The 55,580-nt window shown below is 73.9% G+C and carries 52 protein-coding genes and 2 pseudogenes (1 of these 54 only partly in view); 32 read left to right on the plus strand and 22 right to left on the minus strand.

What is annotated here, in order from left to right:
* Positions 1 to 89 (plus strand): aggregation-promoting factor C-terminal-like domain-containing protein (locus tag K7B10_RS36550; RefSeq protein WP_453376474.1); only part of this gene is annotated, 89 nt, incomplete at its 5' end.
* A gap of 132 nt (positions 90 to 221) precedes the next feature.
* On the opposite strand, the gene K7B10_RS36555 is transcribed toward K7B10_RS36550, so the two are convergent.
* The gene (locus K7B10_RS36555) at positions 222 to 896 is read right to left on the minus strand and encodes a GDSL-type esterase/lipase family protein (protein WP_229343405.1); all 675 of its coding nucleotides are present in this window, start codon (positions 894 to 896) and stop codon (positions 222 to 224) included.
* A gap of 330 nt (positions 897 to 1,226) precedes the next feature.
* Here K7B10_RS36555 and K7B10_RS36560 point away from each other — a divergent pair, with 330 nt between their 5' ends.
* From K7B10_RS36560 to K7B10_RS36570, 3 genes are all read left to right on the plus strand, one after another.
* Complete coding sequence (locus K7B10_RS36560) at positions 1,227 to 2,300, plus strand: nucleotide disphospho-sugar-binding domain-containing protein (RefSeq protein WP_372481509.1); 1,074 nt, start codon at positions 1,227 to 1,229, stop codon at positions 2,298 to 2,300.
* Between the two features lie 183 nt (positions 2,301 to 2,483).
* Positions 2,484 to 3,701 (plus strand): 4-hydroxybenzoate 3-monooxygenase, encoded by a 1,218-nt coding sequence (locus K7B10_RS36565; RefSeq protein ID WP_229343409.1) that lies wholly within the window; start codon positions 2,484 to 2,486, stop codon positions 3,699 to 3,701.
* Between the two features lie 133 nt (positions 3,702 to 3,834).
* The gene (locus tag K7B10_RS36570; protein WP_229343411.1) at positions 3,835 to 5,595 is read left to right on the plus strand and encodes a methyltransferase; all 1,761 of its coding nucleotides are present in this window, start codon (positions 3,835 to 3,837) and stop codon (positions 5,593 to 5,595) included.
* Between the two features lie 25 nt (positions 5,596 to 5,620).
* On the opposite strand, the gene K7B10_RS36575 is transcribed toward K7B10_RS36570, so the two are convergent.
* The 3 genes from K7B10_RS36575 to K7B10_RS36585 all read right to left on the minus strand — a co-directional run bounded on the left by K7B10_RS36575 (position 5,621) and on the right by K7B10_RS36585 (position 8,831).
* The gene (locus K7B10_RS36575) at positions 5,621 to 7,177 is read right to left on the minus strand and encodes an MFS transporter (RefSeq protein ID WP_229343413.1); all 1,557 of its coding nucleotides are present in this window, start codon (positions 7,175 to 7,177) and stop codon (positions 5,621 to 5,623) included.
* Between the two features lie 73 nt (positions 7,178 to 7,250).
* Positions 7,251 to 7,559 carry a hypothetical protein gene (locus K7B10_RS36580; protein ID WP_229343414.1) on the minus strand — a complete coding sequence of 103 codons (309 nt, stop codon included), beginning with the start codon at positions 7,557 to 7,559 and terminating at the stop codon, positions 7,251 to 7,253.
* 177 nt (positions 7,560 to 7,736) lie between these two features.
* A complete protein-coding gene (locus K7B10_RS36585; protein ID WP_229343416.1) occupies positions 7,737 to 8,831 on the minus strand; it encodes an alpha/beta hydrolase in 1,095 nt (364 codons plus the stop codon).
* Positions 8,832 to 9,003: 172 nt separating this feature from the next.
* Here K7B10_RS36585 and K7B10_RS36590 point away from each other — a divergent pair, with 172 nt between their 5' ends.
* The 7 genes from K7B10_RS36590 (at position 9,004) to K7B10_RS36620 (ending at position 18,507) form a co-directional block, all read left to right on the plus strand.
* On the plus strand, positions 9,004 to 9,429 hold the full coding sequence (locus tag K7B10_RS36590; RefSeq protein ID WP_229343418.1) for a VOC family protein: 426 nt from the start codon (positions 9,004 to 9,006) through the stop codon (positions 9,427 to 9,429).
* Between the two features lie 270 nt (positions 9,430 to 9,699).
* Complete coding sequence (locus K7B10_RS36595; RefSeq protein WP_229343420.1) at positions 9,700 to 10,767, plus strand: 3-oxoacyl-ACP synthase III family protein; 1,068 nt, start codon at positions 9,700 to 9,702, stop codon at positions 10,765 to 10,767.
* A 3-nt stretch (positions 10,768 to 10,770) separates the two neighbouring features.
* Entirely contained in the window at positions 10,771 to 11,622 is an 852-nt protein-coding gene (locus K7B10_RS36600) for a beta-ketoacyl-[acyl-carrier-protein] synthase family protein (protein ID WP_229343422.1), read from the plus strand.
* A gap of 9 nt (positions 11,623 to 11,631) precedes the next feature.
* Positions 11,632 to 13,596, plus strand: coding sequence for a fatty acid CoA ligase family protein (locus K7B10_RS36605; protein WP_229343424.1), 1,965 nt, complete (start codon positions 11,632 to 11,634; stop codon positions 13,594 to 13,596).
* Positions 13,593 to 14,660, plus strand: coding sequence for an NAD-dependent epimerase/dehydratase family protein (locus K7B10_RS36610; protein ID WP_229343425.1), 1,068 nt, complete (start codon positions 13,593 to 13,595; stop codon positions 14,658 to 14,660). The genes K7B10_RS36605 and K7B10_RS36610 overlap by 4 nt, the downstream gene beginning before the upstream one ends.
* 2 nt (positions 14,661 to 14,662) lie before the next feature.
* A complete protein-coding gene (locus K7B10_RS36615) occupies positions 14,663 to 17,815 on the plus strand; it encodes a non-ribosomal peptide synthetase (RefSeq protein WP_229343427.1) in 3,153 nt (1,050 codons plus the stop codon).
* On the plus strand, positions 17,812 to 18,507 hold the full coding sequence (locus tag K7B10_RS36620) for a formyltransferase family protein (RefSeq protein ID WP_229343429.1): 696 nt from the start codon (positions 17,812 to 17,814) through the stop codon (positions 18,505 to 18,507). The genes K7B10_RS36615 and K7B10_RS36620 overlap by 4 nt, the downstream gene beginning before the upstream one ends.
* A 69-nt stretch (positions 18,508 to 18,576) precedes the next feature.
* On the opposite strand, the gene K7B10_RS36625 is transcribed toward K7B10_RS36620, so the two are convergent.
* Together K7B10_RS36625 and K7B10_RS36630 are read right to left on the minus strand one after the other, a co-directional pair.
* Complete coding sequence (locus K7B10_RS36625; RefSeq protein WP_229343431.1) at positions 18,577 to 19,227, minus strand: hypothetical protein; 651 nt, start codon at positions 19,225 to 19,227, stop codon at positions 18,577 to 18,579.
* An 89-nt stretch (positions 19,228 to 19,316) separates the two neighbouring features.
* The gene (locus tag K7B10_RS36630; RefSeq protein WP_229343433.1) at positions 19,317 to 20,639 is read right to left on the minus strand and encodes a helix-turn-helix transcriptional regulator; all 1,323 of its coding nucleotides are present in this window, start codon (positions 20,637 to 20,639) and stop codon (positions 19,317 to 19,319) included.
* A gap of 160 nt (positions 20,640 to 20,799) precedes the next feature.
* Here K7B10_RS36630 and K7B10_RS36635 point away from each other — a divergent pair, with 160 nt between their 5' ends.
* Entirely contained in the window at positions 20,800 to 21,033 is a 234-nt protein-coding gene (locus K7B10_RS36635; RefSeq protein WP_229343435.1) for a hypothetical protein, read from the plus strand.
* 185 nt (positions 21,034 to 21,218) lie between these two features.
* Here K7B10_RS36635 and K7B10_RS36640 read toward each other — a convergent pair whose 3' ends face one another.
* From K7B10_RS36640 to lanKC, 4 genes are all read right to left on the minus strand, one after another.
* Entirely contained in the window at positions 21,219 to 21,323 is a 105-nt protein-coding gene (locus tag K7B10_RS36640) for a class III lanthipeptide (RefSeq protein ID WP_199813778.1), read from the minus strand.
* 50 nt (positions 21,324 to 21,373) lie between these two features.
* The gene (locus tag K7B10_RS36645) at positions 21,374 to 21,487 is read right to left on the minus strand and encodes a class III lanthipeptide (RefSeq protein ID WP_229343437.1); all 114 of its coding nucleotides are present in this window, start codon (positions 21,485 to 21,487) and stop codon (positions 21,374 to 21,376) included.
* 66 nt (positions 21,488 to 21,553) lie between these two features.
* Positions 21,554 to 21,655, minus strand: a complete 102-nt coding sequence (locus tag K7B10_RS36650; RefSeq protein WP_229343439.1) for a class III lanthipeptide — start codon at positions 21,653 to 21,655, stop codon at positions 21,554 to 21,556.
* Between the two features lie 5 nt (positions 21,656 to 21,660).
* On the minus strand, positions 21,661 to 24,270 hold the full coding sequence (gene lanKC / locus K7B10_RS36655) for a class III lanthionine synthetase LanKC (RefSeq protein WP_229343442.1): 2,610 nt from the start codon (positions 24,268 to 24,270) through the stop codon (positions 21,661 to 21,663).
* A gap of 204 nt (positions 24,271 to 24,474) precedes the next feature.
* Here lanKC and K7B10_RS36660 point away from each other — a divergent pair, with 204 nt between their 5' ends.
* The 4 genes from K7B10_RS36660 to K7B10_RS36675 all read left to right on the plus strand — a co-directional run bounded on the left by K7B10_RS36660 (position 24,475) and on the right by K7B10_RS36675 (position 30,474).
* Entirely contained in the window at positions 24,475 to 24,933 is a 459-nt protein-coding gene (locus tag K7B10_RS36660; RefSeq protein WP_229343444.1) for a DUF4258 domain-containing protein, read from the plus strand.
* Positions 24,934 to 25,046: 113 nt separating this feature from the next.
* Positions 25,047 to 26,723, plus strand: a complete 1,677-nt coding sequence (locus tag K7B10_RS36665; protein ID WP_229343447.1) for an AfsR/SARP family transcriptional regulator — start codon at positions 25,047 to 25,049, stop codon at positions 26,721 to 26,723.
* A 427-nt stretch (positions 26,724 to 27,150) separates the two neighbouring features.
* Positions 27,151 to 30,051, plus strand: a complete 2,901-nt coding sequence (locus tag K7B10_RS36670) for an AfsR/SARP family transcriptional regulator (protein WP_229343449.1) — start codon at positions 27,151 to 27,153, stop codon at positions 30,049 to 30,051.
* A gap of 18 nt (positions 30,052 to 30,069) precedes the next feature.
* A complete protein-coding gene (locus tag K7B10_RS36675; protein WP_308284666.1) occupies positions 30,070 to 30,474 on the plus strand; it encodes an MFS transporter in 405 nt (134 codons plus the stop codon).
* Between the two features lie 129 nt (positions 30,475 to 30,603).
* On the opposite strand, the gene K7B10_RS36680 is transcribed toward K7B10_RS36675, so the two are convergent.
* Positions 30,604 to 31,977, minus strand: a complete 1,374-nt coding sequence (locus K7B10_RS36680) for a COX15/CtaA family protein (protein ID WP_308284667.1) — start codon at positions 31,975 to 31,977, stop codon at positions 30,604 to 30,606.
* Between K7B10_RS36680 and K7B10_RS36685 the strand changes: the two genes are divergently transcribed.
* Entirely contained in the window at positions 31,888 to 33,360 is a 1,473-nt protein-coding gene (locus K7B10_RS36685) for a sialidase family protein (RefSeq protein ID WP_229343453.1), read from the plus strand. The genes K7B10_RS36680 and K7B10_RS36685 overlap by 90 nt on opposite strands.
* 71 nt (positions 33,361 to 33,431) lie before the next feature.
* Here K7B10_RS36685 and K7B10_RS36690 read toward each other — a convergent pair whose 3' ends face one another.
* The gene (locus K7B10_RS36690; protein ID WP_229343456.1) at positions 33,432 to 33,830 is read right to left on the minus strand and encodes a peptidase inhibitor family I36 protein; all 399 of its coding nucleotides are present in this window, start codon (positions 33,828 to 33,830) and stop codon (positions 33,432 to 33,434) included.
* 228 nt (positions 33,831 to 34,058) lie between these two features.
* Between K7B10_RS36690 and K7B10_RS36695 the strand changes: the two genes are divergently transcribed.
* The gene (locus K7B10_RS36695) at positions 34,059 to 34,901 is read left to right on the plus strand and encodes a hypothetical protein (protein ID WP_229343458.1); all 843 of its coding nucleotides are present in this window, start codon (positions 34,059 to 34,061) and stop codon (positions 34,899 to 34,901) included.
* A 33-nt stretch (positions 34,902 to 34,934) separates the two neighbouring features.
* Here K7B10_RS36695 and K7B10_RS36700 read toward each other — a convergent pair whose 3' ends face one another.
* Positions 34,935 to 35,477: a GNAT family N-acetyltransferase gene (locus K7B10_RS36700; RefSeq protein WP_229343460.1), complete on the minus strand. Its 543-nt coding sequence runs from the start codon at positions 35,475 to 35,477 to the stop codon at positions 34,935 to 34,937.
* Between the two features lie 299 nt (positions 35,478 to 35,776).
* On the opposite strand from K7B10_RS36700, the gene K7B10_RS36705 reads away from it, so the two are divergent.
* The 8 genes from K7B10_RS36705 (at position 35,777) to K7B10_RS36740 (ending at position 42,895) form a co-directional block, all read left to right on the plus strand.
* A complete protein-coding gene (locus K7B10_RS36705; protein WP_229343462.1) occupies positions 35,777 to 35,920 on the plus strand; it encodes a hypothetical protein in 144 nt (47 codons plus the stop codon).
* Between the two features lie 85 nt (positions 35,921 to 36,005).
* Entirely contained in the window at positions 36,006 to 36,740 is a 735-nt protein-coding gene (locus tag K7B10_RS36710; protein WP_229343464.1) for a hypothetical protein, read from the plus strand.
* Between the two features lie 130 nt (positions 36,741 to 36,870).
* Entirely contained in the window at positions 36,871 to 37,572 is a 702-nt protein-coding gene (locus K7B10_RS36715; protein ID WP_229343465.1) for a hypothetical protein, read from the plus strand.
* Entirely contained in the window at positions 37,569 to 38,945 is a 1,377-nt protein-coding gene (locus tag K7B10_RS36720; RefSeq protein ID WP_229343466.1) for an MFS transporter, read from the plus strand. The genes K7B10_RS36715 and K7B10_RS36720 overlap by 4 nt, the downstream gene beginning before the upstream one ends.
* A complete protein-coding gene (locus K7B10_RS36725; RefSeq protein WP_229343468.1) occupies positions 38,942 to 40,102 on the plus strand; it encodes an insulinase family protein in 1,161 nt (386 codons plus the stop codon). Before K7B10_RS36720 ends, K7B10_RS36725 begins: the two co-directional genes overlap by 4 nt.
* Positions 40,099 to 41,292, plus strand: coding sequence for a peptidase M16 family protein (locus tag K7B10_RS36730; RefSeq protein ID WP_229343470.1), 1,194 nt, complete (start codon positions 40,099 to 40,101; stop codon positions 41,290 to 41,292). Before K7B10_RS36725 ends, K7B10_RS36730 begins: the two co-directional genes overlap by 4 nt.
* 178 nt (positions 41,293 to 41,470) lie before the next feature.
* Positions 41,471 to 41,626: a hypothetical protein gene (locus K7B10_RS36735; protein WP_229343472.1), complete on the plus strand. Its 156-nt coding sequence runs from the start codon at positions 41,471 to 41,473 to the stop codon at positions 41,624 to 41,626.
* Between the two features lie 78 nt (positions 41,627 to 41,704).
* Positions 41,705 to 42,895 carry a JmjC domain-containing protein gene (locus K7B10_RS36740; protein ID WP_229343474.1) on the plus strand — a complete coding sequence of 397 codons (1,191 nt, stop codon included), beginning with the start codon at positions 41,705 to 41,707 and terminating at the stop codon, positions 42,893 to 42,895.
* A gap of 105 nt (positions 42,896 to 43,000) precedes the next feature.
* Here the strand turns inward: K7B10_RS36740 and K7B10_RS36745 are convergent, their stop codons facing one another.
* The gene (locus tag K7B10_RS36745) at positions 43,001 to 43,432 is read right to left on the minus strand and encodes a hypothetical protein (protein ID WP_229343475.1); all 432 of its coding nucleotides are present in this window, start codon (positions 43,430 to 43,432) and stop codon (positions 43,001 to 43,003) included.
* Positions 43,433 to 43,824: 392 nt separating this feature from the next.
* Here K7B10_RS36745 and K7B10_RS36750 point away from each other — a divergent pair, with 392 nt between their 5' ends.
* A complete protein-coding gene (locus tag K7B10_RS36750; protein WP_229343477.1) occupies positions 43,825 to 44,106 on the plus strand; it encodes a response regulator transcription factor in 282 nt (93 codons plus the stop codon).
* 288 nt (positions 44,107 to 44,394) lie between these two features.
* Complete coding sequence (locus K7B10_RS36755; RefSeq protein WP_229343478.1) at positions 44,395 to 46,440, plus strand: chromosomal replication initiator protein DnaA; 2,046 nt, start codon at positions 44,395 to 44,397, stop codon at positions 46,438 to 46,440.
* A gap of 169 nt (positions 46,441 to 46,609) precedes the next feature.
* Here K7B10_RS36755 and K7B10_RS36760 read toward each other — a convergent pair.
* A pseudogene (locus K7B10_RS36760) lies at positions 46,610 to 47,085 on the minus strand (MerR family DNA-binding transcriptional regulator); the annotation flags it as partial.
* 484 nt (positions 47,086 to 47,569) lie between these two features.
* Entirely contained in the window at positions 47,570 to 47,752 is a 183-nt protein-coding gene (locus K7B10_RS36765) for a hypothetical protein (RefSeq protein WP_229343480.1), read from the minus strand.
* Positions 47,753 to 47,915: 163 nt separating this feature from the next.
* Here K7B10_RS36765 and K7B10_RS36770 point away from each other — a divergent pair, with 163 nt between their 5' ends.
* The gene (locus tag K7B10_RS36770) at positions 47,916 to 49,013 is read left to right on the plus strand and encodes a helix-turn-helix transcriptional regulator (protein WP_229343482.1); all 1,098 of its coding nucleotides are present in this window, start codon (positions 47,916 to 47,918) and stop codon (positions 49,011 to 49,013) included.
* Positions 49,014 to 49,039: 26 nt separating this feature from the next.
* Here the strand turns inward: K7B10_RS36770 and K7B10_RS36775 are convergent, their stop codons facing one another.
* The gene (locus K7B10_RS36775) at positions 49,040 to 49,480 is read right to left on the minus strand and encodes a hypothetical protein (protein WP_229343484.1); all 441 of its coding nucleotides are present in this window, start codon (positions 49,478 to 49,480) and stop codon (positions 49,040 to 49,042) included.
* A 317-nt stretch (positions 49,481 to 49,797) separates the two neighbouring features.
* On the opposite strand from K7B10_RS36775, the gene K7B10_RS36780 reads away from it, so the two are divergent.
* Positions 49,798 to 50,067: a response regulator transcription factor gene (locus tag K7B10_RS36780; protein WP_229343486.1), complete on the plus strand. Its 270-nt coding sequence runs from the start codon at positions 49,798 to 49,800 to the stop codon at positions 50,065 to 50,067.
* Between the two features lie 144 nt (positions 50,068 to 50,211).
* On the opposite strand, the pseudogene K7B10_RS36785 reads toward K7B10_RS36780, so the two are convergent.
* From K7B10_RS36785 to K7B10_RS36795, 4 genes and pseudogenes are all read right to left on the minus strand, one after another.
* Positions 50,212 to 50,640, minus strand: a pseudogene (locus K7B10_RS36785) (ABC transporter substrate-binding protein); the annotation flags it as partial.
* A gap of 302 nt (positions 50,641 to 50,942) precedes the next feature.
* Positions 50,943 to 51,086 carry a putative leader peptide gene (locus tag K7B10_RS41710; protein ID WP_372481511.1) on the minus strand — a complete coding sequence of 48 codons (144 nt, stop codon included), beginning with the start codon at positions 51,084 to 51,086 and terminating at the stop codon, positions 50,943 to 50,945.
* A gap of 90 nt (positions 51,087 to 51,176) precedes the next feature.
* A complete protein-coding gene (locus K7B10_RS36790) occupies positions 51,177 to 51,635 on the minus strand; it encodes an RrF2 family transcriptional regulator (RefSeq protein WP_229343488.1) in 459 nt (152 codons plus the stop codon).
* Positions 51,636 to 51,763: 128 nt separating this feature from the next.
* Complete coding sequence (locus tag K7B10_RS36795; RefSeq protein ID WP_229343490.1) at positions 51,764 to 52,966, minus strand: acyl-CoA dehydrogenase family protein; 1,203 nt, start codon at positions 52,964 to 52,966, stop codon at positions 51,764 to 51,766.
* A 421-nt stretch (positions 52,967 to 53,387) separates the two neighbouring features.
* Between K7B10_RS36795 and K7B10_RS41715 the strand changes: the two genes are divergently transcribed.
* Together K7B10_RS41715 and K7B10_RS36800 are read left to right on the plus strand one after the other, a co-directional pair.
* A complete protein-coding gene (locus tag K7B10_RS41715; protein ID WP_324617234.1) occupies positions 53,388 to 53,471 on the plus strand; it encodes a putative leader peptide in 84 nt (27 codons plus the stop codon).
* 221 nt (positions 53,472 to 53,692) lie between these two features.
* Complete coding sequence (locus K7B10_RS36800) at positions 53,693 to 54,262, plus strand: winged helix-turn-helix domain-containing protein (protein ID WP_229343492.1); 570 nt, start codon at positions 53,693 to 53,695, stop codon at positions 54,260 to 54,262.
* An 11-nt stretch (positions 54,263 to 54,273) separates the two neighbouring features.
* On the opposite strand, the gene K7B10_RS36805 is transcribed toward K7B10_RS36800, so the two are convergent.
* On the minus strand, positions 54,274 to 55,580 hold the 3' portion of the coding sequence (locus K7B10_RS36805) for a CocE/NonD family hydrolase (protein ID WP_372481512.1). Its footprint extends 403 nt past the window's final position; the window shows 1,307 of its 1,710 coding nt (coding positions 404–1,710); its start codon lies off the right edge, out of view; the stop codon is at positions 54,274 to 54,276.

Raw genomic sequence — 55,580 nt, forward strand, 5'->3', positions numbered from 1 at the left:
AGATCAAGTGGGGCCTGGACTACATGAACTCCCGCTACGGCAGCCCCGTCGGCGCCTGGAACTTCTGGCAGACCCACCACTGGTACTAAGCCACCAGCGGACAGCAGACGCGCACCACCGAGACGCTCGGCCGGGACCTCCCGGACCGGGCGTTTTGCGTTGCCCGCGCCGGGCCGCCGGGCCGCCGGGCCGCCGGGCCACGGGGTGACCCGGAGGCCCCGTCACACGACCAGCCGCAGCCAGGCCGCCGCGAGTGCGGCGTGGCCGGCCGGGGTCGGGTGGACGCCGTCGGCGGCCCAGCGCTCCGGCCCGGTCGCGCTCGTCGCGGCGAGCTCGGCGAACATGGCGTCGGCTTCGAGCAGCTGCGCCCCGTACCTGCGGGCGAGCTCGCGCACGACCCGGATCTTGGGATCCAGATCGACGCGCCATTCCTCGCGCTCCTTCTCTCCGATGACCACGCCACCGCCACCGGCCTCGACGGCAGCGTGGATCGGCAGCAGGAACGGCTCGATGAGGATCAGCTCCGTGCCCGCCTCGGCGAGGGGCGCCAGCAGGCGGTCGTAGCCCGCTTCGAACTCCGCCGGGGGGATCACGTACCCCTTCGGGCCGATCGTGTGCCAGCCCGTGTCGTTGACCCCGACGAGGATCGACACCACGTCCGGACGCGCGTCGGGCACGTCCGTCCGCCAGCGCGCTTCGAGGTCCGTCACCTTGCTGCCGCCGATCCCGGTGTTCAGCCAGGTCACGGGCCGGTCCGGGTGCCGCAGTCCCCACTCCCCGGCGATCCGCAGCGGGTAGCCGAAGCCGAGGCCGTCCTCGCTCTCCAGCCGCTGGCAGTCGGTGATCGAATCGCCGGTGAACATCACGGTGCTGCCCGGCCGGACGGTGATCGTCATGTGCGCTCCTCGGACCTCGGACCTCGGACCTCGGACCTCGGACCTCGGACCCCGGGCCGGACGGACCCGGCGGGACACCTCGAAACCTGCCACCCCCACCGACACGGCGCCGACACCCCCTGACAGTCCGCCGGCACCACCGCTCCCGGCGAGTTCCGGATTGTCTGATTTTCGCCCCTGATTCGGGGAACACGGCGTCCCTCGGGGCCAGTTCACTGATGGGAACGGGGGCGGGACCGTGGTGCGCCTCCGAGTGTCAGGTCGTAGGCGAGGAGAACAGCTGTGCGTGTACTTTTCACCGGTCCGGCTGCAGCCGGTCATCTCTTTCCGATGATTCCGACTGCGCAGGCCTTGCGTGCCGCTGGTCATGAGGTGTTGTTCGCCGCTTCGCAGCCGTTGAACCGGCTTCGCGAGGCGGGATTCGCGATCGTGGAGATCGGCGACGGCCGCACGATACGGGACGTGATGGAGCAGTCCTCCGACGAGGAGATGCGCTACGTCGCCCCCGACATGTCGCAGGACCAGATCCTGGACCGGGCCGCCCGCGGCTTCGCACTCATTTCCCGGCCCACCGTGGACGGCCTGTTGGAGGTCGCCGGCAACTGGGGCGCGGACCTGCTGGTCTACGACTCCTTCCAGGCCTCCGCCCCGCTGGTCGCGGCGAAGCTGAAGATTCCGTCGGTGATCCAGAACTTCGGCCCCACCCCCGGCCTGGACATGGTCGGCAGGCTCGCCGCGAACTTCACCGAGGCGTACGAGACGTACGGGGTCTCCGGCCCCGCCGAGCCCACCGCCTTGAACATCGTCCCCGCCTCGCTCGGCGGCGACCCGGGCGGCCTGCGGATGCGCTACCTCCCGTACAACGGCGGCGGTACGATCCCCGCCGCCCTGCTCAGCCGCGGCACCCGCCCCCGGGTCACCATCACCCTGGGCACCGTGCTCACGGAGCTGGACGGGGTCCGCGCCATCGTCCGTCTGATCGAGGCCGCCGCCTCCGTGGACGCCGAGTTCCTGCTCGCCGTCGGCGACGCCGACCTCACCGCGCTCGGCACCCTCCCGGACAACGTCCGCCCGCTGCCCTGGGTCCCGCTCGCCGAATTGCTGACCGCCTCCGACGCGCTGATCCACCACGGCGGCTCCGGCACCCTGCTCACCGCCCTGCAGGCAGGCCTGCCCCAGCTCCTGCTGCCCCAGGGCGCCGACCACTTCACCAACGCCGACGCCCTCACCGCCACCGGCGCGGCCCTGCGCTCCGCCTCCGACGACGTGGACGCCGAGCTGCTGACCCGCCTGGTCACCGACCCGGCCCTGCGCGAGGCGGCCACCCGTCTGCAGGCGGAGAACGCCGCCCTGCCGTCCCCCGCCGAAACGGTCCCGGCCCTGGAGGCCCTGGCCGCCTCGTAGGAGGTGCGCGCCGGGCGTGTGTTCGTACCCGCACGCCCGGCGCACACCACCGACCGGCCCCGTACACCGCTCCCGGCCCCGTCGTCACAAGCCGCCGACGTCAAGGCTGATTGTCACTCTATTCCCGCCTAGGGATGGCTTGCGTAGGTTCGGCGATCTTCGCGTGCTTATGCTGCACGCGCTATGACGCAAAGTCAGAACTCCCGCGCCTTACGGGAATCAGCAGACGTGGTCGTCCTCGGTGCCGGTCCGGCCGGGCTCGTTCTCGGAATCCTGCTGCACGCAGCCGGGATCGACTGCGCCCTCCTCGAACGCGCCTCCCGAACCCACGTCCAGACCCGGGCCCGAGCCGGGTTCCTCGCCCCGAACACCGTACGGATCCTGGACCGTCACGGCCTCTCCGACGGCCTGCACCGTGACGGCACCCGCCACGGCACCTGCGAGTTCCGCACACAGGACGGCCGGTTCCGGCTCGACTACGGAGCCCTCGGCCAGGGCGGGCAGCACCACGTGTACCCGCAGCAGAACCTGGTCGCGGACCTCCTGGCGCACTACCTCGACCTCGGCGGACGCATCCGCTTCCACACCGAGGCGCTCGCCGTGCACGATGCCGACGGCACCCGGCCGTACGTCACGACGCGCGAGCCAGACGGCCGTCCCGCACGGTGGACCGCCCGCTACGTCGCCGGCTGCGACGGGCGGCACGGGGCGGCCCGCCGCTCGCTGCCGCCGGGCGCCGCCCGCCACCACCACGACCACGGCGTGACCTGGCTCGGGCTGCTCGCCGAGGCCCCGCCGAGCCTCGACGCCGTCGGTTACGCCATCCACGAACGGGGTTTCGCCGGACACATGGCCCGCACCCCGGACGTCACCCGCTACTACCTCCAGTGGCAGCGCGGCACCCCCGCCGAGGCCTGGACCGAGCAGCGGATCTGGGACGAGCTGGACGTCCGGATGCGCGCCGCGGACCACGGCCCGCTGCACCGGGGCAGGCTCCTGGAACGCGGGATCTTCGACCTGACCTGCGACGTGATCGAGCCGCTGCGCCACGGCTCGCTCCTCCTGGCGGGCGACGCGGCGAGCCTGCTCGCCCCGGCCGCCGCGAAAGGCGCCAACCTCGCGGTCCTGGAGGCCGAGATCCTGGCCGGAGCGCTGACCGACGCCCTCGCCCGGGGCGACACCGCGGGACTCGACGGGTACTCGGACCGGTGCCTGGCGCACATCTGGCGGGCGCAGGAGTTCACCGGGTGGATGACCCGGCTGCTGCACGCGGATCCCGACCCGGCCCGCCGCGGTGGCGGATCGTCCTTCCGCGCCGCCCTGAGCCGCTCCCGGCTCGCTTCGCTGCGCACCTCGCGCACCCACCAGGACTGGTTCGCCGAGAACTACGTCGGCGTGTGACCGCCGCGCCACCCGTCCTCACCCGTCTCCACGGGGCGTCTCGCCTTTCCCCCTCCTCTCCTTCCCCCTCCTCCACCATCACCACCCCGCTTCGCCCTGCCCAGCCCCGCACCGGCCCGAGGACACCCCCACGATGACGACGACGCTCCCTGACGAAACGATGCTCCTGGACGACACGGCCTGCCTGCGCGCGGCGGCCGAGTTCGTCCGCGAGCACGACAGCGCCGCCCTGTTGCCCCTGCTCCTGCCCGGCCTCGGCGGACCGGACCTGCGGGCGCTGGCCGGACACTGCCGGTTCGCCCACGCGGGGCTGCTCCTCTTCCCGCCGGACGCGGACAGCCTGCGGGCCCAGCTCGCCGACTGCGGACTGGCCGCGGACACGCCCTCCCACCCCAGCGTGGTCGTACGGGAGCGCCTCGCCCGGCGCCACCGGCGCGATCCGGCCGAGCTCGACGTCCGCATCCTGCGCCCGCAGGTGCCCGGCAGTGCCGGGGAGCGCCGCGCGGTCGAGGTGTTCGCCCTGACCGTTCCCCCGCACTCGGGCCTGGAGCGGATCGCCGCGTACGAACGCGCCCGCCGGCACGAGGCGCACCTCGCCTTCGAGATCGACGACTCGGACCCCCTGGCACTGCGCGGCCTGTGCGCGATCCTCGTCCGCCACGGCGCACGCCCCGACGGCGGCGGCTACAACCCGCACGAGGACGGCACGGTCCTGTACTTCACCACCCCCGCCGATCCCGCCTGCGGCTACCGGCGGCTGGAACTCTACGTACGCGGCGACCACCGCGCCGCCCTCGCCGCGCACCTGGACCACCCCGCCGCGGACGAGGACCGCCACCGCACCGCACGGCAGCCCGCCGAATCGCTCCTGCACCTCCTCACCGGCGCGTGGACCACACAGGCACTGGCCGCCTTCGCCCGGCTGTGCCTGCCCGACGCCATGGACACCCGTACCGCGTACCGCACCGAGGACCTCGCCCGGCTGACCGGCACCCACCCCCGGAGCCTCGGCACGCTCCTGCAGTACCTGGCCATGCTCGGAGCCGTCACCCGGGACCGCGAGGAGGACGCGTTCCGCCTGACCGGACTCGGCGCCCTGCTGCGCTCTGACACGCCCGGGTCGATGCGGCCGCTGGCCCTGATGTACGGGGGGCCGTTCTACCGATCCTTCGGCGGGCTCGACCACGCCGTACGGACCGGACAGCCTGCCTTCGACCACCTCTTCGGCGAGAACCACTTCGACCACTTCGCCCGCGACCCCGAGCTCGCCGCCCTCTTCGACCGCTCCATGGCCGCGAGCTCACGCATGTTCGAGCCGCTCCCCGACCACCCGGCCATCACCGCCGCGGCCCGGGCGGCCGCGCCGGCGACCGTCGTCGACGTCGCCGGCGGGAACGGGGAGCTCCTCGGCCGCATCCTCACCGCCCACCCCCGCCTGCGCGGTGTCCTCCTCGAACGCCCGCACGCCGTCGAGGCCGCCCGCGGCCGGCTCGACGCCGCGGGCTGCGGGGCACGCTGCGACTACCGCGCGGGCGACTTCGCCGACGTGCCGCCCGGCGGCGACGTCTACGTCCTCTCCCGCGTCCTGCACGACTGGGACGACGACCGCTGCCGCGAGATCCTGCGCCACTGCACCCGCGCGATGCCCGCCCACGCGGACCTGCTCATCGTGGAACGACTCCTGCCCGCCGACGGTTCCCCCTCGCTGGCCACCGCCTGGGACCTGCACATGCTGTGCAACGTAGGGGGCCGCGAACGGCGCGCCGACCACTACGCACGCCTGCTCGCCGACGCCGGCCTCCAGCTCGTCGGCCACACCCCCCTCCCCCTGGACGCACACGTACTGCACGCCCGCAGGGCCGCCGTCCCCGACCCCACGACCGGGCGGGGCTGAGCCGCGCTCCCCGCGATCGCGCCGCTCACGCGGGATCGTCGCGGCCGCTGCCCGACTCGGAGAACTCCGACTTCCCGGGGAGGAAGGCGGTCGCCACGGCCGCCGTGAACATCACGGCCGCGCCCACGTAGAACGCGGCCGAGACCGCGGTGGTGACCGAGGCCTTGAGCGCCGGGACCAGGTCGGCGGGGATCCCGGCGGGCAGGCGCGCCCCCTGCTGCGTCGCCGCCACCGCCTTCCCGATGGACCGCTCGACCCGGTCGAAGCCCTCGGCCGGGACACGGCCGTCCCGTCCGAGGATCCGGCTCAGGTGCGCGCCTTGGAGGTGCGACACGATCGCGCCCATGACGGCCAGACCCAGCGCCGCGCTCATCTCCCGGCCGGTCTGCAGCACCCCCGCAGCGTTGCCGCGCATCCGCTTGGAGGTGACGTTGAGCGCGGTGACCCAGGCCGGGCTGACACAGAGCCCCATCCCGATGCCCATCAGGCAGTAGAAGGGGACCAGCCAGCCGTAGGACCCCCGGCGCAGCTCCACCGCCGCACCGAGCAGGGCCGCCACGCACAGGACCATGCCGGTGCCCAGGGGAACGCGGGGCCCCATGAGGTCGTAGAGCCGTCCGCCGAGCGGCGCGCACACGACCGTGGGGAGGGTGAGCGGCAGTACGGCGAGACCGGCTTCGAAGGGCGACATGCCCACGACGTCCTGGAGCCAGATGACCCCGAACACCGCGAATCCCACGAACGCGAAACGCACCGTCGAGATGACCGCCGCCCCGACCGCGAACTCCCTCTTCGCGAAGAGCTCGAAGTGCATGAGCGGGTCCGGCTGCCGCCGTTCGCGTAGCACCAGGAGCGTCATCAGCACGGCTCCGGTCGCGAGCAGCGAGATGACGGCGGGCGAGGACCACCCCCAGTAGCGCGCTTGCATGACGGGGAGGACCAGGCACACCAGACCGCCGATCAGCAGGGGTGCGCTCGACCAGTCGACCCGTTCCCGCGGCGGTGGCCCGCTCTCGAGCAGGAGGTGCGCGAGGAAGAGGGCGCCCAGGCCCAGGGGCGGGTTGACGAAGAAGATCGCCCGCCAGGAGAACACCGTCGTCAACACGCCCCCGATCAGCGGAGCCGTGCCGTACAGCAGGGTGGAGACGCTGGAGGAGATGCCCATCGCCCGGCCCCGCTCCCGGCGGCCGAACTCCTTGATGATGAGCACCTGGGAGGCGGGCCGGAGGATCGCCGCACCGGCTCCCTGGGCCGCGCGCGCGGCGATGAGCCACGCCTCGGACTGGGCCAGACCCGCCGCGGTCGAGGCCACGACGAACACGAGGGTTCCGCAGCGGAAGGCGCGTTCGTACCCGAACAGGTCGCCGATGCGTCCGCCGAGCGGGCTCACGCAGGCGAAGCTGAGCAGGTACGCATTGATGATCCACTGCACTGCGGTGGTGGAGGCGTCCAGACTCCGCTGGATGGTGGGAAGGGCGATCAGTACCACCAGCGCGTCGATGGCGATCATCGCCGAGGCGCAGGTCATCACGCCCAGGACCCACCAACGGTGACGCTCGCCCATGAACCGCCGACGCGTCACGCACGCCCTTCCGGTGGAATCGAGTCCGCCCTGTCACCACACCCCGGAACACGCCCGAACGGGCGCGCCGGGGTCAGGAGAGGCTCTGGTGGTCCACGATGTCGCAGTCGGTGTAGAGCGTCTGCCTGGTCATCAGCGCCGAGAGCTGCCGGGCCAGCTCGCTCGTCTCCGGCGCGTCGCTGTTGGCCATCGCGGCCTCGTGGGACTCGAACTGGACCACGGCGAGGTAGCGGTTGGGGTTCGCCCGGTCCTTGAGCAGGGTGCGGGACGCCGGGGCACCGGTCCGGCCCGCCGAGCGGACCCGCTCCTCGTAGGCGCCCAGGAGCTCGCGCACCTCGTCGATGCGCTCGGTCTCGAAGTCGATGATCTGTGCGAACTTCATGTTTCCGGTTCCTCCCGGCACGCGGCGGCCCCGTGGATGGGTCCACCTGCCGACAGCAAACACCGCCGCGCCCGGCGCCCCCGGTTCACACGCCCGCAGGAGCGGCGATTCCACGAGGTTGGCGGGCGCCGGGGAACCACCACCGAACCGGCCCGAGCCTCCCGCCCCCGCCCGCTCCTACTGCGGCTTCGGGCCCTTCATCAGCTTGCTGAGCTGCTCCAGGGCGCCTTCCTTCATGCCCCGGACGTAGTCCCAGCCGTTGTGGTCGCCGCCCTGGATCTCGTGGATCGTGACCTTGACCGGGCCCTTGCCGAACTGCTGCTGGAACTTCTCCATCCGGTCGCGCCCGCCCTCCTTGGTGCCGTACTGGAAGAAGACGTTCACCTCGGGACCCTTGTCGGCGATCAGCTTCGGGGCGAGCTTCTCGGGGTTGTTCGCGTCCATCTCCGCCTGGTGGCCCTTCCAGAGCGGCGAGTCGGGGACGATCTCGCCGCCGTTGGCGATGACGGCCCGGAAGCGGTCCGGCTTCTGCAGGAGCTGCTTGAGGCCGACGAAGGCACCCGAGGAGTTGCCCATGAAGGCCCAGCCGTCGCGGGACTTGTAGGTACGGAAATTGGCCCGGGCGAGCTCGGGTACGTCCTCGCCGATCCAGGTGCCCATCTTGGCCTGGCCGGGGATGTCGGAGCCGTCGTAGTAGTACTTGGCGTCCGGGTTGAGGATCGGCATGACCACGATGAAGGGGAGGCTCTTGCCGGCCGCGGCGCCCTCGGAGATGGCCGCGTGGAGGCCCAGCTTCGGCATGGTCGCCCAGTAGTTGTCGGCGTTCCCGTTGCCGCCGGGCAGCGCGATCATGACCGGGAAGGCGCTCTTCGCGTACTCCGGACGGTCGTACTCCTTGGGCGTCCACACCCAGACGCTGCCCTCGAAGCCGGACTTGGCGCCCTTCACCTTGGCCTTGGATATGCGGGTGCCGTCCTCCAGCTTGACCGTCTGCTTGAACTCGGTGAACGGGCCGGTGGGGAGGGACACGTCCGGGTCCGCGCTCGGAGCGGGGGCCTGCTTCCCGCCGCCGGCCCCGGCGCCCTTGCCGTCGTCGGCTGCGGCGGGGGGCTTCGCGTAGCTGACGGACTCCCCGTTCCCGTCGAACCAGTCCGTCTTCCAGTAGATCAACCCGGCGCCGGCGCCGGCCAGGAGCGCCACCGCCACCGCGGAGCCGATCCACGCCTTCTTCCGGGATCGCCCGGGCTGCTGCGGCTGCGGGTACACGTGCACGAACTTCGCTCCGAACAGTTGCGGCTGCCCTCGGGCGGGCAGAACGGGTGGGTCCTCGTCTCTATGGATGCGTTTTTCGACTCCGGGGTTTCAAGAAAGTGCAACAGATGTCATTTATGTTTCAAATGGGACGGGGTGGAGTTCGGTGCGGGAATCGGGGAGGCTCGCGCGCATGGGTTCGACAGTGCAGAACGTGGCGATCGATTGTGCGGATGCCTACGGGCTGGCCCGGTTCTGGGCCGGCGTGACGGGCCGTCCGCTGGACCCCGGGGCCCGCCCGGGTGACCGGGAGACGCAGGTGCCGCTGGCGGAGGGCCCGGTGCTGTACTTCAACCAGGTGCCCGAGGCCAAGACGGTCAAGAACCGGATCCACCTGTGTCTGCGCCCCGACACCTCGCGCGATGAGGAGGTCGGCCGGCTGCTGGGCCTCGGCGCCGCCTTCGTCGCCGATCACCGCGATCCCGACGGTTGCGGCTGGGTGGTGCTCGCCGATCCCGAAGGCAACGAGTTCTGCGTCCTGCGCAGCGCGTCCGACCGGGCCGGGCGGGGCGAGGGCGGAGCGGACCGAGTGGCACCGGGGCGGCGCCGTGCGGACTGAGCCGCACGGGGTGCGGTGCGTACTGGGTCACACCGTGCGGACCGAGTGGTTCCGGACAGCTTTCGTGCACCGTGCGTGATGTTCCGGCCGACGATCGGAGGGGCGGGAGGTGCCAGGGCCGGGTCATGGCGACATGTGGTCCATGGGGGGCCTGGCCGGTAATCGACCCGTCTGAGTGCTTCAAGGGCCTTTGTGGCGCATGTGGATTGATCCCTACGCTACGGTAACTTCGCTGTCTGTAACGGGGATGTCCCATGGAGAACGCGAAGCATGAACACCAGCACACCGAATCGCCACAGCCGCTTGGAGGCCCTGGGGATCCACGTCCCCGAGACCGTGGTCACCACCCGGGAGCTGACCGAGGGGATATCCGCCGTCCGTGACGCGGACCTCCAGCGGATCACCGGCGTCGCCGAGCGCCGGGTGTACGACCCGGACCCGGCGGCCGCCGAGAACTCCTTCTCGATGGCCCTGTCCGCCGCCCGGGACTGCCTCGCGGCCTCCCGCTACGGGGCCGCCGACCTCGACGTCGTCATATCGGCCTCGATCACCCGCTTCACGGACGGCGGCCGCTTCACCTTCGAACCGTCCTTCGCCTCCCTCATCGCCCGCGAGCTCGGCGCGCGAAGGGCCGTCCACTTCGACGTGTCCAACGCCTGCGCCGGCATGATGACCGGCGTCTACCTGCTCGACCGCATGATCCGCTCCGGCGCGGTGCGCAACGGCCTGGTCGTCAGCGGCGAGCAGGCCACCGCCGTCGCCGAGACGGCGGCCCGCGAGGTCACCGACTCCTACGACCCGCAGTTCGCCTCGCTCTCCGTCGGCGACTCGGCGGCCGCCGTCGTCCTGGACGCCTCCACCGACGAGGCCGACCGGATCCACTACGTGGAACTGATGACCTGCTCCGAGTACGCGCACCTGTGCATGGGCATGCCGAGCGACCGCAGCCAGGGCATCGCCCTCTACACGGACAACAAGAAGATGCACAACCGCGACCGGCTCAAACTGTGGCCGCGGTTCCACCGGGACCTCCTGGCCAAGCAGGGCCGGGAGTTCACCGACGAGGCCTTCGACTACGTCATCCAGCACCAGGTCGGCACCCGGTTCATCGACTACGTGAACCAGACCGCCGAAACCGAGTTCGGGGCCCCCATGCCCACCTCCCTCGCGGTCGTCGAGAAGTACGGCAACACCGCCACCACCGCCCACTTCCTGACACTGCGCGAGCACCTGCGGGCCGGCACCGCCCGCCCCGGATCCCGGTTCCTCATGGTCCCCGCCGCCTCCGGCGTGGTGACCGGCGCCCTGTCGGCCACGATCACGAACATGGGGGTCTGAACCATGGGAATGGTCATCGCCGCAGCCCACACCGCCACGCACCACGGCGCCGGACCCGCCTGCGCCGTCGCACTCGCGAGCCGCGCCGCCCGCGCCTGCCTGGAGCAGGCACAGGTCTCCCCGTCGTCCGTCGGCGTCCTCATCAACGTCGGCGTCTACCGGGAGTCCAACACCTTCGAACCGGCCCTCGCTGCCCTGGTCCAGAAGGAGGTCGGCATCAACCTGGACTACATCGCCGACCCGGCCCCCGCCGCCGGCTTCTCCTTCGACCTCATGAACGGAGCCTGCGGCGTCCTGAACGCCGTACAGCTCGCCCAGAGCCTCCTCGACACCGGCAGCGCCGACCGCGCCCTGATCACCGCCGCCGACGTGCACCCCGGCGGAGACGCCCGCCGCGACCCCCACTACCCGTACGCGGACCTGGCCGGCGCCCTCCTCCTGCAGCGCAGCGCCGACCCCGACGCCGGGTTCGGCCCGGTGTCCGTGTACGCGGGCGACGGACCCACCGACACCGAGGGGTACCTCGACACCGCGGCCATGGGCAGCGACGGCCGCTCCCGGATCACGGTCCGCCGTACGGAGGGACACGGCGCGCGGCGCAGCGCACACGCCGCCGCCTGCACCGCCGCGTACGTCCGCGAGCACGGCATCGACCCGGACCGCACCCTCGTGGTCGGCCCGCGAGCCGCGCACGACAATGTCGTCGCGGGCGAGCCGCACACCGCGGCGCCGATCCTCGGCTACCTCCGGGCCCTGGCCGCCCCGCGCCCCGCGGACCGCGACCGGCTCCTCATCGTCACCGCCGGCGCCGGCCCCAGCGCCGCCTGCGCCGCCTACCGGCCCGAAGGCTGGTGACGCGACGCCATGACCACGAGCACCGTCCCGCTTCCCGCGACCGCCGCCGGCCTGGCCGGCTGCCTGGAGCGCAACGCCGCCGCCTTCCCGCACAAGCCGGCCGTCATCCACCCCGACGGCCGCGAGCCGGGCGGCGGCCCGCGCTACCGCGAGGTCACCTACGGGCAGTTACAGGACACGGTCGAGGAGATCGCCCACGGACTCGCCCGCGCCGGGATCACCCGCGGGACCAAGACCGTACTGATGGCGCCGCCCGGCCCCGAGCTCTTCGCCCTCGCCTTCGCCCTCTTCCGGCTCGGCGCCGTCCCCGTCGTCGTCGACCCCGGCATGGGCGTGCGCCGGATGCTCCACTGCTACCGCGCCGTCGGCGCCGAGGCGTTCATCGGACCGCCCCTCGCCCACCTCGTACGGGTCCTGGGCCGGCGCACCTTCGGCCGTGTACGCATCCCCGTCACGCTGGGCCGCCGCCGGCTGTGGGGCGGCCACACCCTCGCCGCCCTGCGCGCCACCGCCGGGCCGCCGACCCCCGCGGCCGACGCGGGCGGCGACGACCTCCTGATGATCGGGTTCACCACCGGAAGCACCGGCCCCGCCAAGGGAGTCGAGTACACCCACCGCATGGCGCTCTCCATCGCCCGCCGGATCGAGGCCGCCCACGGCCGCACCCGCGACGACACGTCACTGGTGACCCTGCCCTTCTACGGGATCCTCGACCTCGTCTACGGATCCACCACCGTCCTCGCCCCCCTCGCCCCGGCCAAGGTCGCCCAAGCCGACCCCGCCCTGCTCGTGGACGCGCTGGAACGATTCGGCGCGACCACCATGTTCGCCTCGCCCGCCCTGCTGCGGAACCTCGCCGACCACCTCACCGCCGAGGGCCGCTCCCTGCCCGACCTGCGCTGCGTCGTCTCCGGCGGCGCGCCCGTCCCCGACTCCGTCGTCTCCGCCCTGCGCACCGTCCTCGACGAGAAGGCGTCCGTCCACGTCACGTACGGGGCCACCGAGGTCCTTCCGATCTCCTCGATCGAATCCGAGGAGATCCTCGGCGAGACCTCCGCGGGCAGTGCCCGCGGAGCCGGCACCTGCGTCGGCCGCCCCGTCCCCGGCACCCGCGTCCGCATCGTCCCCGTCACCGACGGCCCGCTCGCCCGCCTCCACCCCGGTACCGCCCTGCCCGCCGGCAGCGTCGGCGAGATACTCGTCGAGGGCGAGTCCGTCAGCCCCCGCTACCACGAAGCGCCCCGCTCCGACGCCCTGCACAAGGTGCTCGAGACCCGGCCGGACGCCGCGGCGCTCACCTGGCACCGCACCGGCGACCTCGGGTACCTCGACGACCTCGGCCGGCTCTGGTTCTGCGGCCGCACCTCCCAACGGGTGCGCGCCGCGGGCCGGGACCTGCACACCGTGCGCTGCGAGGGCGTCTTCAACGCCCATCCGCTGGTGCGCCGCAGCGCCCTGGTCGGCATCGGCCCGGCCGGCGCCCAGCGCCCCGTCGTCTGCGTGGAGACCGGCGTCCCGGCCGGCAGCGCCGCCTGGCGGGACCTGGTCGCCGAACTCCGCGCCCTCGCCGCCGAACACGTGCCCACCCGGGGGCTGGAGGAGTTCCTGCACCACCCCGCCTTCCCGGTCGACATCCGCCACAACGCCAAGATCGGCCGCGAGCAGCTGGCCCGCTGGGCCGAGCGCCGCCTCGCCCCGCCCCCGCCCCCGTTCTCCCGGGCCCGCGCGGCCCGCCTCGTACCGATCGCCGGCTGGGCGTACCTCCTCGGCGGCGCCCTCTGGGCGGCCGTCGGGGACGTCCCCGACGTACCCCTGCTGAGCTGGCTCTGGTGGGCCGACGCCTTCCTCAGCATCCCGGTGCACGCCGCGCAGATCCCCCTCGCCCTGCCCCGGGGCAGGGCCGCGGGCCACGGCCGCGCCGCCACCGCCGCGCTGACCATGCTCTACGGCGCGACCTGGTGGCGGGCGCTGTGAACATCCTGATCACCGGGGCCACCGGCTTCCTCGGCGGCCACCTCGCCGACGCCTGCCTGCGCGACGGCCACCGGGTCCGCGCCCTGGTCCGGCCGGGCGGCGACACCGCCCGGCTGAGCACCCTCGGACCGGGCATCGACCTCGTACCCGGCGACCTCGCCGACACGGCCTCGCTGGCGCGCGCGGCCATCGGCTGCGACACCGTGCTGCACAGCGCCGCCCGCGTCGTCGACCACGGCAGCCGCGCCCAGTTCGAGGAGGCCAACGTCGCCGGAACGCAGCGGCTGCTGGCGGCCGCCCGCGCGGCGGGCGCCACCCGCTTCGTCTTCGTCAGCAGCCCGAGCGCGCTGATGCACCTGCGCGAGGGCGACCGGCTCCGGATCGACGAGAGCACCCCCTACCCCACCCGGTTCTTCAACCACTACTGCGCGACGAAGGCCGCCGCGGAGCGGTACGTACTGGCCGCGAACACAGCGGACTTCACCACCTGCGCCCTGCGCCCGCGCGGCATCTGGGGCCCCCGCGACCACGCGGGTTTCCTGCCCCGCATGATCGCCTCGATGCGGGAGGGCCGGCTGCCCGACCTGTCCGGCGGAAAACGCGTACGGGTCTCGCTGTGCCACGTCGACAACGCCGTCGACGCCTGCCTGCGCGCGGCCGCCGCCCCCGCCGAACGCATCGGCGGCAAGGCGTACTTCATAGCCGACCGCGAGGAGACCGACCTGTGGGCCTTCCTCACGGACGTCGGCTCCCGTCTCGGCTGCCCGCCACCGCGCCCCCGCATCCCGGTCACGGCCACCCGGGCCCTGGCCGCGGCGGTGGAGACGGCATGGCGCCTGCGCCCCTCGGCCGCGACGGGCCCGCCGCTGAGCCGCTACATGACGGCCCTCCTCACCCGCTCCACCACGTACGACACGGGCGCCGCCCGCCGCGACCTCGGCTACGACCCGCCGCGCACCCGGGAGGACGGCGTGAGCGGGCTGCTCCGCTGGATCCACGCCAACGGCGGCGTCCAGGCATGGACGCAGCCGGGCCGCACCCGTACCGACCAGGGAACGACATGACGATGACGACCCCTCCCATCCCCTACCGGCGACCGGTGTCGCCCACGGAACACCTCTACCTGGCCGCCGGGCACGCACGCGGCGCCATGGCCCTGCGCATCGTCGTGGAAGGGGACACCGTCCCCGAACCGGCGGCCCTGCGCGCGGCGGTCGCCCGCGCCGCCGAGACCTGCCCCGGCTCCCGCCTGGTACGGCGCGGGCCCGTCTGGACCGCCGAGGGCCCGCCGCCCGCGATCCGGTACGCCGCTCCCGCCGCCGGGCGCATCGACGTGTCCGACCCGGCCACGGCGGCACTCCTCACGGGCCGCTCACACCGCGACGCCGCACCTGGCTGCGAGGTCCTGGCCGTCCCCGGCACCACCGCGGGCACGGCCGCGCTGGTGTTCAGCGCCCCCCACGCCCTGATGGACGGTCACGGCGCCCTGACCTGGGTACGGGAGGTCTTCCGCGCCCTGCGCGGTGAGCCGGGCCGCCCCGCCCTCGCCCCGGACACCGACCGCGGCCTCCTGCGCCGCCTGGGCGCCGGCGCCCGGCGCCCGCCCCTCGCCCCCGACCGCCCGTCCCCCCTGGGCCGCCCGCCCCGGGGCCCCGAACGAACGCTCTGGCTCCGCCGCACCCTCCCCACCCGCCACCCGGCCCTCACGGCGCGCCTGGCCCAGGCCCTGGCGGACAGCGCGGCGCCGGGCGGCGGCACCCGGGTCATGGTCCCGGTCGACCTGCGGCGCCACCGCCCCGGCATCGCCTCGACCGGCAACCTGACCCTTCCCCTCTTCCTGGAGCTGAGCCCCGGACAGGAGTGGCCGAGGGCGCACGGCGCCCTGCTCCGCGCCCTCTCCGAGAAGCAGGAGCTCGCCGAGGGCTTCGAGTCGGCCCTCCTCCCACTGCCGCCGGCCGCCGGGCGCCTGCTGCTGCGGGCCGCCCAGGCCGGCGCCGTACGGGCCGACCGCCACCTCGCCTCGGCCGTCGTCTCCCACCTGGGGCGCCTGGATCCGGCCGAGTTCTCCGGCGGGGGCTTCACCGCGACGACGCTGTACGCGCTGCCGGTCCACGCCCCGCTCGTCCCCGTCTCGGTGGTCGCCACCGAGACGGACACCGCCACGGAGCTCACCATGGGCGTCCGCGGCGGCCCCGACCTGGCCGAACGCGCCACCCGCCTGCTGGACGAGGTGCTGACCCGCCTCCCGCCCACCCCGGCCCCTGCGCCACCACCGGCGCCCGCGTCCCCCGTACCGCGGCCCGATGCCGTGCCGCCCCGCGCCACCGTCGTGGAACTGTTCCGTGCGCAGGCCGCCCGTACGCCCCGGGCGCCCGCGCTCGACGGGCCCGGCGGGGTGGTCACGTACGCCGAACTGGACCGCCGCTCCGATGCCGTCGCCGCCGCGCTGACGCGCCGCGGCATCGGCCGCGAAGACCTCGTCGGTCTGGTCGTCGACCGCACCCCGGCCGGGGTGTGCGCCCTGTGGGGGATCCTCAAGGCGGGCGCGGCCTACGTACCGCTGGACCCCGCCCACCCCGCCGCGCGGACCGCGGACGTCCTCCGTTCCTGCGGCGCCCGGCTCTGCCTGACCCGGCGTCACCTCGTCGAGCCCCTCGCCGAGCTCTCCCCCTGCCCGCTCCTCCTCGCCGAGGACCTCGTCGAGGGCCTCGCCGGGGGCCTCGCCGGGGACCTCGCCGAGGGCCTCGCCGGGGATGTCGCCGGGCCCCTCGGCACCGTCCCGCGGCCGCCCCTGCCCGCACCCCCGGCCCCCGCGCCCGAGGACCTCGCGTACGTCATCCACACCTCCGGCTCCACCGGCCGGCCCAAGGGCGTGCAGATCGAACACCGCGCCCTCGCGGGCTTCGTCCACTGGATGACGCGGGTCTGCCGCGTGGACGCCCGGACCCGCTTCGGATTCGCGTCCTCCTACGGCTTCGACATCTCCTGCTTCCCCCTCTTCCTGCCCCTCCTGGCCGGCGGCACGATCGTCCTCGCGCCCGACGCCCCCTCGCGCGCCACCCTGCGACGGCTCGTCACCGACCACCGTGCCGACACCCTCGCCCTCACTCCCTCCCACCTGCCCCTCCTGTGCGACGCCGGTTCCGGCGGCGACGTGGGCGGCGTACGCACCCTGCTGCTCGGCGGCGAAGCGCTGACCCCGGCCGCGGTCCGTGCCGCCCGTACCGCCTTCGGCCCCGACTGCCGCATCGTCAACGGCTACGGCCCCACCGAGGCGACCGTCGTCTGCCTCGCCCACGTCGTGGACGACGCGCGCCCGACCCCGGCCGCGACCCTCCCCATCGGCACCCCCGGCCCCTACGCCCGCGTCGACCTCGTCACCGAGGACGGCGAGCACATCGGCACCGGCGCCGAGGACGCCGGCCGCACGGGGGAGATCGTCGTCAGCGGCACGCAGGTGGCCCGCGGCTACCTCGGCCCGCCGGACGGCCGCCCCTCCCCGTTCGCCGAGCACGAGGACGGCACCCGCAGCTACCGCACGGGCGACCTCGGCCGGCGACTGCCCGGCGGGGAGGTCGAGTTCGCCGGCCGCATCGACGGTCAGCTCAAGATCGCCGGGCATCGCATCGAGCCCGCGGAGGTCGTCGCCGCGCTCGAAGCCCGGCCCGAGGTGGTCCGCGCCGCCGTGGCCGCCCGCCGCCGCCCGCACACCACGACGCAGGTCCTGTGCGCGTACGTCGTCCCCCGCGCCGACGCCCCGCACGGCGGCCCCGGCCACCCCGAGACCCTGCGCTCCGCGCTGGCCTCCCTGCTGCCCGCCGCCATGGTCCCGGCGCACGTCATCACCGTCGACGCCATCCCCAGCACGGTCGGCGGCAAGGCCGACCTCGACGCCCTGCCCGACCCCTTCACCGCGGCCCCGGTCCCCGCCGTCGCCCCCGACGGTGCGGAGCCCGCCACCCTCGAGGTCCGGGTGGCCGCCCACTGGTCCGCGATCCTCGCCGTGGAGCCCGACCGGCTGTCCGCGGAGTCCGACTTCCAGGCCCTGGGCGGAGACTCCCTCGCCCTGGTGGAGATGCTCACCGCCGTCTCCGAGGACCTCCTGGAACCCGCCCAGGCCCGCCGCTTCCTGGCCGGCCTCGACTGCCTGGTGCGGAACCTGACGCTCGCGCAGCTCTGCGCCCACCTCACCGCCGCCCGAGAGGAGCTCCCCGCATGATCTTCGTCGGAGACGGCGCACTCCTGCGCCGGGCCGTCGCACACGCTGCGGCGCAGGGCCACCCCGTGGACCTCGTCTGCTCCGCGGACCCGCAGGACGCGACGGGCGGTGCCCGGCACCTGCACCTCCCCGCCCCCGCCGACGTCAACACCCACGCCGACGCCCTGGGACGCGCCTGCACCGACGGCATCGTCTGGTCCCTCAACAACCGCCGGATCTTCCGCGCACCGCTCCTCTCCCGGGGCCTGCGCATCCTCAACATCCACAACGGCCTGCTGCCCCGGCACCGCGGACTGCCCTCCGTGGCCGTCCTCTTCGCCCTGCTGAACGGCGAGCACGAGTACGGCGCCACCCTCCACGAGGTCGACGCGGGCATCGACACCGGCCGCGTCCTGGCCGTACACCGCTTCCCGATCGCCCCCGACGCCCGCCACTTCCAGGTCATGCTCCGCGGCGTCCGCGCCTGCCAGACCCTGTTCGAGGAAACCCTGCCGGCGGTCGCCGCGGGCGAGCCCCTCCCGCCCCCGCCCGCCCCCGCGGGCCCGCCGGCGTACCACGGCACCCGCACCCTGGCCCGCCTGGCGGCCCACCGCGATCACCCGGCCTACGCCCGCGCCACGGACCTCGGCCCCTTCGCCGCGTACGCCCCGGAACTGACCGCGGCCATCGGCACGCAGGCGCCCGCCGGCTGACCCCGGAAACCGCCGCGCGGCGCCACGAAGCGGGATGCGCCGCGGCGACGGAGTCCGGCGCCGGCGCGTTCAGCCGCCGGCACCGACCGCTTCCGCGCCCTGCGTCTCCGGCGTGCGGCCGACCCCGTCGGGCCGTGCCGCTTCCAGGACCGCCCCGCGCAGTCCGGGGAACCCGGTGCGCACGGGGGCCAGGGAGAGGAGCGAGGAGAGCGTCACGGTGCGCTGGTCGGGCCGGTACCGGTCCAGGACGTGCGTGGGCAGGACGTAGAAGGTCCACTGGGCGAGGTCGAGGGGGTCCAGCGTCCGCTTGTCCCGGTGGTGGAGGAGGCAGAAGACGTAGACGTCGGCGCGGCGCAGCCGTGCCGCGTCCACCTCGCCGGTCGTCGCGTCCCAGCCCCCCGCCGGGGCGATGGAGAAGGAGATGCCCGACGGCTCGGACTGGCTCCACTCCTGGAGGTAGGCCGCTGACTTGACCTCCACCAGCGGGCCGCCCGGCAGCCGGATGTCCACCGAGTCCCAGTCGACGCGGGTGCCGTCGGCGGCCTCCAGCGCGAGGGCGACGATGTACTCGGCGAGCGCGCCCCGGAGGGTGTTGCCGGCCAGCCCCGAATACGCCCAGCCCCAGAAGCCGAGGAGACGGCCCTTCGCGGCCCCCTCCCAGTGCAGGGGTTCGTCCCCCGTACGGCGGCGGGGCGGTACGGAGCCCAGGGTCTCGGTCATGGTCCGTATTCTCTCCCGCCGCCGGCACCGGCCCCGCCCCACCCGGTCCACCGTGGCACCGGGGGTTTCGTGACGAGAAAGGCGTTTCGTCACGCGTTGTCGGCGGGCCCGGTTTCCCCGGCTCCCGGTTTGCGGCGGGCCCGGTACGCCCGGGCCCGGCAGGCGGCCGAACAGTGCCGGGCCGGTCGGCCCGGACGGCCCGACACGGGGCCGCGGCCCTCCGCCGCCGCGAGCGCCGCACCGCAGCCGGGGCAGCGGGGCGGACCGTCCGGGCCGGCAGCGGCCGGGTCCGGCTTCGGCTCGGGCTCGGGCGCAGGCGCCGAGGCCGGACCCGTGACCGGCGCCGAGGCCGGACCCGTGGGCGGGCCCGTGGCGACCTCCGGCGCCGCCCGTTCCGGCAGGGGCCGGTGAGGCTGCGTCAGACCCTGCCGCTCGGCGATCACCCCGGCCTGGAAGCGGCTGTGCGCGCCCAGGCCGAGCAACAGCTCCGAGACGTGCCGGCGGCAGGTCCGCAGCGATATGCCCAGGCGCCGCGCGATCGAGTCGTCCTTCAGCCCCTTGGCCAGGAGCGTCAGGATGCTCTGCTTGACCGTCTCCGAGATGTCGTGCGCCGCCTGCGGGCCCGTGGCGAACGGGGTCGCGTACTCCCAGTCCCGCCGGAAGACGTCCAGGAGGTAGCCGAGCAGGTCCGGTTCCCGGATCAGCAGCGCCCCGCCGGACCGCGACGGCAGGAAGCCCAGCTCCCCGTCGACGACGATCATCTGCGGGATCACCTCCGGCAGCGTGCGGATCTCCGCCCCCGCCTCGATCAGCCGCTCCGCGTGCGTCCGTGTCGCCGGGTCGAAGCGGGTGGCGTGCTGGTAGAGGCTGCGCATCCGCACCCCGCGCTCCAGCAGCGCCAGGTCGCGCGGCAGCGCCTCGCGCAGCGCGGCCTCCGGGAAGGAGCCGCCGTGTTTGGAGACGAGTACTTCGTCACGGCTGCCGTCGATGACCTCGGTGAGGAGCTCGCGCACGGCGAACTGGTCGGGCAGGTGGTCGATCGTGCCCTGGGGGAAGGCGTGTTGCCGCGCCTGGAGGTAGACGGGGATGAGCCCGGTCAACGCGTCCCGTCGGCGCTGGAGTTCGTCCCTGCGCACCCGCAGTTCCTCCTCGTGCGCGCGCAGCGCGGCCTCGGGGCCGGACAGCAGCCGTGCGCCCGCCGCCTGTGGACTGACGGCCTGCCAGCCGTCGGCGTCGGGCCGTACCAGACAGGTGTCGGTGAGCAGCCGTAACGCGACGCGGCATTCCTCCCGTGCCAGACCGGTCTCTCCCGCGGCCTTCGCCAGCTCCGAGGCGCGGAGCCCGCCGTGCACGAGCATCCACCGGTACAGGGCGACCGCCGAGTCGTCGACCTCGGGCATGCCCGCTGCCATGCCCGTTTCCACGTGCTTGCCTCCTAAAGGTGCATGGCACACAGATGATCCCCTACGGGCCTGCCGCTGTCATCCCGCGGCTGGCAGAGTCGGGAGTAGCGGGACGGCATGACCAGCCGGATCCCGCCCGTCACATGTCATACGTCGCAGAGGAGTTGTCGTGATCAACAAGACCGTACGGGGGATGGCGGTGCTGGCCGCAGCGGGAATGGTCTGGACGGGCGCCGCGAGCGCGACGGCGAACGCGACAGGGGTGTCGGCCGCGGCCGACACGGCCGCCGGGGCGACGACGCTGCGTCCGGGCCACGTCGGCGAAGGGGACGACCGGGGCCACGCCTGCGTCACCACGACCGCGTGGGGCACCGGGGACTGCCCCCACAAGCGGCTCAACTGAGACCGCCCGGCTGACCGGGTGCGGGGGCGGCGGACTCCATCCGCCGCCGGTTGGGTGGATGCGGGCCCGAACCCGGTGGAAGGGCAGAACATGACGGAACGGTCTGCGGGGCGCTGCCCCGCAGACCGTTCTGATCCGCGGACGGATCGTCACCGCACCAGCTGAACGGGTGTGTCGCCCGTGGCTCAGTGGAAGCTGGTGTTGTGGCACTGGAAGCTGGCGCTGCTCATGAGCAGCAGGCCGCCTTCCTCCTCGGTGAGCTCCAGCTGCTGGAGGTTGAGGATGGACATGTCGTTCACCTCCTTTCCGTGGTCGTGCGGGCGGTCGTGTCGCCCGTGGCTCAGTGGAAGCTGGTGTTGTGGCACTGGAAGCTGGCGCTGCTCATGAGCAGCAGGCCGCCTTCCTCCTCGGCGATCTCCAGCTGCTGGAGGTTGAGGATGGACATGGTGTTCACCTCGATTCCTTGGGTGGCGGTCTGTCCCGGCCGGGGCGGACGCTCCCGCCGGGGGCGGGACACGGCTCAGGCGAGGGTGCCGTGGCACGCGTAGCTGATGGCGCTGGCGAGCAGCGCGGCGCCCTCCTCCTCGGTGAGCTCCAGCTGCTGGAGTTTGAGGATGGACATGTCGGTCACCTCCTTCCGGCGGCAGGGGTTTCGCTGGACCGGGACCGGTGCAGCAGGCTTCGGGCGGCGGTGGCCGGTGCCGGCCCGCCGAGCAGGGGGAGGAGATGGTCGGTGCGGCGCCGGGCGCCGTCCATCGCCAGGAGCACTCCGGCCGATCCGGTGGCCAGGTCCATCGACAGCCGGACCAGGTGCCTGCCGGGGAAGGCGAGGCCGTCGCCGTGGGGTACGGCGTGCCGCCACAGGTCCCGACGGTGGCCTTCGAGCGCGGCGGCGTCGTCGGCGCCGCCGCCGACGGCCGTCAGGAAGTACAGCAGTCCGGCGCGGCCGTCGAGCAAACCCGGGAAGACGGTGAACTGGCCGCGCGCCGCCAGCCGGATCGAGGCCAGGGCCTCGGCGAGGCCTTCGCCGGTGCGGTGCTCCAGGTAGGCCGCCAGGGCGAGTCCGATGCCGGTGGATCCGGTGCCGAGGTAGAGCACGGACCGCCAGCCGTCGTCGACCTGAAGGGAGCCGTCGACGTCCGCGCACTGCGCGAGGTCGTGGCGCAGCGCTCTCTCGGCGAGGTCGAGGTAACCGGGCTCGCCGGTGCGTTCGTGGAGCCGTACGAGGAACAGGGCGGCTCCGGCCGCACCGGTGGTGAGGCCCGCGCCGCGGTTCTTGCCGACCGGGCGCTCGGACGCGGCCCCGATCCGCTCGGCGACGCGTTCGGCGATGCGACGGGCATGGTCGAGGTGGCCGTCGTCCCCGCGACGGGCGTGGAAGCCGAGGGCGGTCAGGCCCGTGCCGGGCAGTCCGGTCAGCAGGCCGAGGCTCGTCGGCTCGCCCGTGCGGTCGAGGGCCCGGCCCAGGATCTCGGTGGCCTCCTCGTGCCGCCCCAGGAGGTCGAGGACGGTGGCCACCCCGCACGAGCCGTTGAAGAGGCCGACGGGCGCACGGTCGATGTCCCGCAGCGTGGCGGCGGTGAGCCAGTCCGTCCACGCGGGGTCGACGGCGTGGCCCGTGGCGTGCAGGGCGTACAGGACGCCCGCCGCGCCGTGGGACAGGTTGGTTCCGCCGCCCTCCCGCGCGCCGTCGGGATCGTTGGGGAAGAGCCGGTCCTCCCGGTGGGGGGTGGCGCAGGCGGTGAGCGCGGCGACGAGCCCCGCCCGGTTCTCCTCCCAGTCCGCGCCGACCGCTCCGGGGCCGCGTGGTGGCGCGGCGGTGGTTCCGGCGATCGCCGCCATGGCGGCGGCGGCTTCGTGGGCGTACCCGGCCGGCAGGGGGAAGAGTTCGTGCGCCCATCGTGCGAGCTGGTCGGGCTTGGCCGGATCCGGGCCGGACAGCGCCGTCAGCGGGATGAACTGGCCCAGGCGCAGGGCGGCCAGGCCGTAGGCGTCGACGTCGGTGCCCGTGACGTGGGCGGGCGCCGCGAACCCGGGCGCGCCCAGCAGACCGGTGCGCTCCTCGCCGACGAGGTGGGCGGCTTCCAGGTCGATGAAGGTGACGGTGTCGTCGGGGCGCACGATGACGTTGTTCGGGTGCAGGTCGCCGAAGACGACCCCGGCCCGGTGGACGGCGGCGGCCGCCGCGGCGACCTTGTCGAGGACCGAGAGCGACCAGCGGGTGTACTCCGCGTACGTCTGCGGGGTCGCACCGGGCCGCACCAGCGGCAGGCGCAGCACACCGGCCTTCGCCAGCGGGTCGCCGTCGATGTGCTCCTGGACGAGGAAGTCGTGTTCCCAGTGGGTCTCGTAGCCCAGCACGCGCGGTACGAGCCCCGTCCCGGCCAGCGCGGTGAGCATGCGGTGCTCGTGCCGCAGACGGGCGACGGCGTCCAGTCCCCGGGCGTCCAGCCCGGCCAGCGGCCGCGCCTCCTTCAGTACGACCAGGTCGCCGCTCCCGGGATCCTTGGCCAGGTAGACCCCGCCCCCGTTGGAGAAGTGCAGCGGCCGCACGATCTCGTACGGCAGGTCGACGCGGCTGATCACCGAGAACCGTTCGACGCGCTCACGGAGGAAGCCGGGCATCGGAGCCCACGGCGGAGGCGTGAACGCCGCGGTGCGCGGATCGGGCACGGGCGTTCCGTCCGGCCGGGCGATGGCCAGGACGGGAGCGTCGCCGCCGTCCCGGGCCCAGCGCGCGGCGAACGCCCCGTACCGTACGAAGACCGGACTGCTGTCACTCCAACGCAGGTCGGACAGGATGTAGGGGCCCCGCTGACCGTCCAGTGCGGCCGTGAGAGCGTCCAGCAGCGCCTTCAGCTCCTCGTCGTCCGCCGGGTAGACGGCGATGAACTTCCCCGAGGAACCCCGGTGGGCGTACTTGGAGTTGAACGCCGAGAGCAGCCGGGCGCTGCGCAGGTACTTGAAGGCGACGCGGTGGGAGGCGCAGACGGCTGCCGCCTTGTGCAGGATCTCCTGGGCGGCCGGGACGTCGGCGGATATGTGGATCTTCCAGCCCTGCAGCGGGAGCGGCCGGCCGAAGAACACCCGCACCCATACGTCCGCATCGTCTCGCACCGTGGTGGCGTCGCCCACCTGCGGCGGGGTCCAGCGCTCGTCCTCGTCCGCGATGCGCTGCGGTACGTCGAAGAACACCGGGTCGGCCAAACAGAACGCGTACATCTGTTCCAGGTTCATCGCTGTTCCCGGAGGTGGCGGGTCAGTTCGTCGGTCATGGCCACAACCGTGCCGAAGACCGGTCCACGCGCGATGGACGGACGGCCATCGCCGCTGATCACAGCCGGCGATCGGCTGCTCATCAGGCGTGGACGGCCACCGGCGATCTTCATTTCGGGCGGCCGCGGGGCCGCGCATCGTCAAGGAACGAGAGAAGAGCCCATCATGATCAACTCGAAGCGCGTCCGGCTCGCGCTCGTCGCCCTCGCCGCCTCCGCGGCGGCGTTCACCGCGGCCCCGGCCCAGGCCGCGGCCCCCGCCCCGTCCCAGGTCCGGATCGAGTCGGCGACGACGGCGCAGTTCGCGGCCCTGACGGACTCGCCGATCTCGCCGATGCGCTGCCGCGACGACGGCCAGGGCTGCCCCCCGCCGCTCAAGAGCCCCTGTGGCACCGAGTTCGCCCCGACCACCATCGAGTACTGGTCGGACCACATCTTCGACCGCATGGCCGAGCGGGGCATCACCGAGGCCCAGGTGCGGGCCGTCGTCGCGACCGGCAACGGCTGGTGCCAGACCAGCCAGAAGACGTTCCTGTACCAGGAGCCGGTGGGGGGCAAGACCCTGGCGGTCGCGGTCGGCTGGTCCCGCAACGGAAGCACGGCCGTCACCGCGTACTGGAAGTGAGCGGAAGAGATCACCTAGGGTGACGGTGGCCTGCCCGGATCCCCCGTCCGGACAGGCCGGCCCGACACCGTCGTGCACGCCGTCAGATCGTTCGACACCGCCGAGGAGTCCGGATGCGGGGAGGGGAGACGGCCGCCGGCACGCCCGGCGGCGACGGCGCCCTCCTCTTCCGGCTGCTCGGGCCGGTCCGGGTCGGCCTGCCCGGCGGCCCGGCGCACCGGCCCGGGCCGCCGCGCCGGCAGGCCGTCCTGAGCGTCCTGCTCCTGCGGCGGCGCCGGCCGGTCACGGGGGCCGAACTCGTCGCGGCCGTCTGGGGCGACGACGCCCCGGCCAGCGCGGCCGGGAACCTGCGCACCCACCTGTGGGCGCTGCGCACCCTGCTCGAACCCGGCCGCACCCCCCGGGAGCCGGCCCGGATCCTGCTCGGGGACGAGCACGGGTACGCGCTGCACACCTCGCCGGAGTCGGTCGACGCCTGGCGGTTCGAGCAGCGGGCCGAGGCCGCCCGGCAGGCCCGCGCGCGCGGTGACACCGCCGCCGAACACGCCCTGCTGGCCGGGGCGCTGGGCCAGTGGTCCGGGGAGGCCCTGGCCGGCGTGCCCGGCCCGTTCGCCGAAGAGGAACGCACCCGGCTCGCCGCCCTGCGCGCGACCGCCCGCAAGCGGCACATCGTCTGCGCCCTGCGCCTCGGCCTGCACCACACGGTGATCCCCGAACTGTCGGCGCTCACCCGGGAGTTCCCGCTCGACGAGGAGCTGCGGGCCCTGTTCATGCGCGCCCTGCACGGCTGCGGCCGGCGGGCGGAGGCGTTCACCGTGTTCGCCGACACGCACCGGACCCTGGGTGAGGAACTGGGCGTGGCCCCGTGCCCGGAGCTGACGGCCCTGCACGCCCGCCTGCTCGCCGACGACCCGCCGCCCTTCGTCCTCCGGCCGTCCGGCCCGCTCGTCCGGTCGGCCCTCCCGGACGCGGCGGAACGCGCCCTCACCCGGGCGAAGAGCGTCCTCGTCGAGGGGGAGGAGCGCGGCGCCGTCCCCGTCCTGGTGATCACCGGCCCCGGCGGGGCGGGCAAGACGGCACTGGCCGCGCGGGTGGCGGACGATGTCGCCCATCGCTTCCCCGACGGCCGCCTCTCGGCCGACCTGCGGACCTGGGGCCCGGTCCCGGCCGGTCCCGGCCCGCTTCTGGCGCATCTCCTCCGAGCCCTCGCGGTCCCGGCCTCGCGGATCCCCGCCGACCCGGATGAACGGGCCGCGCTCTACCGGTCGGCCCTCTCGGGGCGGCGGGTCCTCGTCGTCCTCCACGGCGCCCGCGACGCGGCGCAGGTCACGCCGCTGCTGCCCGGCGGCCCCGGCAGCGCCGTCCTCCTCACCACCCGCTCCCGCGTCCTCGCACCCGCCCTGCCCGCCGCGACGCGCATCGAGCTCGCCGCCCGTCCGTACGCCGAGGACCCGCCCCCCGGGGAGGGCACCGGCGGGCCGGACGCCGATGTGCCGGACGCCGATGTGCCGGACGCCGATGTGCCGGGCAGCGATCTGCCGGACAGCGATGTGCCGGGCAGCGGCGCGCCGGACACCGATGCTCCCGACCAGGGCGACCTGCCGCCCTCACTGGTCCCCGCCGCCCGTCGGCTCGCCCGCTCCGGAGCCGGCCTGTCGTCCGTCGAAGCCCTCGCGGCCGCATGGGGCACCGACCGTGCCGACGCGGCCCTCATCGCCGAGGCCCTGGTGGACGCGGGGGTGCTGGACACCCCTGCCGCGGGCACCTACCGCCTGCCCGCCCGGCCCTGAGGGACCGGCAGCCGGCCGTCGGCCCCTTTTCGTGACGCGGCGCCGGAGTTTCGTCACGAATGCCCGTCCTGCGGACGTGCCCGGACGGGTCGCGCCCGCGCGCACCCCCACACCCCTCGCGCAGCTCCCGCTCCACCCGGCCGGGGGCCGGGCGCCCGGCGCCGCATGCCTCCTAAAGGTGCATGGCATTCACATGATCCTTTGAGATGCAGTCACGCCCCCGGTCCGCCTGGCAAGGTCGTTCCGAGCCCGGCGGGCCGGCCCCCCCCTGCCACCCGCCGGGCCGGGGGAATCCGTACGTCCTTCAACGGAGGTGACGCCGTGCGCACGATCACCGCAGAGATCCAGGCCGGACCGGTCCCGACCATCGGCCCGTTCCCGGGCCCCGCGGCCGAACGGACACCCCGTCACCAGGGGGGAGCCCACCGTGGACCGCGCTGAGCTGCCCGAACCGTTCTTCTCCGTACTCGGAGCGGTCCGAATCCGCAGCGCCGGGTTACAGCTTCCCCTCGGCTCGCCGCAACAGCGGGCGCTGCTCGCGATGCTCCTCCTGCGCCGCAACGACGTCGTGGACCTCGACGAGATCGTCGACGGCCTCTGGGGGGAGGAGCCGCCGCGCACCGCCGTGGGCACGGTCAGGTCGCACGTCTACCGGCTCCGGCGCGCGCTCGGGCCCCGGATCGTGACCCACGGCCAGGGGTACCTCCTGCACGTCGCCCCCGGCGCACTGGACCTCGACGTGTTCGACGAGCTGGTGGCCCAGGCCCGCGGGTGCACCGCCGAGGAGGGGACCGGCGAGGCGGCCGAGCTGCTGGCCAGGGCGCTCGGGCTGTGGCAGGGGGCTCCGCTCGCGGGGCTCCCGGGCCCGTACGCCGCGATCCACCGCGAACGCCTGTCGGAGCTGCGGCTGTCGGTGCTGCTGGAACGCATCGAGCTCGACCTGCGGCTGGGACGGCACGACCGGCTCGTCCCCGAACTGACCGGCCTCTGTGCGGAACACCCGCTCCACGGGAGGCTGCGGGAACTGGCCGGGCTCGCGCTCGTACGCAGCGGCCGCGGCGCCCCGGCGGCGCGGGACGAGCAGCCCGCCCGCCCCCACCGGACCCCCGGGACACCGCCCGCCGCCGATGCGCCGCACGCACCAGCTGAACCACCCGTCCCCCCGGACCCCGCCGCGCTGCCGGTGCCGGTGCCGCTGCCCAAGCCGGCACAGCTGCCCTGTCCCCCGGACCACCTCGTCGGCCGCGCGGAGGTGGTGGCCGAGGTCCTCGACACGCTGACGACTCCCCGGCCCGGGTCCATCGCCGTCGTCACGGTCACCGGCACCGGAGGTGTCGGCAAGAGCGCGCTCACCGTCCACGTCGCCCAGCGACTGCGGGACCGCTATCCCGAGGGGCAGCTGTACGCGAGCCTGCACGGCACCTCGAAGGACCCCGCGGACCCCGGCACGGTCCTGGCCGGCTTCCTCCAGGCGCTCGGGACGCACGCGTCGCAGATCCCGGCCGGTCAGCAGGAGCGGGCCGCGCTCTTCCGCACGACCGTGGCCGACCGGCGGATCCTGCTGGTCCTGGACGACGCCCGGGACACCGCCCAGGTCGAGGCATTGCTCCCGGGAACGCCGACCTGCGCGGTGCTCGTCACCGGGCGTTCCACGCTGGACGGGCTGCCCACCGTACGCCGCGTGCGCCTTGAGCCCCTGGCAGTCCCCGAGGCACTGGCCGTGCTCGGAGCCGTCGCGGGTCCGCAGCGGATCGCCGCCGAGGCCGACCAGGCGCAGGCCCTGGCGGAGCGGTGCGGCGGACTGCCCCTGGCCCTGCGCCTCGCCGGCGCGCGGCTCGCGGCGCGGCCCTCGTGGACGCTGTCCGACTTCGTCCGCCTCCTGGACGGCGGCCACCCGGCGTTCCCCGCGCTGCCCCCGTTCTCCGTCTTCCCCGCACCCGCCGGATCGCAGGACGGCATCACGGCGTGCCTGCGGCCCGGCTACGACCTGCTGGAAGAGGAAGAGGCCCGGCTGCTGCGGCTGTTGGCGCTGCCTCGCGGGGGCGCCACGGACATCGCCGGTGCGGCCGCCCTCGGCGGGCTGTCACCGGCGCGGGCCGGACAGTTCCTGGAGCGGCTGACCGGCCGCGGTCTGCTCGAATCGCCCCGCCCCGGCGTCTACCGCCAGTACCCCCTGCTCCGCATGTTCGCGGCCGAGCGCTCCCACGAGCAGGACCGGCCCGAGGAGCGGGAGGCGGCCATGACCCGCTTCCTCGACCACCTGCTCGCCGAGGCCCGCACCGTCCACGCCGCCGAGCGCCCCGGCCACCACGTGGTCGGCCTGCTCCCCCCGGACACGTGCCCCGGCCGCCCCGACAGCCGCCGACGCCTCGTCGATCCGGACCACGACGGCGCGCTCGCCGTCGCCGCGCAGATCGTCGAAGCCGTGCCGTCGGCCGTCGCCGTGGCCGCCGACCTCGCGCTCGCCGTCGAACCGCTCCTGGAGGGCTCGTACCTGTGGGCCGATTCCCTCGAACCGCTTCGCCGGATCCTGCGGACCGCACAGGACCAGGGGCACCTGCGAGCGGCCGGCCGCGCCGGCCACCTGCTCGGCAGCGCACTGGCCCACCTGGGACGGCTGGACGAGGCGGACCGGATCCTGGACGCCGCCGAACACGCGGCGCGGGCGGTGAGCGACGAAGCGGTGCACACCGGGATCCTCAACCGCCGGGCCCACGTGTGCCAGTACCGGGCGCACTGGCTCCAGGCCGACGTCCTGCACCGGCAGGCCGTCACCGCCGCCGAGGAGTACGGGAGCGACTGGGCCTGCCGCAACGCCCGCGCGAACAGCGTCAGCACCCTGCTGCGCCTCAGCCGGCGCGACGAGGCCGCCGAGATCAGCCGGACCACCCTCGCGTCCGCCGTCGAAGCGCAGGACCAGGGCGGCGAGGCGTACGCCCTGTACAACCTGGGACTCACCGCCCGCCATCTGGGCCGCACCGACGAGGCGGTGGACCGGCACCGGCAGAGCGCCGCACTGGGAGCGCGGCACGGCTCTCCCGCGATGGAGGCGATGAACCTGGTGTCGGAAACGGCCGCCCAACTGGCCGGGAACCGCCTGCCGGCGGCCGTGGAATGCGGCGAACGCGCGGTGGCCGCGACCCGTCGGCTCCGCTGGCACACGGCCGAGGTCCGGGCACTGCGGCTCCTGGGCAGCGCCCTGGCGGCCGCCGGCGACCGGCGACGCGCCAGGGCCCGGCTCGAACAGGCCGCTGCGGTCCTCACCCTGTCCGGCCTGCCCCGCCGCCCGCACGACCCCCTCCTGCCGCCCGACGCCGCCTCGGCCTGACCGCGGCCCGGCCGACTGGTGAATCCGCCAACTCCGGCCTGCGTACTGATCTCGCTGACCCCGGACATCCCCGGCTGGGCCGCGGCGACCCTCCTGCTGGCCGGGGTCGCCGTGCACACGATCGGCGAACTCTGGCACGCGGCCGCCGGGTTCGAGGTCTCCTTCGCCCTGGCGCCCGAGCGGGCCACCGGCCAGTACCTCGGTGTCTTCGGGCTCGGAGCCGGCCTGGCCGAGGCCGCCGGGCCGGCCCTGATCATCTTCCTGTGCATCACCTGGGGCTGCCCCGGCTGGTACGTCATGGGAGTCCTGTTCGCCCTCACCGGCCTGGCCGCCCCCCTCGCCGTCCGCTGGGCGGGGCGCCACCGACCCACCGAGCAGCCGCGGTTCGAGGGCGAGCAGGCGCGATCCCCGGCTACCGCCTGAGCCGTTGGGGCGGGGAGCGCGCGACGGAACACGCAGGCGGACGGACGGGTCAAGCTCTCCGCCGGCACCCTCTGCGGTGCGGTGGACCGGATGGAACGGTCCGGGGAGGCACTCCGGTCGCCGGGCGGATCAGGCGTGCGTCGCGGCGCCCCGCGCACGCGGCAGCGGCGCACCTCCCGGCAGGCCGGAATGACCGGAAGCGGCCCTCATGACCGTGAAGTGAACCTGAAGCGCTCCCGTCCACACCAGGGCCGAGCCCAGCAGGTGGAGCATCACGACGAGCGAGGGCAGGGCCGTCAGCGACTGCACGAGCCCCACGGCGCCCTGACCCAGGAGCACGGCCAGGAAGACGGCGGCCTTGCGGCGCGCGGCACCGAAGCCCTCCCGGGGCAGTGCGGACAGCAGCGCCGCGGCCAAGGCCAGGACCACCGCGGCCAGCGCGCCGTGGACCACGGTCACGGCGGTCCAGTCGAAGGGCATGCGCGCCACGTCGGAGGAGTCACCGGCGTGCGGTCCGGAACCGGTGGCGAGCGTACCCACGGCCACCAACAGGGCCGTCACCGCGACCAGGGCCGCCGACGGCGACCGGATGCGCGCGACGGGCCGGCCGCCCTCGCCGCCCGCGGCGCCGTCCGCATCCGCATCCGCATCCGCATCCGCATCGGCATCGGCTGTGCCGTCGGCACCGGCGTACGCCGCGTGCCAGGTGTACACCGCGGCGGTGAGCAGCAGCGTGGCGGCGAGGAAGTGCGCGGCGACGATGTACGGGCTCAGCCGCATCCACACGGTCACCCCGCCGACGACCGCGTTCAGTACGACGATCCAGAACTGCGCCCAGCCTCCGCGCAGTACCGCGGGCATCGGCCTTTCCTGGAGGCGTGCGGTGATGATGACCCAGCCCACCACCGCGCACAGCGCCCCGGTCAGGAGCCGGTTCCCGAATTCGATGGCGCCGTGCACTCCCATCTCCGCGGTGGGGGCCAGCGTCTCTCCCGTACACATGGGCCAATCGGTACAGCCGAGACCGGAGCCGGTGACGCGGACGATTCCACCGGTCACGATGATCGCGATACTCGCCACGACCGAACCCAGTGCGGCCCGTCCGACGCTCTTCGCCCCGAGCGAGTACCTGCCGGCAAGCCATGAGAGGGGAGTTCGCACGATCGGCCTTCCTCTGTTCCGCTCTTCCGCAACGCGGAACCCCAGCCTATGCCGCGCGTTCCCCCGGACCGACGGGGCGTCGCACACGGGGAAGGCTCCGCCTTCCGGCCCATCAAGGGCACCGGCCCTCACGCCGAAGAAGATCGGGCGGAGTCGTCCCACCCCTCGCGTTCCGGTACGCCCGCGCGCCCCACGCCGCCCTGACGGCGGCGGCCCCGCACCCCGGCCGCCGAGGCCCGGAGGAGATCCCGCATGCGCGTCCGCCCGCCCTCGACCGCCGTCGCCACCACCGCGATCCTGCTCGCCGCGGTCACCGGCGCGACCCCCGCCGCGGCGGACCACGGCCCCGACATCGCGCCGTTGACCAAGGTGTCCCACGGCGACCCGTACGCGGACTGCACCATCGGCGCGAGCTCTCCCGACAGCGTGGTCTACCCGGGCACCGAGGTCGAGCCGTACCTGTCCGTCGACCCGCGCGACTCGAAGCGCGTGGTCACCGTGTTCCAGCAGGACCGCTGGAACGACGGAGGGGCCCGGGGCCTGGCGGCCGCCTGGAGCACGGACGGCCGCACCTTCCACCGCAGCACGCTGCCCTTCAGCCTGTGCGCCCCGGGCGGCGCCGACTTCGAACGGGCCACCGACCCCTGGGTGAGCACCGGCCCGGACGGCACCGTCTACGCCAGTGGAGAAGGCGTCGACTTCACCAAGAGCACGCGCACCGGCCTCCTGGCCGCCACGTCCCGCGACGGCGGCCGCACCTGGCGGAACCTCACCACCACGCACGTCGACGCGCAGCCGTTCTTCAACGACAAGCCCTCACTCACCGCAGACCCGATCCGCAAGGGCACCGCCTACCAGGTCTGGAACCGCCTCGACAACGACCCGCCCGGCCCCAGCTCCCTCGACGGTCCGGGATACATCTCCCTCACCCGCGACGGCGGCCGCACCTGGAGCAAGGCCCGGCCGTTCGTCGACACCGCCGCCGTGCCCAACACCCAGACCATCGGCCATCTGATCGTCGTCGACCGGCACACCGGCACCCTGTACGACTTCTTCGACCGGATCACCTACTCCGACGACCTGAGCACCGTCGTCGAAGCCCACTACGCGATGGTCACCTCGACCGACGCCGGAGAGACCTGGAGCGCCCCGGTCACCGTGGCCGAGGACACCTCGGTACCCGAGGTCGACCCGAACGACCCCGCCAAAGCGCTGCGCGCCGCGTCCACCCTGCCCAGCCCGGCCGTCGACCCGAAGACGGGCACGCTGTACATGGCCTACGAGGGCTCGGACTTCTCCGGCGGCGCGTTCGACGAGGTCCAGCTGGTGCGCTCCACCGACGGCGGACGCACCTGGGGTGCCCCGGAGCTGATCAGCCCGAAGGGCGTGCCGGCCTTCTCGCCGTCGATCGCGGTCGACGGGCGGGGCACGGTCGCACTCACCTACTACGACCTGCGCTTCCTCGAGCCGGGCGACACCACCACCCTGCCCACCGCCCACCAACTGGCCACGCTGGCGCACGGCGACCCGAAGCACCGGACCGAGCGGCGCATCTCGCGGATCTTCGACTGGCTGCAGGCGCCGTTCGCCGGAGGCTACTTCCTCGGCGACTACCAGGGCCTGGTGGCGGACGACAGGGGAGTCCGGGCCGTGCTGACCGAGACCCACTCCGGCGCGCCCCTCAACCGTACGGACGTGTACACGGTCGACCTGCGCACCCGCTGACCCCGGACGAAGCCGCCCGCGCGGCCGCCTCGGCAGGCGCCGCCCCGGAGGCCGCGTGAGCGGACGGCCGGTCAGGACAGCCGGCACGCGTGGAACCGGTTGGAGTGGACGTTCCCGAACGACGCGGGGATGCGGGCGATGCCCTGGCCGGGGCGGATGGTCCTACTCCGCCCCCGGTACTCCGCGGTGCTGTACACGGTGACGCACCGGCCCCACAGCCGGCCGTCGCTGCGCCACGTACCGGCACTGTTCCACACGGACGCGCCACCGTTGAACCCGACGTACGCGGTCGTCTCCGGGTACCGCGGCATGTCCTGTGCCACGAAGCTCGCCACACCCGTGTAGCCGGGGCCGGTCCAGCCGCACACCCAGCCGGCCGGGCACGGCTCGGACGGGGCGGGGGCGGCGCGCGCCGGCGGAGCGGCGAAGGCGGACGCGGTGCAGAGCACGCAGAGCGCGGCGGCCGCCACCCGCCGCCTCCCCCCGCGCGGGCGGAGTCCGCTGCGCCGGCCTGCGGTCGCTGCGCGTACGGTCGTCACGGGGATCACCGCCCACTCTCGGGGAAACCGCGGGCCGCGCGACGGCCCGCGGGCGCTGTTCCATCGCACCTCCGTTCCGCCTTGATCGCACCACCGGACACCCTGGGTGTTCGCGTTTCACTGTGAGTGGCGCGCCGCACACGGGACTACGCTCGGGCCGTGGGACAGCCCGAGCAGCGCGCCGAAGGCGCAGGACCGTTCACCACCCGGCTCACCTGGCGCCGCCCCGAAGGGGCGGCGGTGGTGTGGGACTCGCGGGTCGCGCGCAAGCGCGGGGCGCTGTCGGTCAGCGGTCCGGGCGACACGCCCACCACGGCCCCGACCGCCGATGCCGAAGCCTTCGGCCGCCTTCGAAGGCTCAACGCCATCGCCTCGGGCGCGTTCGTCATCGGCGGAGCGCTCTTCGCCCTCGGCGCCGCCATCGCCCAGTTCGGCTCGGGCGACGCGGTCGTGAGCGCGTCGGTCTACTTCGCCGGGGGCCTGTTCTTCAACACCGGCGGCTACACCTCGCTCCTGCAGGTGCTGAACGCGCCCCGGCACTCCGCGGGAGGCGGTCCGCTGGTCACGGCCGACTGGAGGTGGTGGGGGTACGAGCCGATGCGGCTGGACTGGCTGAGCACGTTCGTCCTGTTCGTCGGGACGCTCGTGTTCGCCGTCAACCTGCTGGACTCCTTCCTGCAGGGGCTCACCGTCCAGCAGACCAACCGGCTGATCTGGGCTCCCGACGTCATCGGGTGCGTGCTGTTCCTGGTTTCGGGGCATCTCGCGGTCGCCGAGATCTGCCACCGGTCCCGGCCCTGCATCCGCTCCCGCAGTCTCGGCTGGTGGGTCGTGGCCGTGAACCAACTCGGCTCGGTGCTCTTCATGGTCTCGGCGCTGGCCGCGTTCACCCGGCCCGCCACCGGAAGCCTCGTCAACACCGACATCGCCAACTGGGGGACGCTGTCCGGCGCGCTCTGCTTCTCGCTCGGCGGCGTGCTCCAGGCCTTCGAACGACCGTAGGAGCCGCCGCCGAAGCGGGCGGGCCCGGCCGGGTCAGGGGCGGTCGAGGCCCCAGGTCTGGAGCACGTAGGGCCGGCCCTTCTCCTCACCCTTGATCAACGGCACGTCGAGGAGACGGAATCCGGCCCGGGTGGCGACGCCGACGCTGGAGGCGTTCTCGGCCTCCAGCTCCAGGATCACCCGGTCGACGCCCAGCTCCTCGAAGGCGTACGCGGCCATCACCCGCACCGCGCGCGCGGCCAGGCCCCGGCCCCGGTGCGCCGGGCCGACCGCGTAGCCGAGCTCCGTGCCCTCGGGAGCGCGCTTCAGCATGACCTCGCCGAGCGGGGCGCCGCCGTCGACGGTGATGGCGAGCAGCAGGGCCGTACCGTCCGCGCGCAGCTGCCGGGCCCGGTCGAGGCGGGTGCGGGCCGCGTCGTCGTCGAAGGGGGAGACGATCGGCGTCCAGTACGCGATGTCGGGGTGGTCGAACAGCTCGGGCATCGCCGCCAGGTCCGTCTCCGTCCAGTCGCGCAGGACCAGGCCTTCCCCCGTCAGCTCGATCCGGTCGGGAAAGGACGGCGCGGTGCTGCTCATGCTGGGGACCTCCGTGGCTGGTCGCTGGTCGCTGGTAGCGGACGAGCCAGGATATGCGGGGGCCGACCGCGGGTTCACACGGTTTCTCCCGCCGCGGGGCCCCGCGAGGTCTGCGCGGCGGTCGAGGATCGCGAGCACACCCGGCGTAACGCCTTCCGGGGACCGGGAGATGGGTACCGGAAAGAGGCGACTATTGCGCGACGTCCCGATACGAGAACCTATTTCACGTGAGCGGCGGTCGGAACGGAAAGCAGAAAGTCCCGGCCACCGGAAACCTGAAGAATGAATGGGGAAATTCCATGAGCAACATCTCCGACAACGAACTCGTCCGCATCGACACCATCGTCGAGGACCTGCGCGCCCTTGACGCCACCGAGACGGGCCAGGAGGCCCTGTCGATGACCCAGGCGCTCGCCAGCCCGGGTGAGCACGGCGAGTTCTGATCCCAGGACAGCCAGCCGCGTGCCGGGGTCAGCGTCACGCTGACCCCGGCACGGCCGTCTCCCCGTCAGTGAAGGGTTGTATGCCATGGGGCTGAGCAGCGCGGAGCACCCGTTGCTCGCGCGGTACGCGGAAGTCCGCTCTGAGGTTTCCGCGCAGTACGGACCCGACTCGCAGGCCGTCGTATTCATCCTGTACGAGGAATTGCTGTCCCTGAGGACCGTACTCGCCCAGGATCGCTCGAACCGTCGCATCGCGGAACGCGTCCGCGATGTGAGTGTGGAAATTCAGCGTCGTTATGACATCGGTGGCATGGTCGACAAGGGCCGCCATCATCGGCTGATCAGTGACCGTCCGGTGCTCATCGAGTACGACCGGGCGGTCTTTGACCGTATGTACGGAAATCTGCGCCGGGCCTGCGCCGTGAGGCCGGTGCACGTCACCGGCGCCGCGGTGGCGTTCGAGGCCCTGCAGGCGGGTCCCACGCACATCTACGTGGTGGACGACTCCTATCGCCTGCTGGTGTGGCCCGAGCCGTTCACGCTGGCGGAGATGGTCTTCGGCCGGACTCCCGACCGGCGCGTGGACGGTACGCGGGTGGTGCATCCGATGCTGGTTCCGGAGCGGCTGCGCGTGCGCGCGGCAGGAGAGCTGTCCATCGTGGGCGGTCCGGACGACTGCATGGTCATCGCCAATATGAAATCGGGGCATTTCAGGCCCCCGCCGTCTTGTGCGGACGTCCTGCGTGACGTCCTGCGCGGCGTCTTCCCCCTGACCGACGAGGACATCGACGTCTTCACGGTCCCGCAGCCGCGGGCCTGAACCGACCGGTCCCGGCCCCCACCCACACGCTTGGAGAACAGTCATGCCCGACACACCTGCGCCGGCGGGCGAAGCCCGGGACCCGTCACGTGGCCGAGGACCGTCGTCCACCCGCGGCGGGACCGCCTCCGTGGGGGTCGAGCACGAGTGCAAGTGGGACCTCGCGCGCGAGGAGTACGACGCGATCGGCGAACCCGAGCGGTTCTTCGAGGGGAGCGTCCTGTCGACGGCGCTCACCGCGCTGCGCCCGCCCCTGACGTTCGTCTCGTCCACCCTCTACGTGGACGACGCGCGCCGCTCCCTGATCGGCGCCGGCCACTCCCTGGGCGTGGTCGTCAACGTGGGCAGCGCGTCGGACGTGTGCTGGATGACCTTCAAGCAGGCGGTGCGCCGGCACGCCTGGCGTGACGGGCTGGAACTGTCGGAGCGCCTGGCCCCGGCACGGGTGTCGAAGGCGATCAACGATCCCCGGCTGCTGCCCGTCGGACACGTACGCGACTGCCGGCTGGCGGAGGGGGACCTGGCTCCGGTGGCCATCGCCAGCCAGAAGCGGGTCAAGGGCCTGGGCCGCGACGCCCACGGCATCGACGTGGCGTACAGCCTGGACCTGGTCACCTTCCGCGCCCCGGCCGACGGCTGCCCGCCGGTCGGGACGTACGCGTGCGTGGAAGTGGAGGTCAACTCCTCCGCCCCGCGCGCGCTGCGGTTGCTCGACGAGCTCGCCGACGGGATGGACCGGTGGCTGGGCCGGCCGCGGGCCGAGCGCACCAAGGCCCAGCACGCCCTCGCGGCGGTGGAGGGCGGCGGCCGAGCCCTGGGGCGCGCCGCGTGAGCGCGTCCGGGGCGCGGGACGAGGCGAGCCGTACGCCGCGGACCGAGCCGGTCCGTACGCCGCTGGGCGGGGTCTTCTGGACGCTGTGGGCCGGGCGGAGCCTGTCGACGCTGGGCGGATACCTCCAGTTCCTCGCCCTGCCGCTGTGGGTGCAGCAGACCACGGGGTCCGCGCCGGCCGGTGTGCTGGCCTTCGTGGTGTTCCATCTGCCGAAGGTCGTGGTGTCGCCGTTCGCGGGACTCATAGCCGACCGGCTCGACCGGCGGGGCGTGGCCATCGCCACGGACGTGGCCTCCGCGTTGGTCACGGTGGCCATGGCCGCCGCCGCGGCGGGCCGCCACGTGGTCACCGTGGTCGTGCTCCTCGGACTGCTGCAGGTACTGGCGGCCGTACGGGTGCCGGCACTGTCGAGCATCCTGCCCGACGCGATTCCCGCGGGCCGGCTGATGGCCGCCAACTCCCTGCTGGACGCCGCCACCGGGGCGGCGATGACCCTGGGACCGCTGCTGGGTACGGCGCTGCTGACCGGCTGGGGCATCGAGTGGGTGCTGCTCCTGAACGGGTTGACCTTCATCGTGGCCGCCCTGTGCCTCCTGCCCCTTTCGCCCACGCCGGCGGACGGCCGCACCTCGCAGACCGGAGTCGCGGCCCTGGCCGGCGGTCTGCGCGCGCTGTGGGGTGACCGGATCGTGCGGTACGCGGTGGCGGCGGAGAGCGTGATGTACCTGTGCGTGGGAGCGGCCACCGAACAACTGGCGATCTGGCTCGGACAGGTGCACGCGGCGAGCGCCGAGCGCCTGATCGGCGCGTTCGGAGTGGGCTGCGGCCTGGGATGGCTCGCGGTCACCGTGGTGCTGGGACGGGCCCGGGAGACCGTGGCCCCGACCCGGATGCTGTGGTGGAGCGCGCTGGCCGCGGCTCCCGTGAGCGCGGCCGCGGTGTTCCTCCTGCGCGGCGGCACGGGGGTGCTGCCGGCGGCGGCGGCCGGGCTGTTGGTGAGCGTGCACCAGTTCCTCTACGGGCTCGGGCCGGTGCTGGTGTGCCAACAGCGGGCCGCGAACAGCCATCGAGGACGGGTCCTGGCGTTCCGCCGCATGGCGACGACGCTGAGCCAGCTGGCTTCGCTGGCCGCGGGAGCGCTGCTCGCCGGATGGCTCGACATGGGGTCGGTCCTGCTCCTCTGCGGCGGCCTCGCCACGGTCACGACCATGCCGCTGGCCCGCCTGGCGTACCGGACCGAGCAGGCGGAGCGAGTCGGGCAGGCGGAGCGAGTCGGGCGGGCACAGGAGGCCGGGCAGGCCGGGCAGGCCGCCGTAGCGGCCCCGCAGGCGGCCCCGGCCGCCGCCGCACCCGCCCCGGCGGCCGTCCGATGACGGCGCAGCGCCCCGGCCACGCCGTCATCGTCGATCTTCCGCGGGGCCACGAGGACGACGCCCCCGAGCTGCGCGGACTCGCCGCACTCGCGGCGCGCGTGCTGGCGGACCCCTGCCGTCCCGGGGCGGCCCGGCTGGCCGCGGACCGCGGTTGGCGGACACGGCACCAACTCGAAGCACGTGCTTCGTCCTTCGCCTTCTGGTCCGTGGACGACGACGTGGAGGAGGCCGGTGCCGCGCTGGCCGCCGGAGCGAGCCGGTGGACGGAGTCGGACCACGAGCTCCTCGCCCGGTCCCGCGCCGCCCAGCGCGTACTCGCCGGACAGCGGGCCGGGCAGGTCCTCACGCAGCTCAACCAGGCCTCCCACCAGGCGGCCTGGGGCTGGACGCCCCCTTCTGCGCTGGGTGCGGCGCAGACCATCGCGAACCTGTCGGGGGAGGTGGTGCGCGAGGAGCTGGCCCGCCTGGGATCGGCCCTCCGCGTCCACGGCGCACCCCGGTGCGACGGCTCTCGCGGGCCGCGCCCCGACGGGCCCGCCCTGCCGGCCGCGCCCCCGCAGGCATCGACCTCGACCGATGACCGCCGGTGGCGGGGCGGCGTCGTCCACGTGCGGACCACGGCCGAATCGGCGCGCCTGTCCGTACGGCTCCCCTGCCACAGCGACCGGCCGGGAGCCCTGGAAGTACTCGTGGAGGTACTCGGCTCGGGTCCCGAGGGACGCCTGCACCGGGCCCTGCGCGGCGAGCGGGGGATCGCCTACGGCTTCTCGGCCGGGCACTGGTCCCAGGACAGCACCAACAGCGTCGCGGCCACCGCGTTCGTACGCGCCCCGGACGTGGCGGACACCGTGCGGATCCTCCTGGACGCCGTGGGCGGCCTCCTCGAGAGTCCGCCGGGGGAGCGGGAGTTCGAGGCGGCGCGGCAGCGATGCCTGGCCCGACTCCTCACCTCGCTGGACGATCCCTTCGCCGCGGCGGACGAGGTACGGCGCGCCGCCCGCGGCCAGACCCCGATCGGCGAACTCGTGCGGTCGGTCTCCGCCCTGACCTCGTTGGACGGCCTGCGGGCGGTGTCCGGGCGGCGTCCGGCCGTCGCGGTCGTCGGCCCCGATCCGTGCGGCCGCGCGGTGGAAGAAGCACTCGGGAGTCACCCATGACCCAGACCATCAGCCCGCCCGACAGCCCGACCGCGCCGGTGCCCGGGGGGCCCGAGGTGCCCGAGGTGACCCAGGTGCGCGTGGCGGGGCTGCGCGTGCGCCTGGTGCCCATGCCCTGGGCCCGGTCGGTCGGCGGCTGCCTGGCCGTGGCCTGCGGATCCCGTGACGACGCCCCGGGCACGGCGGCCACCGCCCACCTGGCGGAGCACGTACGGGCGATCGCGGGCACCGGACGGGCGCGGCAGACGGTACCGGTCTTCGCCCAGACCGACATCGCCCGTACGCTCTTCCGCGCCACCGCGGCGCCCCGGGCGGCAGCCGACCTCGCGGTGCGGCTGGTCGACGTCCTCGGCGACGCGACCGTCGACGAACGGCTCCTGGAGTCCGAACGCATGGCCGTGGAGCTGGAGACCGCGCGCATGGACTCCGGCCCGCTGCTGCGCGCGGGCGGCCTCTTCGCCGCGGCCGCCTGCGACGAACCGGGCATGGACGCGGTCGCCCGTACGCGGCGCGCCGACATCCCCGCCGTGACGCACCGCGAGGTGGCCGACCTGGTCGCCTGGGGCTATCGGCCGGGCCGCGCCGTCCTGTCGGTGGCCGGCCCCCCCGAGGCCCTCGCCACCGTGGCCGAGACGGTGGAGCGCCACCTGCACCGCGTCGCCGAGGGCACCGGCCCGGATGCCGCCGAGCCGCACCGGGTGCTCACTGCGGCGCCGCGGATGTGCCTGCCCGCGCTCGACGGCCTGGTCGCGGTCACCCTCACGCGTCCCCGCCGGGACGAGGGCCCGTGGGCGCGCGCCCTGCTCAGCGACCTGGGACCGGTGGTGGCCGCGGGCGTACGGGCCGGAGTGCCACTGGTGGGCAGGACCACGGTGGAGAACGAGAACCAGGCCGTGGACGTGCTGTGCTGGAAGCCCGCCCCGCACGGCCGGGCCGTTCTGACCGCACAGCTGCGCGCGGCGTGCGCGGCGGCGGAGGTGGGCCGGGACGTGCTCGCGCGCGTGGCCCGCGAGACCCGCCAGGAGAGCGCCTACGCCGGCTTCACGCCGATGGCACAGGCCCTGCGGGCCGCGCTCGCCGATTCCGCCGCGCCCGCCACCGCCACCGCCACCGCCACCGCCACCGCCGCCGGTCCGCTCCGGCTGTCGGTGTGGCAGGTGGCCGGCGGAGTGCCCGTCGCGGTCGGCTGACCGCGCGGCCCGTCGGGGCCGCTCGGCCCGGAGGTCGGTCACGGCCCCGCGGTACCCGGGGGCCGGTACCCGTGCCCCGGTCACCCGATGTCGTGGCTTTCGGGCGGCGGCGTTCCCGAAGGAGGCTGGACGGCGTCCAGCCTCCTTCGTCCTCCCCGTCCAGAAGAGGAACCACCTGATGCGTGACACCACGACGGCCGAACTGCAGCGGGTCGACTCGCTCGTCGAGACCCTCCGCGCCCTCGACGCCACCGACGCGGGCAAGGAGGCGCTCTCCATGGCGCAGGCGCTCACCAGCCCCATCGACGACGGGGCCGACGCCGACCTCGACTGACCTCCCGGGCCGGCGGTACCGGCAGCGCCCGCTCCGCCGCTCGCCCCGCACATCCCATCACGACGGAAAGGTACGGTCATGGATCTCCGCTTCGTCCAGGACCTGGCACAGGCACTGCACCGCCCGGACCAGCGGACGCTCGGCTCGCACTTCACCCGCGCGGAGCTGCCCGGCTGGGGCGACCGCCTGCTGACCCCGACCGGGCTGCTCGACCTGCTGACCTATCGGACGTTCTCGCGGCCGGGTCAGGTCCTCTGCCTGAGCAAGGGCGTGTTCCTCCCGCCCCGCGACTACATGGTCGCCCGCACCACGCGCGGCGACGAACACGAGATGATCGACACGTACCGCCTCGGAGCCCTGCTCAAGGAGGGCTGCCAGATCGTGGTGGGCGGGCTGGAGAAGATCGACCCCCGCTTCGACCTCGCCTGCCGCGCCCTGCAGTGGCTGACGGGGGCGAAGGTGTACGCCACCGCCTTCCTGGCGACCGGCGACGCGGGCGGCTTCAACCTGCACGTCGACACGTCCGACTCGGTGATCCTCCAGCTGGCGGGCACCAAGAGCTGGGAGGTGCGCGGCGAGACGCTCAAGGCGCCGCTGAACGAGGTCCGCCGCACCGCGACCCCCAGCGAGGAAGTCCTGTGGCGGGGCACCCTGGCGGCCGGCGACCTGATGTGCGTGCCGCGCGGCTACTGGCACACCGCCACCCGTACCGACCAGGCGCCCGGCGGGTACTCCCTGCACGTCACCTTCGGGATCGTGGAACGCACCGGCATGGACTGGCTGCGCGCCCTGACCGAGCGGGCCAACCACGTCGAGCCGTTCCGCCACGACGTGTCCGAGGACACCGATCCCCGTGACCTCGTCCGCCTCCTGACCGCGCTGGCCGAGCAGTACCCGCCGGCCGCGTTCGCGCGGGCGCAGCCGATGTTCCTGGACCGCGGCGGCCTCGGGCTGAGGGAGAACCAGCGCGTCATCACCCGGGGGGTGTTCGGGCCCGCCACCGGCGTCGCCTGCCTCACCGAGTTCCGCCCGCGCCTGACGGCCGCCGGTGACACGGTCACCGTCGCCTCGGCGGGACGGACCCTCACCTTCCCCGCGCAGGCCCGCCCCGCCCTCGACGCCCTGCTGTCCGGGCTCCCGGTCCAGGTCGCCGGGCTCGCCGCACGGACGGGCCTCGACGTCGCGGCGTACGCGCGGACCCTCCTCGACGCCGGCCTGTGCGTCGAGGTGACCGACGCCCTGGCCTCGGCGTACTCCGCGCTCTCCTGAGCCTTCGTTCCCCGCCGAACACGGGTCACGGCCGGCCGGTCGTCCTAGGACGACCGGCCGGCCGTGGCGTTCCGTCGCGGGGGAGTCGGGCGGCGGCCGGACCGGTCAGGCCGTGGAGGCCGGTGTGGCCGTGCCGATGGTCAGGCAGAGCAGGCCCGACGAAGCGGTCTGCTCGACCCGGGCGGTGTACCCGCCCGGTATGAACAGGGCCTCTCCCGAGCGCAGCCGTAAGTCCTGCGCGGTGGTGCGGATCCCGGCCGCGCCGAGCCGCCATCGGCTGCTGCCCGTCTGCTGGAGGACCAGCAGGTCAGCCGTGTTCGGGGCAGTGGGTGAAGGGCCGGACCGGACCGTCACCGGGCGCCCCAGGAGGAGCGTGATGCCGGCGGCCAGGGTTTCGGGGGAGCGGCGCCAGTCGTCGGGGTCCGCATGCTCGGGCCAGAGGATTCCGGGGCCCTTTCCGCTGTGAGTGCGCACGAAGAGGGCGAGTTCCCGGAGCTGGTCACCGTCCCACTCGTGTGGGGTATGCGGATCCGACATGTACTTGCCTCTCTGGCACGGAGATCGCACGAATCGCGACGGTAGGAGCCAGCCTGTCGCAGCCGCGGCTCCCCGAAAAGTCACAGCTTTACGCGACCAGAGGTGCCTCGTGCGCCGGGCCGCGCGCTGTGCCCGATCGCTGCTCCCGCCGTGTTCCGGTGCCTTGATGTCCGCTTCGTCCACCAGGTTTCAAGCTGCCATTGCAACTTGGTGAGGTGGCTGATCCGTTGCAGGCGCCCCAGGGACCCGGCAGGCTGCATAGTGCCGCCGAGACCGCGCTGACCTGCAAAAAGCCGCACCCTCCACCTTCCGGAGTCCCTTGTGAAGCGCCTCCTGCCGACCGCGACCGTTCCCCGCCCGTATCCCCACCCCTCGTAGCCCCAGGAGGCACCATGACGGACACCTCGCCCGCCCTCACCGGCCGTGAACGCCAAGTCCTGTGCATGCTCAGCTCCGGCGACACCGTCTCTTCCATCGCCCGGCAACTCGGCCTGAGCCCGCACACGGTCGACACGTACCTCCGCCGGCTCCGTACGAAGACCGGTACGGCCAACCGCACCCAGCTGACGGTCTTCGCCGTCCGGAACGGATACGTGGGGCGGCCGCCGCACGGCGCCGCGGAAGACGACCGGACCGTCGAGCAGGGGCACGAGGTCGGCTCCCGCCCCATCTGAGACGCCGAAGAGAACGGCGCCGCCCGGCCCGCACGGCCGGCGAGCAGCCGCCCCGAACTCCCGTGGCCCCGCAGCCTGCCCGTTGCGGGGCCGTGGCGTTCCCGGACCCCGCCCGGCGGTACCCCACGAGGTCCCGCCGCGCGACACGACTCACGCACCGCACCGCACCGCACCGCGCCGGACCAGACCCGCGCCGGACCGTACCCGTAAGGCCGCATCATGCCCCTCCCTCCTCCTGTCAGCGGACATCGGTCCGGGTCGAACAACCCCTTCCGGCTCACAGAGCCGATGCGGGCGCGCCTTCTGGCCGCGGTGCGGGCCCTGGTGACGGATCCCGCGCTGGCGCCCCTGTCCGACGGCGCCCGGCTGGCCTGTGTCGTGCTGACCGCGAAGGCCAACGTCGCCCATGGGTGCCGGACCGTCACATGGGCGGCAGAGCTGGGCAGATGGCTGGGTGTGTCCCAGTCCCAGACCGCGCACACGGTGCTCCCCCAACTGCGGCGGGCCGGCGCCCTCGCCACGCGGCCCATGAGGAACGCCACCGGGCACACGACCGGGCTGGAGTGCTGGATCATCCCCTTCTACCGGGCCCGGACGGCCGGAGACCGGCGCCACGCCCTCGCCCTGTCGCGGGTGGAACTCGCCGTACTGCTGCGCCTGATCGAGGCGCTCTTCGGGCCGGGCTGGACCCACCGGGACGGGTCGGTCACCCCTGCCGGGCTGCTCGCGGGCCGTACGGGTCGCGGGGCCGCGACGGACCGGCTCGCGCTGCTGCTCATGGTGCTGTCCTCGAACGCGGAGGGCTGGCTGCGACTGTGCCCGGGGACGGTGGACCCGGCCCGCGGCCGGCCGGCGGCAACGGTCGCCCGGCTGCTGGGCTGCTCGCCGGCGGCGGGAGCGAAGGTGCTCAAGCGGCTCGCGGAACACGGCCCGGTCCAGGTCGAACGACGCCCGACCGCTTCGGGGTTGCATGCCCGCAGCCGGGTGCGGCTGGTACCGGTCGGCGAGGCGCACCGCCGGCCCGCCGTCACCGGCGAGGCCCCCGGCGAGAACCGTGAGGACGGCGGGAAGCGGGCCGGCCGGATCGCGCCGGACGACGTCCCCGCCTTCCGCGTCCGCGCCTTCCCCGACCTCGCCCCTCCTGCATCCGGTGATCACGTGACGAGCGGCGTCACCGCGGCCCTTGCGGGGCCAGGGCCCTCGGACACGTACCGGGCGCGCCCCGCCGGTTCGGCAGGCCGCCCCGCAACTGCACACCACCACGCTCTCCACGCTTCTCGTGTCGCTCCCGTCGACCATCCCGTCCGTGATCCGGGCTTGTCCGGCGAAGGCCGTCCGGGGTCAGGAGGTCTTCCGGAGCGCGCGGGCGGCCGCGAGGATCAGGCCCCGGCCGGTGGGGCCGCCGCGGTGCGGCCGACGCCGCCGGTCGGCGCGGGGCACGGTGGCCCGCTGCGCGGGGAGGAGCCGCAGCAGCACAAGAGGGCACCGGTCCCGCTGCCGCCGACGGACCTGGTGGCCGTGCTCGCTCCGGTCCGGGCGCTGTGGCAACGCCTGGGCCGCCCGTACGCTCGCCGCCTGCTGCAGGCCGCGGTGCGCGGGGAACTCTCGGCGGTGGCCGGCTTCGCGGGCCCGGCGGACGCGCCCGCGGTACTGGCCGACCGGCTGACGCGGCGCCTGGCGGCGCAGGGGGGTCCCACCGCCGTGGCGGACCCGGTGGGCTGGCTGATCGGCCGGGGCCTGCCGCAGCGGCCTGGCTGCGGCGACGTGCGCTGTGACGAGGGGCTCCGGCTGGACGGTGGCACGTGCGCCACCTGTGAGTACGTGCTCGACGACCGCCGCGCCATGCGCCGTGCCATCGCGGCCGAGGTCGATGCGCGGATGCCCGGGGCTTCCCCGGACGACCGCCGCACGGAGGTGAACCGTCACATGCACGTGGCCGTCACCGCCGAGGGCTGGGCCAAGGTGCTGTACCGGGAGCGGGTCGAGGCCGCGCGGGCCGAGCGCCGCGCCGCGGCCACCGCCGTCGTACCGGCGCCACGGCTGCCACGGCCGTCGCCCGCGCCGGTCGTGCCCGCCGCCCGGCGTACGGTGGCGGCAGCCCGCCCCGAGGCCGGCACCCGGCCACCCCTCGTACTGGAGGAGCTGACCCGCGACGAGGTCATCACCTGGCGCGCTCGCGCCGAGTACGACCACCGGGTCGTCGCGGAGCACATCGAAGCGCACGGAGAGCCCTCCGCCCGCCGCCTGTTCACCCACCGACTGGTCGACCGGATCCAGCGCCTCGCCGCCACCAGCCGCCTGGTACTGGGCCATCCCGCCTGGACACAGGTCTGACCGCCCCAGCCCCGTCCCAAGACCCCGCGGAGCGCCGGCCCGTGTCCTGGGTCGGACGGGTCCGGGCGAGCCGGGGTGACTCGGATGCCGGCGAGGTGCCCGGTGCATGAGAAGGCGGTCGGCACGGCCAGGTCGTCATCCGCGTATGCGGTGGCGCGACCGCCATCGCGGCCCGGTAGTCCTCGGCGCGGACGGCGCGCAGTTCGGTCAGTGCCCGGTACGGGGCGTCGATTTCGGTCTGGACCGGGTCGGCGTCGGCGGGGTGGCCCGTAGCCATGAGCTCGGCCAGCCGGACCATCTGCGCGGTGCGCTCACGGTGCGCGGCGTCGGCGTCGGCCTGGCTCATCGCGACGGCGCGGCGTCCGACCTCTTCGGCGAGTTCGGGGAAGTCGCGCATGTTCTCCTCGTACGGGGAGGGCGTCACGCCCTCGAAGAGGTTCTCCGGTCGGTTGATGGCATGGGGTTGCCGTCTTCCTGGACTGCTCCAGTTCGGCGATCGTGCGGGAGACGGTGCCGGCCAGGGCGTCGAGCCGGTCCCGTTCCGCGAGGAGGCGCTGGTGGCAGCAGGCCGGTCTCGTCGTCGTGGCGCAGTGTCCGGGCGGTAACGCCCGACATCCGGGCCACCTCCGCGATCGGCCAGTCCATCGGAAGGGGCGCGGCGGCCGTCGGCCGCGTGCTCGACGGCGGCAGCGTCCCGGCAGCGGGCCGGGACGTGGCCGAAAACGCCGCCGATACGGGGTTGTCGTGGGCCCGACTTCGTGGCCGGTTCCGTGTCCTTGGCCGCAATCCCGGCAACCGGACACGGCGACGCACATGCGCGAATACAGCGACGTTTTGCGCCATCTCGGTGTCCGGCCACGGCTATTCGATACAGGACTGCCCGGGGAATTCTCGCGCGAAATTTTACCGGTTCATTGCCGGATGACAATGAACCGTGGGTGGCGCGGGCACCCTCCACGCCCTCAGGGCGGCGGCTGCGGCACCAGGGGGTGCGGCAGCCGCCGCCCGCGGCGGTCCGGCCGGCGCGGGGCCTCACCTCTTGCGAGGGGCCGCCGACCGGAGCGGGTGCCCTCTCGGGCACCCGGTCATGGCTGTTCAGATGGGGTATGGGGGACCGCGGGGTCGGTCTCTACTGGAGCTTCGGCGGGACGCCGCCCCAGCCCCAGGAGGTGTCGGTCGGCTCGCTCTGCCCGTCGGCCACGACCGCATGCGCCGCGTCGTGGGCGGCCGCCCGGTACGCCTCGACCGCTACCGGCGACAGCAGGGCGGCGACGGAGGCCGCGATCGTCACTATGCGGGCAATGCGCTTCATGGACTTCTCCAAGGGGATGTATTGAGAGAACGCCGTGCGAGGTAACTCCGAGGGCTCGCCGTGTTCCCGCTTTCGAGAGAAGTCTTTCCCGGCGCCTATCCTGGCCGCAATTGGTCACCCCCTTCATCAAGGTGCGTGGCAGCAAGGCGAGGAGGGGACATCAATGGACATTAGCCGTGATTGCGGTCTGTCAGAGGTTCCGGACGGCTGGCGGACGACCGACACGGCCGTCTACGGGTGGGTCCTGGAGCAGGGGCGGCTGGACGAACCGGCGGTCGCGGCCGCCCTCGGCCTGCCGGAAGAGGAAGTGCGGGAAGCCCTCGCCCGGCTCATCGCCTCCCGGCTGGTCCGGCGCGACCCCCAGGACCCGGTGCAGGGCTTCGCCGTCTCGCCCGATGTCGCCCGCGCGGAGCTGGCCGCCCCCGTACGGTCCCGGATCCGCCAGGTCGAGGAGGAGCTCGACCGGGCCCAGCGGGAGTTGGACCGCTTCTCCGTCGAGTACCTCCGGCACGCCAAGCGGGGCAACGGCCAGTTCCGGCTGATCGCCAACATGCTGGAGGTCAGGGTCGCCCTCACCCAGGCCTCCGAACGGTGCACCGAGGAAGTGCTCTCCAGCCAGCCCGGCGGCGGCAGCCGGGTGGTCGAGGCGATGGGCGAGGCCCTGGCGCGCGACCGGGCGATCCTCGAACGAGGCGTTCGGATGCGCACCCTCTACCACCACACCGCGCGCTTCAACGGCCCGAGCCAGGCGTACGTCGCGGCCGCCTCGGAGTTCGGCGCCCAGTACCGGACCGCGCACGAGCTCTTCGGCCGGCTCATCGTCTTCGACCGGGAGCTGGCCTTCATCCCGCTGAACGACGGCTCGCGCGGCGCGGTGGCCATCAGCGAACCCTCGGTGGCGTCCTACCTCGCCGACGTCTTCGAGCAGACCTGGACGCACGCCACTCCGTTCGCCGACGCGGCCAGCCAGGGCCTCGGCGAGGTCGCCCAGGAGATCGACCGCACCATCCTGCGGCTGCTCGCCGCGGGGCTGAAGGACGAGGCGATCGCCCGCCGCCTCGGCATGTCGCTGCGCACGGCGCGGCGCCACATCGCCGACATCATGGAGCAGTTGGGGGCGGAGAGCCGCTTCCAGGCGGGCGTGGCCGCCGTGCAGCGCGGCCTGCTCGACGCCGAGGAGCTCCTCGCCCCCGCGGCAGCCGGGTCCGATCCGGCCGGCGCTGATGCCGCCGGTGCCGGTGCCGCCGGTGCCGGTGTCTGAGGCGGCTGCCTGCAGCCCGGCCGGGCTCATGCGGCGGGCTCGATCCGCATCAGCAGATACCGTGCCGAGGCCGAGAGCTCGGCCGTCCACGCGCGCCCGGTCGGCACGTACAGCAGCTCTCCCGCCCGCAGGCGGCAGTGGAACGGCTCCGCCCGGATGCCCTCCGTCCCCGGAGCGAGCGTCCAGCCGCCGCCGCCCGAGACCTGCCGTACGAGGGTGCGGGCGGGGACGGGAGCTCCGCGGACCTGCCGCGGCGCGTCCGGCGCGCCGCGGCTGACCCGCACCGCGGCGCCGAGAACGGCGGACAACTCGGTTCGCAGCAGGGCGAGATCGGCCTCGGTCGCGTTCGCGCGGCAGCCCGGGTGGTCGTGGTCGGGCCAGAGGATCCCCGGGCCCCCGCCCCGGTGGACCGAGAGGAAGAGCGCGAGCTCTCCCAGATGACGGGCTCCGCTGCCACTGGTCCGCATGTCCCTCCCCCCGTCCCTTGCCGTACGAGCACTCCCGGCGCCGCGTCCCGGCCCGCACGCCGGATCACGCACGCCGTACCGCGGCCGCCGCATGCCGGGCCCACGAACAGGCTCGCGCGCCGGCCCGCTCCGCAACAGTCACGTGATCCCGGTGCCCGGCCCCTCCCGCCGGGGTCGAATGCACCGACTTTTCCGGTTCGCCCCCGCCTCGCTTTGCTGCCAGGCACCTTGCTGAGGCCCGCGAGGGGTGGAGGGCGTACACCGGACCGGCCAGGCTGGGCGACGGAGCCAGCACCGTCCACCCCCAGGAGCCCGTCATGTCGCACGACACCGTCCTTCAGCAGTCGTTCACCCCGCGCGAGCGGGAGATCCTCGCCCATCTGCCCGACGGCGCCACGTACCAGGCCATCGCCCGCCGGCTGGGGCTGAGCCCGCACACCGTCGACACCTACATCCGGCGGCTGCGCGGCAAGACCGGCACCACCAACCGCACCCAGCTCGCCGTCCTGGCCACCCGGCTGGGCCTCTCCCCGTACGGGACCCACCACGCCCCGGCCGCCGCCCCCGTCCGGGGCACCGGGCTGTAGCGGCCCGGATCGGGCCACCCGCCTCGCTCCGCACGCCGCGCAGAGGTACTGGATCATGGATGCGGGCCCGAACACGCGGGCCCGGGTTCGCGGGGCCGCGTACCGGCGGAGTCTCCCGCCGCCCGCGCCCGCGCCCGCGCCCGCGTTCACGACGAGCTTCACGCCGCCGGAGGCGGACCCGGAGATGATCCGCAGGTTGCTGCTCTTGGACTTCACGTAGCCGTTGATCGACGGCGAGGGCCCGATGAACCCGATGTCGAGAGAGCCTCCGTTGAGGGCTTCGATCTCGGACGGGCCGGCGTTGAAGGATTGCGGTTTGATCGCGGTGGCGCCGAGCTCCTTGGCGATCAGACCCTCCTGGAGACCGACCAGGGCTGTGGCGTGCGTCAGGTTCGGGAAGTACCCGATGCGGACCTCGGACGCGGAGAGCTTCTTCTCACCGGTGGCCGCGGCGCTCGCCTTGTCGTCTTCCTTCTTGGCCTGGGAGCCGTAGCCGCAGGCGGTGAGCAGCACGGGGAGCGTCGCAGTGACGGCGATGGTGCGCAGGATGGTGAGCGGTCTTGCGGCAGACACGGAGGTGTCCTTTCACGGGATGGTGTTCACGGAAGTACGGAAGTACGGAAGTACGGAAGTGCGGGGGGTACGGAGAGGGGCGCGCCGAGACCATCGGCACACACGGCACCCGCTTCGGGCCGTTGCTGACGGGCCGGAACCCGGTCGCGGGCACAGGAGTGGGCGGGTTACGGACGCGCCGGGGCAGGCGTCGAGCTCGTACGTCGAACGTCCGCGCTCGAAAAGCGCACGGTCGGTGAGGTCGGCCGAGAGGCCCGCCCGGCCGACGGAGGTACCGCGCGGGGGCCGTCCGGCGAAGGGGTTCAGCCGGGCTGACAGATGGCGCTGGAGGTGCGTACGAGGTCGATGTGTCGGCGGGAGGTCAGAGGAAGCATCCGGCCTGCGTTGCGCAGTTCTCGCACGGCCACCTCACTGATTCCTAGTTTTCCCACCTGATTGGTAGGCATATTGGCAGAGCCACGCAGCGGGCCCAAGAGGCTGACCGCATCGTGGACGCCGTCATCTCGCAATATGGGAAAGTGCAGGTGGGGCGAGGGTCAGGGATTGGTCCAGGCCCCGGGGGGATCGGCCAGTGCCGACACGCCGGAGGGCAGATCGGAGGCCGCGACGTCGGCGAGCGTCACACCGTCGAGGATCTCGCGCACATTGGCACGCAGCGCGATCCACAGGGGGAGCAGCGACTGGGCGGGGCCGGTGTACGACAGGTCCGGCGGGCGGACCCCGCGCACCGAGACGAGCGGTCCGTCCACGACGCGGATGACGTCCGCGATGGTGATGGACTCGGCGGGCTTGGCCAGACGGTAGCCGCCGTTGCCGCCGCGCTGGCTGAGCACGAGACCGCCCCGGCGCATGTCGTTCAGGATGCCCTCGAGGAACTTGTGCGGGATGTCCTGGGCGGCGGCGATGGCCTCGGCCTTCACTGGCCCGTCGCCCTGCGAGGCGGCAAGCTGCAGTGCGGCACGTACCGCGTAGTCCGCCCTGGCTGAGATCCGCATGGGGCCATTATCCGGCATGGATCCGGCCGGCGTCGGCCACGGGTGGCCGGGGGCTGCCGGGCGGGTGCGCCCGCCCGGCAGCCGCGGGGACCGGCTCATGGATCCGTACCCGAGCGGGAGCTCCCGCGTCAGTGGAAGGCCGCCGCCACCGCGCGGTGGGAGCCGTTGAGGTAGTGCTCGCCGATGGAGCGCAGGCGGTGCGCGACCGGCCGGTGGGCCGTCAGGACCCGGGCGTTGCGCCAGAACCGGTCCAGACCGGGTGCGTCGGCGAGTTCCAGTACCCGGGCGGTGATGTGCAGGGCGGCCTTCGACACCACGGCCTCGGCCGTGGCGACCAGGGCGGCGACGCCCGCCGGTACCTCGGCGTCGAGGTGCGCACCGGAGGCGAGTGCCTGCGCCATGACCTCCGTCGCCCGGTCGACCACGGCGGTGGCCGTCTGGGCGGCGGAGGCGAGTTCCCCGTACGTCAGGAAGAGGTCCGGGTCCTCGCCGGGCAGCCGGTGCGCGCGGCCGCCCCTGCTGAGGTCGCGTGCTTCGGTGAGCGCGCCCTCGGCGATGCCGAGGGCGACGTGGCACAGGGCGAGCCGCAGCGCCGGTTCCGCGAGCGCGGTGAGGGGTGGGGTCGACTCCTCGTCGTGCGGTCGACGGCCCAGCACCTGCTCCGGCGTGATGGCGACCCGGTCCAGGACGACCCGACCCGCGCCGGCGACCCGCTGTCCGAGGCGATCGCGGGAGGGCTCGACGCTCACGCCCCGCGCGCCGGCCGGGATCCGTACGACCAGGACGTCGCCGGTCGTGGCGCAGACGGCGTCCACCACGATCTGGTCGGCGGCGGCCACCGCCGTGTCGACGGACCGGCGTCCGTTCAGGACGTGGCCGGTCGGGCGGGGCCTCAGCGTGAGGTCCGGTCCCCTGGTGTCCTCGTCGGGCGCGAGGGGGCGGACCGCCCCGGTCCACAGCCAGCGCTCGCGCACCGACTCCTCTTCGAGGGCGGTGGCGAGCTCGGGGTCCGCGTAGAAGCGCCCGCTCCAGGCGTGTACGTAGTGACGGGCGAGCAGGTCGCCGACGGAGCTGTCCGCCGCGGCGATCTCCCGTATGACGGCGCAACCGGTACGCCAGTCCGCCCCCCGGTCGGGTCCGGGCGGAGTGAGGGCCGCGGGCAGGCCGGCCTCGCGCAGCCGGGCCGTCTCGTCGATCGGCGGCTTGCCGGCCTGGTCCCGGGCGATGGCGTCCGCGGCGAGGTCGTCCGCCACATCGCGGGCGGTGCGCAGGAGCGCACGGTGCCGTTCGTCGGTGGACTGGCCCGCGACCGGGCTGGGTGTCGTGCGCACGGGTGTCACCGGCAGTCCCCGGTGCCGCCGTGCGGCGCGGGGGCTGGGCGGGCGGCGGTGCCATGGGGGCTGGCGGTGGTCATGTCGGCTACTCCGGAACGTTGTTGGGGGCGACCGGGCAGGGCGGTGAATCCCCACTTTTCCCATCGGATTGATAGGGATACTCGCCCGAAGTGACCTTCCCGGCAAGGGGATGACCGGATGATGGACGGTCCCATCTCGGGATGAAAGACGCCGCAGGTCAGCGTCCGGCGTGTGGAGCCGAGACCGGATCCGCCGGCAAGGAAGGTGCGCGGTACGGGAGTTGAGGCCGCGGGCATCCCTGGCTGAGACGAGTCGCCGCGTGGTCCCGCCAGCTATTTCCTATGTGAACAGTAGGGAAGTATTGACGAGCATCCGCCGCGCACCTCACGATGTGCCCATGTCCCCGTCGCAGCCGTTGCTCGTACGCCGCAGGCACGTTGACCTCCGTCGCGTCGCCAGCGCCGTCTGCCGCCCCGTCTAGGCCTTTTCGTCAGGGCATTTCCCCGATGCGCGCCGGTGTTCCGGCGCCGCTCCCCCCGTGCGTCGCGCCTTTCCCGTGACCCCGGCCCGCTGGGCCGTCCGGGTCGGTCCGGCATGCGCCGTGCCGGCTTCCCGGTCGGTTCCGTCACGGAGACGCCCTGCCCTGTCGTGCCCGAACACCCGGCATCCGTACTTCACTCCGCGCAGCCGAAGGGGCTCATCATGACCACCGCGATTCCCGCACCCGCCGTCCGCCGTTCCCGGACCCCCCGCCTCCAGCTGGTCGGCCACCGTCCGCCCGGCGCCCCGGCCGTCCCCGCCGGCGGGACCGACGGGGGCCGCGTCGGGTACCTCGTGTTCCTGCCGGCGAACGTCGACCCGGTCGCACTGATGCAGGCGCACGGCATCCGACCGGAGATCCATCCCCTCGGTCTCGGACTGCCCCAGGCTCCCGGGTCGCAGCCGGACCCGGCCGCCCCGCAGTCCGACCCCGCTCGGATCGACGGTGCGATCCGGGTCGACCGGGCGCGCCGGCTGGTCGAGGTCGACGGGCACGAACTGGAGCTCACGTACCTGGAGTTCGACCTCCTGGCCCATCTCGTGGCCCACCCGTACACGGTTCACACGCGTGATTCCCTCATCTCGGGCATCTGGGGCTACGGGCACATCGGCGACGGCCGTACGGTCGATGTCCACGTGGCCCGGCTGCGCCGCAAGCTCGGACCCGCCCACCGGGACCGCATCTCCACCGTGCGCCGCGTCGGTTACAAGTACGTCCCCGATCACCGGTAGCCCCGGGTCGGTCAGACCTGGCCCGCAGGGCCCCCTTCGCAACCCCCGGCATCCGCCCCGAGCGTCAAGGCGGAGTCCGCGTGGACCGTGATGCGCACCGGTGTGAACGTGGTGGCGTCCACTGCCGACTCCCCGCTGCCGGGATTGCGGGCGTAGCGCGGATGGGCGCCCGCGCTGATCTGCCACCGTATGCGGTGGCCGACGGCGAAACGGTGGGCGGTGTGGCTCATCGCCACGGTGACCTGCGAGGGCTCCTCCCCGTGCGTGCGCACGCTGCCCAGCCCGTCACAGATGTTGACGGAGCGGCCCTGTGCGTCCACATCGCACAGCCGGGTGAAGACATCGGTGTGCCCGGTGTCCGTGGAGATGCTCAGCCGCGCGGAGACCGGCCCAAGGACGTCCACGGCCTCGGTCAGCGGTGGACCGGTGAACGTCAGCACGTCGTCCCGGGCCTCCAGGGCGCTGTTGTCGCGCGGACCGGCGGTACGGGAGAGGAGCTGGCCGCCGACGGAGGGCGTCGGGTCGTCCGGGTCGTGGCGGAACGAGGTCAGCGGCGCGCGGTCCGTGGGAGCCTGCCGGGTGAGGTGCCCCTGCGCGGTGGGGAACCACGGGACGGGGTGCGCGGCCGGCGGCCAGTCGGCGAGGTCCCGCCAGGCGTTCTCGCCGCCGATGTGCACGCGCACCCGAGTGGGGCGCAGGCCGGAGGCGTCGGGGCCCAGGTGTGCGCGCAGCCAGGCGAGGCTCTCGGCGAACACCTCGGGCCACCCCTGCTGCAGGGCGGAGGTGTGGGTCCAGGGGCCGACGAGCAGGGAGGTCTCGCAGCCGGCCGCGCGCAGCCGCCCGTACTGCTCGAAGGTCTGGTCGGCCAGCACGTCGTGCCATCCGGTGATCAGACTCGTGGGCACGCGGAGCCGCTGCGCGGACTCCGCCTGGGACGCACCCCGCCAGTACGGGTCGTCGGCGTCCGGGTGCGCCATCACCCCGTCCAGCCAGGGCACTTCGACCCCGAGGGCCGAGGTGTGCGCCCCGCGCAGTGGTTCCGCGGTGCTGACCTCGCGCATCCGGCGCTGCAGGCGAAGTGTCGCCTTCAGGAACGGACCCGTGCCCCGGTGCTGGTAGGTCATGCCCAAGCCGACGGCGAGAGCCGTCTCCAGGTGCAGCGCGCCGCCGGAATGGAACAGTGCGTGGGGATCGTGCAGGCCCACCTGCACCACCATCGCCTTCAGTTCCGGCGGCGGGTCCAGGGCGAGCGCCCACTGTACGTAGCCCAGGTAGCTGGGGCCGACGGTCCCGAGGGTCCCGTCGAACCAGGGCTGTT

It is taken from the genome of Streptomyces flavotricini (assembly GCF_020639365.1).
Classification (GTDB): domain Bacteria; phylum Actinomycetota; class Actinomycetes; order Streptomycetales; family Streptomycetaceae; genus Streptomyces; species Streptomyces flavotricini.

What these genes read in the sequence shown, in the direction of transcription:
- K7B10_RS36700 (WP_229343460.1), bottom strand. Translation starts at nt 35,477, where the DNA reads ATGAGCAGCACCGCGCCGTCCTTTCCCGACCGGATCGAGCTGACGGGG.
- K7B10_RS36570 (WP_229343411.1), top strand. Translation starts at nt 3,835, where the DNA reads ATGACGACGACGCTCCCTGACGAAACGATGCTCCTGGACGACACGGCC.
- K7B10_RS36640 (WP_199813778.1), bottom strand. Translation starts at nt 21,323, where the DNA reads ATGTCCATCCTCAACCTCCAGCAGCTGGAGCTCACCGAGGAGGAAGGC.
- K7B10_RS36630 (WP_229343433.1), bottom strand. Translation starts at nt 20,639, where the DNA reads ATGGCAGCGGGCATGCCCGAGGTCGACGACTCGGCGGTCGCCCTGTAC.
- K7B10_RS36590 (WP_229343418.1), top strand. Translation starts at nt 9,004, where the DNA reads ATGGGTTCGACAGTGCAGAACGTGGCGATCGATTGTGCGGATGCCTAC.
- K7B10_RS36735 (WP_229343472.1), top strand. Translation starts at nt 41,471, where the DNA reads ATGCGTGACACCACGACGGCCGAACTGCAGCGGGTCGACTCGCTCGTC.
- K7B10_RS36615 (WP_229343427.1), top strand. Translation starts at nt 14,663, where the DNA reads ATGACGACCCCTCCCATCCCCTACCGGCGACCGGTGTCGCCCACGGAA.
- K7B10_RS36780 (WP_229343486.1), top strand. Translation starts at nt 49,798, where the DNA reads ATGTCGCACGACACCGTCCTTCAGCAGTCGTTCACCCCGCGCGAGCGG.
- K7B10_RS36660 (WP_229343444.1), top strand. Translation starts at nt 24,475, where the DNA reads ATGATCAACTCGAAGCGCGTCCGGCTCGCGCTCGTCGCCCTCGCCGCC.
- K7B10_RS36595 (WP_229343420.1), top strand. Translation starts at nt 9,700, where the DNA reads ATGAACACCAGCACACCGAATCGCCACAGCCGCTTGGAGGCCCTGGGG.
- K7B10_RS41715 (WP_324617234.1), top strand. Translation starts at nt 53,388, where the DNA reads ATGTCCCCGTCGCAGCCGTTGCTCGTACGCCGCAGGCACGTTGACCTC.
- K7B10_RS36775 (WP_229343484.1), bottom strand. Translation starts at nt 49,480, where the DNA reads ATGCGGACCAGTGGCAGCGGAGCCCGTCATCTGGGAGAGCTCGCGCTC.
- K7B10_RS36555 (WP_229343405.1), bottom strand. Translation starts at nt 896, where the DNA reads ATGACGATCACCGTCCGGCCGGGCAGCACCGTGATGTTCACCGGCGAT.
- K7B10_RS36800 (WP_229343492.1), top strand. Translation starts at nt 53,693, where the DNA reads ATGACCACCGCGATTCCCGCACCCGCCGTCCGCCGTTCCCGGACCCCC.
- K7B10_RS36565 (WP_229343409.1), top strand. Translation starts at nt 2,484, where the DNA reads ATGACGCAAAGTCAGAACTCCCGCGCCTTACGGGAATCAGCAGACGTG.
- lanKC (WP_229343442.1), bottom strand. Translation starts at nt 24,270, where the DNA reads ATGAACCTGGAACAGATGTACGCGTTCTGTTTGGCCGACCCGGTGTTC.
- K7B10_RS36620 (WP_229343429.1), top strand. Translation starts at nt 17,812, where the DNA reads ATGATCTTCGTCGGAGACGGCGCACTCCTGCGCCGGGCCGTCGCACAC.
- K7B10_RS36770 (WP_229343482.1), top strand. Translation starts at nt 47,916, where the DNA reads ATGGACATTAGCCGTGATTGCGGTCTGTCAGAGGTTCCGGACGGCTGG.
- K7B10_RS36650 (WP_229343439.1), bottom strand. Translation starts at nt 21,655, where the DNA reads ATGTCCATCCTCAAACTCCAGCAGCTGGAGCTCACCGAGGAGGAGGGC.
- K7B10_RS36665 (WP_229343447.1), top strand. Translation starts at nt 25,047, where the DNA reads ATGCGGGGAGGGGAGACGGCCGCCGGCACGCCCGGCGGCGACGGCGCC.
- K7B10_RS36710 (WP_229343464.1), top strand. Translation starts at nt 36,006, where the DNA reads ATGGGGCTGAGCAGCGCGGAGCACCCGTTGCTCGCGCGGTACGCGGAA.
- K7B10_RS36725 (WP_229343468.1), top strand. Translation starts at nt 38,942, where the DNA reads ATGACGGCGCAGCGCCCCGGCCACGCCGTCATCGTCGATCTTCCGCGG.
- K7B10_RS36605 (WP_229343424.1), top strand. Translation starts at nt 11,632, where the DNA reads ATGACCACGAGCACCGTCCCGCTTCCCGCGACCGCCGCCGGCCTGGCC.
- K7B10_RS36750 (WP_229343477.1), top strand. Translation starts at nt 43,825, where the DNA reads ATGACGGACACCTCGCCCGCCCTCACCGGCCGTGAACGCCAAGTCCTG.
- K7B10_RS36600 (WP_229343422.1), top strand. Translation starts at nt 10,771, where the DNA reads ATGGGAATGGTCATCGCCGCAGCCCACACCGCCACGCACCACGGCGCC.
- K7B10_RS36580 (WP_229343414.1), bottom strand. Translation starts at nt 7,559, where the DNA reads ATGAAGTTCGCACAGATCATCGACTTCGAGACCGAGCGCATCGACGAG.
- K7B10_RS36705 (WP_229343462.1), top strand. Translation starts at nt 35,777, where the DNA reads ATGAGCAACATCTCCGACAACGAACTCGTCCGCATCGACACCATCGTC.
- K7B10_RS36740 (WP_229343474.1), top strand. Translation starts at nt 41,705, where the DNA reads ATGGATCTCCGCTTCGTCCAGGACCTGGCACAGGCACTGCACCGCCCG.
- K7B10_RS36685 (WP_229343453.1), top strand. Translation starts at nt 31,888, where the DNA reads ATGCGCGTCCGCCCGCCCTCGACCGCCGTCGCCACCACCGCGATCCTG.
- K7B10_RS36790 (WP_229343488.1), bottom strand. Translation starts at nt 51,635, where the DNA reads ATGCGGATCTCAGCCAGGGCGGACTACGCGGTACGTGCCGCACTGCAG.
- K7B10_RS36560 (WP_372481509.1), top strand. Translation starts at nt 1,227, where the DNA reads ATGATTCCGACTGCGCAGGCCTTGCGTGCCGCTGGTCATGAGGTGTTG.
- K7B10_RS36765 (WP_229343480.1), bottom strand. Translation starts at nt 47,752, where the DNA reads ATGAAGCGCATTGCCCGCATAGTGACGATCGCGGCCTCCGTCGCCGCC.
- K7B10_RS36730 (WP_229343470.1), top strand. Translation starts at nt 40,099, where the DNA reads ATGACCCAGACCATCAGCCCGCCCGACAGCCCGACCGCGCCGGTGCCC.
- K7B10_RS36755 (WP_229343478.1), top strand. Translation starts at nt 44,395, where the DNA reads ATGCGGGCGCGCCTTCTGGCCGCGGTGCGGGCCCTGGTGACGGATCCC.
- K7B10_RS36625 (WP_229343431.1), bottom strand. Translation starts at nt 19,227, where the DNA reads ATGACCGAGACCCTGGGCTCCGTACCGCCCCGCCGCCGTACGGGGGAC.
- K7B10_RS36745 (WP_229343475.1), bottom strand. Translation starts at nt 43,432, where the DNA reads ATGTCGGATCCGCATACCCCACACGAGTGGGACGGTGACCAGCTCCGG.
- K7B10_RS41710 (WP_372481511.1), bottom strand. Translation starts at nt 51,086, where the DNA reads ATGCCTACCAATCAGGTGGGAAAACTAGGAATCAGTGAGGTGGCCGTG.